The organism is Paenibacillus sp. cl123, from assembly GCF_900101595.1.
Classification (GTDB): domain Bacteria; phylum Bacillota; class Bacilli; order Paenibacillales; family NBRC-103111; genus Paenibacillus_G.
In genome coordinates, this window is the sequence record NZ_FMYY01000021.1 from 1 (window position 1) to 57,671 (window position 57,671).

Here is a 57,671-nt window from a genome sequence, read left to right on the forward strand (position 1 = left end):
CCGTGACTCAGCTTAGCCCGACGATCAAATTTTCTGTCAATGTCAGCGGAGCAAAGGGGAAAACCTTTAAAGCAAAATTCAATCTGTCGCCGACTCTGTACGAGGCGGAAGATTTGCCGACCACCGCATCGGGCGCCGTCCAGGCCGATTTTACGGATTCTCAAAGCTCCAACGGGGCAGGAAACAAGCTGGATGCCAACGGGGTCAACGACTATGTGGAGTACAGTTTGGATGTCCCGTCAAGCGGCACGTATAAGATCAAGCTGGGCGTAAAAAAATTGGATTCAAGAGGCAAATTCAAGCTGTACCTGCCACAAGCCAATTTATATATAGGCCCCGAGCAGGACCAATATTCTTCAAGCATTGAGCATGCTGAATTGGATTTTGGAAATTACACGTTTAACTCTGCCGGAACTAAGGTCTTTAGGTTCATTGTGACCGGCAAGCATGCTAACAGTACAGGCTATACGCTGGCGAATGATTATATCAGGCTGACGGCTCAATAAAGAGTCAAGTGGTGCGAGGGGGAATGGGTACGGGTTCCAGGACGCCTCAATCGGTCGCTCAGCAGCGTTTATCGTAAAATAAGGTTGGCCAGTTTTAACCGGCCAACCTTATTTTACGAACCTCTATACGAATCGTCGCCTGAAACGCCTTACTCGGCTTGTCCCTCCTTCGCCCCCCGCCTACAGCCGCTGGGCCGTTTCTTCTCCGCCAGGCTCCCCGGCTTGTTTACCGTCGTCAACCCCTGCTGCCGGCTTGTCGCCCTCTACCTTCCCGCCGGCGGCGCTGCTTGTACCTTTCTCGCTCTCTTTACCCTTGTCCTCGCCTCTTTCTTTCTCTCCGCTCTTCTTTTCGGCGTCCTTCTTCTCGGCGTCCTTCTTCGCTCCATCCTTTTTCTCGGCTTCCTTCTCCTTGCTCTCCCCCTTCTCCTGCTCTTTGCTGCCGCCGCTTCCCGCGCTGTTCACGCTGCCCGCTCCCGGCTTGCCCGGAGCCGTGCCTTTATCCGCTCCAGCTTGACGGTCCTTGTCCTCCGCGGCCTGTTTATTGTCCTCGGCGCCTTCTGCTCCGGACGGCTGCCCAGCCTTCTCCTGGCTGGCGGCGTTCTGCTGCTGAGCCGCCGCCAGCAGCGCAGCGGCCTCTGCCTGCCGTGCGGCGGCTGCCGCCTCTTCCTTGGCGCGGGCCGCCTGCCTCTTGGCTTCCGCCAGCGCGTATAAAGCCTCCTCCGTGCCGTTGATCAGCTTGCTGCCGCCTGCGAAGGCTTTATACGATTCCGGCTTGACGAAAGCCTGGGCCGGCGTACCTTCCAGCGCACGGCTTACAACTTCCCTGAACAGAGCCGCCGGGTATTTGCCGCCGGTCGTGTTCAGATATTTCTCCTTGTTCGTCCGCTCGTAGCCGAGCCAGACGGCAGCCACCAGCTCATGCGTATAGCCGACAAACCAAGCGTCCTTGGAGCCGTCGATCTGATTGCCGCGGGCATCCTTGAATTCCGGAATATCGGGAAGCTGCGTCGTTCCCGTTTTGCCCGCTACGGGCCTGTCCATTCGCGCTGCCTGGCCTGTGCCCGAGGTCACAACCTTCTCCAGCATCTTGGTCATCGTGTAAGCTACGCTAGGGTCCAGCACACGCTGAAGCTGAGGTTTAGCCTCCTCGCCCACCAGGCTGCCGTTTTTATCCGTAATTTTGGTGATCGCATAAGCTTTGGCCATCATCCCATTATTGGCGAAAGCCGTATAAGCCTGGGCCATCTGCAGCGGGGAAGTCCCTTTCGTCATTCCTCCGAGGGCGATACTGAATACCCGGTCCGATGGCTGAACGGACAGACCGACCTTGCGGGCGAAATCAAGCCCCTTGTCGATCCCGATCTCCTTCAGCATGGCGACGGCAGGAATATTGTAAGATTGGATCAATGCCTCCTCCATCGTCACCCAGCCATGAAACTTCATTCCGTAGTTCATCGGCTTGTACCCGCCGCCAAAATCCGTTTCTTCATCATAAATTCGGTCAGCCGGCCCAAAGCCCTGGCTGAGCGCAGGAGCGTAGACAACCAACGGTTTGATCGTGGAGCCCGGCTGCCGTTCGGCTTGCGTCGCATAATTGAACGCCCGGAACGTCTGCTGCTCTTGATTGCGGGAGCCTACGATGCCGCGAATTGCCCCGGTCTGCGGCTCCATCAAGACGATCGCGCTCTGCAGACCTCCCCGATCCTCGGGGAAGAAGGAAGGCTCCCGGTAAACCGTTTCCGCCGCCTGCTGAACCTTCGGGTCCAGATTCGTGAAAATATGGAATCCGGAGGAGAGGATTTGCTGCTCGGACAAGCCGTATTTCTCGATAGCTTCATTGATGACATGATCGATATACGAGGGATAGATCTTCGCCGTTTTCGTCTCCGACTTGTCCACCAGCTTGAGCTCTTCCTTCATCGCCTCATCCCGCTGCTGTGGGGTAATTTTCCCCTGTTGGGCCATGAGGGTAAGGATCAGATTTCTTCGCTCGACAGCCGGACCCGGCTTCTTGACCGGCGAATAATAGGTCGGGGATTTCGGAATTCCGGCCATCAACGCGGATTCCGCCAGCGTCAGCTCGGAGGCGTTTTTGCCGAAATACGTCCGGGAAGCGCGCTGCAGCCCCCAAGCTCCTTCGCCGAAATAAATATAATTGAGATACATCTCCAAAATCTGGTCCTTCGAGTAAGTATTTTCGATTTTGAAGGCGGCGATCGCTTCTTTTATTTTGCGGGTGTAGGTTTGCTCGGTGGACAGCAGCATCGTCTTCGCCAGCTGCTGGGTGATGGTGCTTCCGCCTTCTACGGTGTGGCCGGATTTCCAGTTTTTATAGAAGGCGCGGGCGATCCCGTATATGTCAATTCCTCGATGCTCATAGAAACGGGCGTCCTCGACGGCAATCACCGCATCAAGCATCTGCTTGGGATATTGATCCAGCGGCGTGTACTCCATCCTGGCATTCGTCACTTCCGTTATGATCTGGCCGTTGCGGTCATAAAAATAGGTCGAGCGGGCTGGCTCCTGATCGAGCCGCGTAATGTCCGAAGCCGCATACATCGACTTGTAGGTTTTCCACGTCCAGTTCAAGCCCCATAATCCGCTGACGACGAAGGCCAGCACAAACAAGCCCAGGAAGAGCTTTAGTGTGACTACTGCTTTTTTGCGCCAATTCGGCGTTTGTCCCGATACCGACTCCATATTCCGATCCCCCTAAGCTGCCTGTTTTACTCCTTGTTTACCACCAAGGCGTATAGGTCAAACAGCCTGCCTGGATCTGACGAAAGCAGAGCATGACAGGCATGACAGCTCCTGACGAATTGCATAGGGAAAATAGGCGCTTCAACGGCACTTGCGCTCCCCGGGCGAGCATCGCCGACCGCGTCGGCAGGACCTCCCCTCCCTGTCCCGGCTGTTCCAGGCGCAGGAAGGCATGTCCGCTACCGCATACCGGAGTTATGTGCTGCAAGGCGTTGACCAGGATATTGTCCTGGAGGACGAATTTGTAAATCAGTTGCGGAGCATCCGCGGTGAGGAGAACAGATCATGAGGAAGGTCGAGGTCGTTCCATATGATGTAAGCTGCCCGCATTGTACGAAAAGGAGGCGCTCAACTACGGATGGCTGAAGCTTCAACCGGCCAAGCAGTTTCCGGCAAATATCAACGCCTACATCGGGTGGCAAGGATGCGCTGGTCAAGGAGCTGGTGGCCAAGGCGCTCAGCTGGTATAACCAGGCAGAAGCGCTTCGGCCGACTAGCCGTCAGAGACGGAAGAGAAAGCGGAGCGGGAAGGTACTCGGGAGCTTGCTAAGGCTGCACGCTCCTCCTTTCCCGCCCGCTACCGAAGCTGCAAAATAAACTTCTGCCTGGAGCCGCCTTCCGGACCGGCAGGCAGCTTGTCAGCCGACGGCCTAAATCCGAGCTTGCGGTAAAGCTCCCTTGCCGGCTGGCCGTCCGGAATATCCGGGCCGAACGTGACGACTGCCACTTCCGCCGGCCGGACAACGCCGGAAAACGCATGCCGGACGAGCGTTGTAGCGACTCCCCTGCCTCGCGCCCCGGCATTCACCGACAGCCAGCCAAGCTTGTAGACTGGCGCATGCGTGGAGGAGAACAGCAGACCTCCGAGCAGCTGAGCCCCAGGCGGGCCGTCCTGCTCTCTTATGCAGAAAGCGCTTCTGGCGTTGATATGCTTCTCCAGCGCCCGGATAAAGCCCGGCTCTTCCACCATCGGACCAAATAAATATTCAACCTCGGCCGCCAGCTCCAGCCACCCGGGCATATCTTTTTCTACGGCGTGCACAACTTTCATCTTGATTGTATCCCCCCTTCTCCCTGTAAGCTATCACATCAGATCGAACGCTTGGCCGCGCATCTTCCGGTAAACCTGGGGACTGATTCCCTTGCGCTTTTTAAACAGCTGACAAAAGTGGGAGGAACTGAAGCTCCCTACGTCCTCGGCAATTTCCCGGATGCTTCGGGTGGTCGTCAGAAGCTGATCGCACGCTTCGCGCAGACGTCTCTCCGCTATATAGGCGGAGAGGCTTATTCCTGTATATTTGCGAAACAGGTGAGAGATATAATAAGACGACAGATGAAGCTCGGCCGCCATTCGCTCCAACTGGAGAGGCTGCTTGTAGTTCGCCTCCACCCAGTCCATCATCTTCTCCACATGCACCGTCGTCTTGGCCGACAGCTCGGACATCCGCCCTCCCGGAACCACATGAATCTGCAAATACCGCAGCAGCACGGTAAGCAGCAGCGCCTGCTCCTCCTTGGTATCCGCTCCGGGGGACTGCATCGCCAGATGATAATCGTCGAGGATATCAGACAGCCTCATGTCGCTGCCCAGATCGAATACCTGCTCCGGCAGCGTGCCTTTCCAGAAATGAAGAAACCAGGCATGCAGTCTCGGAAACGGACTGAGCAGCGGCTCTGCGACCCGCGGATCGAATGTGAGGATCGATCGGACATATTGTCCGCCGGACGTTCCCGGAACATCAATCTTGTGCAGCTGGTAGGGCTGAAAGCAAAGCAGCATGCCGGGCCGCATCGGGAAGCTTCGACCTTCGACGGTGACCTCGCCTTCTCCTTCATACACATACAGCAGCTCGATGCCCTGATGGGCATGCAGCATTTTCCACGGCCATTGGGTGTTCCTGGCCCGGTGGGTGACGCGGAAGGCGGTCGGTCCAAGGTCCATCGGATCTATATAACTCATCTTCGCAGCTCCTATAATAGCAAGATAGCTATATTTTAGCACAACCCGCCCCCATCCGTACCGATCTATAATATAGAAGAGCAAGGAGCGATCACAAACCGTGCCAGGAGGAATCATAATGTGGAAACAAGCGATTGAAGAAGCTTTGCGGATTACGGAAGCCAATATCGGAAGGTTCGAGGGCAAGTTCCCCCATGTTAGCGACGGCGGAACAAATTACGTGCTCAACGACAATAGGGAATGGACCGACGGCTTCTGGTCGGGCATCCTGTGGCTGGCTTATGAATATAGCAATAAAGAAGTATTTCGCGAAGCCGCTGTCAAAACAGTCGACAGCTTTAGCCGCCGGCTCGAGCAGCGCGTTGCATTGGAGCATCATGATATCGGCTTCCTGTACTCGCTCTCGACCAAAGCGCAGTGGATCATCGAAGGCGACGAGCAGGCCAAAGCACTGACGGTGAAGGCTGCCGATGTGCTGCTCGACCGCTGGAGAGAGAAAACCCAGCTGCTGCAGGCTTGGGGTCCGAAGGATGACCCGACCAATGGCGGCCGGATCATTATCGACTGCCTGCTGAATCTGCCTCTGCTGTACTGGGCGGCCGAAGCGACCGGAGACAGCCGCTACCGCGAGCTGGCCGAGATTCATGCGCATAAAAGCCGCCGTTTCCTCGTTCGCGGAGACGATTCGTCTTACCACACGTTCTACTTCGACCAGGAGACGGGTGATTCGCTGCGGGGCGGCACACATCAAGGATTCCGCGACGGTTCGACCTGGACGCGCGGACAAGCGTGGGGCATCTACGGCTTCGCGTTATCCTACCGCTATCTGAAGCAGCCCGAGCTGCTCGAAACGTCCAAGCGCATGGCTCGCTACTTCCTGGACCACCTGCCCGAGGACGGCGTCGCGTATTGGGACTTCGACGTGCCGCAAACGCCGGAATCCCAGCGCGACAGCTCGGCGTCGGCGATTGCCGCAGCCGGCATGCTGGAAATTGCCGACCTGCTCCCGGACAGCGACCCGGACAAGGCGTTCTTCCGCAAGGCGGCAGAAGATGCGGTTACCGCTCTGTACGAGCATTACTCGACGCGCGGGGAAGCGGATGCGGAAGGCTTCCTGAAGCATGGCTCTTACTTCGTCCGCGGCGGCATCTCGCCGGATGATTACACGATCTGGGGCGACTATTATTATCTGGAAGCCCTGGTTCGCCTCGAGCGGCAGCTTACCGGCTACTGGTATGAGCGCGGCCGTTAATACCGTTTGACCAGAGACACGCCGGACAACTAAATCGGCCCCCAGCCATGGCGAGACAACGTCTGATCATGGCTGGGGGCCGACTTTTCTATGTTCGGGCTGGTCCGGCGGGAGGCTGCCAAGCGTCAGCGGGCTGTGCGTGGGGCTGGCTCGGCGGCCGGCCGGGATCGCTGCTATGTCCGGGTTAGCCCGGCAGGCTGCCGGACCGCGACGGACTTTGCCCGCGGCCACGCTTCGCCTGCCCTGCCTAGCCGACGCCCAGCCTCAGCCTGAAGTCTGCTGCAGCTCGGCTTCGGACCGTGGAAGCGGATCAGGGAAGCGGCTCCAGTCGCGCTCCATCTCTTCATCCGTCAGCAGACAGGCATCCAGCTCCGCGGCGATCTTCTCCTTGTCCATGCCGATGCCGATCAGCACGAGGCGATTGATCCTGTCCCCGTAGCGGGGATGCCAGGATTCCGCCAGTTCCGGCTCCTCCTGCAGCAGGCGTGACCGCTCCTCCTCCGGCAGCGCGGCGACCCAGTAAGCGGCCGCGCCGAACCGGATAGACGGCCCCGCCTGGCTCAGGCTGTGCCCGATGTCATTGCGGCTCGCCAGCCATACCATTCCCTTGGCCCGCACGACCTCAGCCGGCCAAGCCTCCATCCAGCTCATCAACCGTACGGGATGGAACGGGCGCATCCGTTCATAGACAAAGGAAGCGATGCCGTATTCTTCCGTCTCTGGCGTATGCGCGCCTCCCTCCAGCTCCCTGATCCACCCCGCCGATGCGCTCGCCTCATCGAAGTCAAACAACCCCGTATTCATGATATCGGACGGCTGTACGGCTCCGTTCTCCGCCCGAATCAGCCTGGCGCGCGGCTGCAGCTTGCGCAGCACGGCCTCCAGCTCATTAAGCTCCTCAGCAACCACCATATCGCATTTGTTCAGGACCAGCACATCGCAGAACTCGATCTGGTCGATCAGCAGATCCACCACATCGCGCGTGTCTTCCTCTCCTGTCGCCTGACCGCGCTCCAGCAGCGTCTCTCCCGAGGAGAAATCATGCCAGAACCGATAGGCGTCCACGACGGTTACCATCGTATCGAGACGGCAAAACCGGGACAGATCGATCCCGTTTTCTTCATGGATGTAAGTGAACGTCTGGGCTACCGGAACCGGTTCGCCGACCCCGGTAGATTCGATCAGAATATAATCGAAGCGCCCATCCTTGGCCAGCCGCTCCACTTCCCGCAGCAAGTCCTCCCGCAGCGTACAGCAAATACAGCCGTTAGACATCTCGACCAGCGTCTCATTGGTGCGGGACAACCCTCCCCCGTCGCGGATAAGCGCGGCGTCGATGTTCACCTCGCTCAAGTCATTGACAATCACCGCCACCCTCAAGCCTTGGCGATTGTTCAGCACATGGTTCAAAATCGTCGTTTTACCCGACCCGAGATAACCGCTCAAAACGGTGACGGGGATTTTCTTTGTCATTCCGGCTCCACCCCTAAGTGTAATTTTTACTATAATGACAGCAAGTAAAAACGCCTTTTATTTTTAAAAAGGCGTCCCATTCCTATAAACGTAATAAATACAATTAAACACATTGTAGACACAAGAGGCCCGCTTGTCAAGCATTGATGCATCCATGATCAACCGCAAGCGGGGCCGGCTCATGCGCAACGGGGGCCCCTCCCTTCAGTCCCCGTTAAAATGCCTCAGGCCGCCAAATCCTTGGCAGCCTGGGGGAACTTAAGCTTTATTGATTGATATATTTTTCGAATACAAACCCAAAATCTTTGATTTTATGCTCGGCATGCTTCGTTTTCAGCCAGTTATACGCCGCTTCATTGATGGCGCTGAACTGCTCGGCGGCCGAGGCGCTCTGCGTGGAAATGCGTCCCGTACTCTCCTTGGCTATCTGAACGCTGGCTACGGCATATTCATACAGCTGGTCGTTCGTTGCCACAATTTCCGAAATCTTTAATAACGTTTTATACAGATCCTTAATCGGTTCAATTTGCCGCTTATCAACATCTATGGAGAAGTTTGCGGAGCCAATTTGGAATTTAATCTCAACGTCCAGATCGACGGTCCCGGCAGTCTCCATGTAGACCTGCGAGATTTCATTGGCAGAATAGCTGTAGCGCTTCAGGATGCGCTTGCTGCTGATGGCGCTGTCTCCATCCAGATGGATCAAGGCCAGATTGGTAAAGCAATACTCGTCTTTCTTCGATTTGATGATAAAGTAAATCTTTTCCCCGTCCTCATGCATGACATAATCGTCCGCATCTACCTTGTCGAAGTCCTTCCGGTCGATAACTTTACCGATATCGCTTAATCCTAGCGCATCTGCCGCCAGCTTTTTAAACACAGCCCTCATCCTCTCACATGACAGTGATTTCTAAATAGTTCCATTGCCATATCTATTGTAACGAAGCCGGAAGCATGCTGGCAATACGTTATCCCTTAAATGTTCATTGTAAGTCAACGATTATCAGGTTCCCGGCGAGCCGTCTGCCAAAAGTAGTACACCATTAGGCCAATCCAGCCGTAAGAATAAACAAAACAGCCGCCGGAGGATATCCGGCGGTGAAAGCTCGGGCTGTATACAAGAAAAGCTTGGTTCGCTTGGTTGGCAAGCTTACGTCTGCTCCTGCAGAAGCCGCGCAGCCTCATCCTTGAAACGAAAGCTTCTGGCGATATACAGAAACGGCGTCGAGGCCATCGACACGATGAATTTGATAATATAGGTCGTAATCAGGATCTGCACCCATACATCCAGGGTATATTCTCCGATAAATGCAATGGAGCAGAAAATCAGCGTATCGACCAGTTGGCTGACCGCCGTGCTGCCGTTATTGCGCAGCCACAGCTGGCCCGGCTTCGGGAATACCCGTTTCAGATAAGAATAGATCTTCACATCGAGAAACTGGCTGACGAAAAACGCGGTCAGACTGCCCAGCGCAAGCCGCGGCAGCAAGCCGAAGATCGTCTCCAGCGAGCTCTGCGCGAAGTCCGTCTCCTGCGGCGTGAACATCAGCGTCATCTTCATCGTCACCATCGTAACCAGCATGACGAAGAAACCGAACCAGACCGCCTTGCGCGCTTCCTTCTCGCCATACTTTTCATTGAGCAGGTCGCTGGTCAAATAAATCGAGGCATACATCGTATTGCCGAGCGTCATGACGATCCCGACCATCTCGATCGTTTTGGTCACCTGAATATTGGCAAGGATCGTCGCAATCCCGACCCATGCATACAGCCCGCTTCGGCCGAAAAAACGGTAGCACAGCAAAAAGCAGCCAAAATGAACAAGGACGAACAACACGCCCCACAGCACATGAAACATAATGAAATAAGCCTCCTAGTTTTGGTTACGCGGGAGTTTCCGAACCGCGGCCCGGTGTCCGGACACAAGGATAAGCGTCTTACGGCGTTTTTAGAAGCCGTGCGCAACCCAAGAAATCGCAGATCACCGAAGCTTTTACTTACTCAGATTTTGCTGAAAACCTGCCGGCATCGGCAGGCCCATTTCATTATACAAGGATCTTCCGCAATAGCAAGAGAAATTCTTGCCACTGCGGCTGCTTCGGTCTGCCGCTCGCATCCGCGCTATCCTCACCCCTTAAATACGAAGCATAGTTATTTCCCCTTTTAGTAATAATAGTAAAATCGAATCTTGCCTTACCGAATCCTGTATAGCTTTCGCCAATATTATTCAAGGGGATCAGCCATATGCACTTGTTTTTAGCGCTCTCCACCGTCTTTGCCGCCTGGAAATGGGGCGATTGGCGCAATTGGAAGCAATATCATCCCACTATGCTGTATATTACGTCGGGGGGCATGCTGTATGAATATTTAACACATGACCGAAATCTGTGGGTGTTTAATCCTGATTTCCTCTACAATCAGAAAGTAACCGTCCTCATATATGCCATCTTGACGATGCCTCTCAATGTGCTGCTCTACTTATCGACGATGCCCCGCAACAGCAAGCTGAAAATGATTCGTCACATCTTGCTGTGGATCGGCATCTACGCCGTTACGGAATGGCTGCTGCAATATTTCAACAGAATTGATTATGCGTACGGATGGACATTCTGGTATTCCGTCCTGTTTGACTGTATAATGTTTCCCATGCTGCTGCTGCATCACAGAAAACCTGCAGCCGCTTATTTGCTGTCCATCTTTATCATATGGTTCCTGATGTTTATGTTCCAAATCAAGTTGTAAGCCCGCAGTTTGCAGAGTCTCCCCTTCCGCGGACCCTGCTCCCCGGCGTTACTCCGCACGTTCCGTCTTCCCCTGCAAAAAAGCCAGCTGTTCCGGGCTCAAGCTGATCTCCGCCGCGCGCAGACTATCCTCCAGCTGCTCGTCAGTCCGGCAGCCGACGATGGGGAAGGTTTGGATCGGCTGGGCAAGCATATAGGCAAGAACTACCCGGCTGATCGGAACAGACAGTTCTTCGCTCAACTGTTTGGCCCGCTCATAACGGCGCTTGTTCTCCTCCAGCCTATACATCTTCGCTATACGCTCATCGGCCATCCCTGCCGGAGATTCCTCCAGCTTGGAGAATAATCCCTGCGCCTGCGAGGAATAAGCGAATACCGCCATCTGGCGCTCCTGATGGTAGCGATACATTGTTTCGTCCATATGCATCAGCGTCGTATCCTCAATCCGGCTCAAATCAACTTCAGCGAGACTCCACGAGACCTGGCTCGCTACAAATCCTTGAATGCCGTGCTCGCTTGCATAGGCGCGCGCTTCCTCCATCCGGTGCGTTCGCCAGTTCGAGCAGCCGAAGTAACGAATTTTCCCCTTCTGCACCCATTCGTTCATGGCATGCAATATTTCCCCTACCGGGCGGCTCGGGTCGTCGCGATGCAGCCAATACAGATCAAGCTCGTCCACCTGCAGGCGCCTCATACTGCCTTCCAGATCTTCGGCGATCAGCTCCGGCGTCAGCCTTCGGATCTGGGGAGCGCTTGGTTCCGGATGGGCCCCTTTCGTCGTCACGATGAGCCGCGCCCGATTGCCGCGGGCCTTCATCCACCGGCCAACGGTCGTTTCGCTAAGGCTGCGCTCGCCTGGCAGCCAGTTGGCATACACCTGTGCCGTATCCACCATGTTACCGCCCGCATCGACAAATGTGTCCATCAGCCGGAACGACTGCTCCTCGGTCAGCTTCGAGCCAAACAAAACGCTTCCGAGCACAATCGGCGAACAGTCCAGCTCCGTGTTCACTATCCTCTTCTTGTCCATAAACGCGCGCCTCCTCTCGGCCCGGGATTTCCCCGTGCCTGTTCGGTTTTTCCCCAGTCTTTACCCTGTGCAGAATCGCGGTAATCGGAATGATGCCAAATGAAATAAATCGCGAAAAAAATGTTGACTTATGCCGAATCCTGTGATAAATTAATTGAGGTCGAGCGAGACAAGCTCAACATGCAGGTCCGTAGCTCAATGGCAGAGCAACCGGCTCTTAACCGGTAGGTTGTGGGTTCGACCCCCACCGGGCCTATTCTAAACCAGCGAAAAGCATCCGTGATGATCACGGATGCTTTTCGCTGTATTCAGGGGAATGGCCGCGCCTGTTCAGGACACGGCCTCTTGCCCGTTCAGGATTCGGATTCCTGTCCGTTGCCCAGCGCAGATGCGGTCCATTCCCAATCGAACAGCCTACGGATTATCCGTCAGGGAGAAACAAATTCTTGGCAAGCTGCTTCAAGGATTCTCGACGAAGGAACTGGCCGAAGCGTTGTTTATCTCCGCCTACACCGTGCAGGATCATCTGAAGTCGATCTTCGCCAAGACCGGCACGTCCAGCCGCAGAGAGCTTGTCTGGCAGCTGCTGTCCCGGTACAGCTTGTCCTACTAGAGAATAGGTCTCGATGGACTTGGAACAAATCACGCAGCCAACGAAAAACAAGCCTCAGCTTCTTACTAAGGCTCGTTTCCATATGCAAAGAACTGCTTCTCCTCCTTGCAGGCTTTCATCTATCGGCGGCGGGGGTGTCTGCGATAGCATGCTCCAGCCGGCGGATCCGGTCAAAGGCCGTACGCAATATGCCGATGCCAATGCCGGGATACAGCCGGATCAGCCGGTGCAGCTCGCTCCCCCGGATGGCGAGAATATGCAAAGGGTCCGTTGCGGCAACACCGCTGGCTGTTGCCAGAGTTCCGTATAGCGAAGAGGACTCTCCGTAAACATACTTTCGCTTGAGCACCGTAATCTGCCGCTCGCGGCCTGATGCGTCGGACGCGCAGATGTTCAAAGCTCCTTCTATAATGACGCCAAGCGTATCGTTTGCAGCGCCCTGCCGGAACAAATAGTCCCCTATTCTATGAAACCGCTCTTCGGCAATCCCGGCTACGCGGCCAAGCTCCTCCAGCGACAAAGCGGAAAAGAACGGAACCTGCTTCAGAAACACCATTTTATCCAATAAACCGAGCAAGGGTCTTGATTCATTCACCTGATCCACCTCCCTGCGGGGCTGCAAGGCCGCCGCCGCGATTGCCCTCAACCACGGATCCCGCTCAAATTCAGCCGCACGGCGCAGCACATCCGAAGCCTGTTCCGGTGTCACGGGGGCCGAATCCTCCCAGCCGGAGACAGCTTCAAGCAATGCAGCTGACAGCCGCTTATCGCCAAGCCCTTCGGCCAGCACCTCCAGACCGCTCTCCCGCAACTCTTCATCATCGTCTTCTGACGCAACTCTTACGGCCTGCGCCGTCGCTTCGTCCGCCACACGCTCCATAACGGCCCAAGCGCCCTCCAGGGCGAAGCGCCTGAGCTCCCGAAGTCGCATAAGCGCCAGTGTTGTCAACCCGCCGCCAGCCGACTGAACCGCCCCGGTCAGCTCCCTCCCGCTCCACAGCTCTCTGAGCGCCCGGATCGCCTCCGGTACAAGCGCGTCCCGGCAGCTCTGCTCATCCCCGAGCTTTGTCAGCGCGCGGATAACTGCGCTCCACGCCATCGGCTGCAGCCGGGGCAGCGCAGCGTGCAACGACGCCCAGGCTGCCGGCCCCATACGCTGCAGAGCTCGCACAGTGGTTTCATGCAGCCCCGGCTCGGCCTGCTCGAGCAGCTCCAGAAGCCTCGGAATGGAAGCCGTATGGCGAAGCGTCCCAAGCGAAGCGATCGCAGCCTCGCGAACAGCCGGGCTCTCGTCCCGCAGCAGTCGTTCCAGCTCGCTTTCATACCCGCCAAGACCGGATTCCGCGAGCATCTCGCACACCGCAATAACGGGTTCGCCCCCCTCGCGAAGCAGCCGCATCACCGTCTCGGCCGCATCCGCCCGGCTTGGCTCATCCTCCAGCTTGTACAGCGCCTTGACCGCCGCAGCGATAATCTCTGGCTGCCCGTCTTTCAGCAGGGGCCGCACATAATCGGCTGCCAGGCGGTATTCCCGCCCCGTCCGCTCAAGCGCACGCACCGCCTCCCGGCGCACCTCGTAATCGGGGTCAGACAGCGCTCGCGCCGCTTCGCGCACCGTGCCTGCGCCCGCCTCGGACAGATCGAGCGCGCGCAGGGCGGCTGCGCGGATTCTGGCTCCCGGGTCATCCAGCAGCGCCAGCAGCTCGGGCGTATAGGACGAATCCCTGCTCCGCCCCATCCACTCCAGCACTACCTCACGGGTATAATCATTGGGCTGTCGCAGCAAGCCCGAGAGAACGGACCGGAATTGCGGCTGCCCGGCGAATTCGGCGAGCAGCGCCGCCATATCCGGCTCCGCATTCGTCATCGTCTGCACGGAGCGGATCAATTCCCGGATGTACAGCCTCCGTCCGGCAATGGTCAGCAGCACGAGCGAGACAGCTCCGCCCAGACCTATCCACGCGAGCTGCCGCTGCTCCATGCCCCAGCCCCCATGCAGCCATTGCAGCGCTGCGCCGAGCATAATCCCCGCAGAGGCGGATACGCCGGAGACAGCGAACCGGTAGCCGTCGCGGCTTAAGATCGGCAGCAGCTTGAAATACATCTGATTCGCTGGCTCCGCCACGTAATACAGCAGCAGATAACCAAGCATATAGACGAACGATGCGGCAAACAGCGCCCCGGCGGCCCCGAGCGCGCTCACCAGCAGCACAAAACCTCCCGCAAACACAACCGCAATGGCCAACAGGATGTTGGACGGACCAAGCCAAGCCGTAATCCGCCCCATCCCCAGCTGTAGAGCCAGCGCCAGCGCGAACAGCCATGTCGTGACAAGCCCAAGAAACGAAGCAAATTCCGCTTCCGTGGTGTAGACAGCTCCCGCTGTCAGCAAAAATTCGTACTCCATCAAGAAATAGAGAGCCGGCATCAGCGTCATGACCAGAGTGGCGGTCAGCAAATAGGGCCAGGTCACCATTTTTTTGAAATAGGTCAAAGAGGAAGCCCCGTCTCCCGTCTCCCCAAGAGCCGAAGCAGGCGTCGCCAAGGTAAGCGGCACCAGATAGCGGGAGATAGCCCGCCAATAGTTGACTGAGCCGGCCAACAGGAATACCGGCGCGAGCATGTAGACCGCGTCCGCCCCCCAGACTCCGCTCACCAGCTGCGCGATGACGCCCGCCGCAATTCCCCCAAGAGCAGCAGAGGATACGAAGGAAGGCATAAGACGCTTGGCCTGCTGGGTCGGACATAAGTCGATGGCCAGACTCCACAGCAGAATCGTCTGCTGGCGGACAACGAAGCTCGAGCCCAGGAATAAAACCGCGTAAAAGGCCGGCGCCTCCGTCCCCGTCAGCCTGAGAATCAGCAGCACCAGCGCGTTCAAAGCGACAATCGCCCCCATGCCTGCGAACAGCACGCGCATCAGCCGAGGCTTCCGCAGCCGGCCGGAGAGCCACGAGAGCAGCCATGCCTCGAACGGCAGGATGACCGCCTCCGCCGCATACATGTATGGCAAGTAGGAGGTGCCGAGCCTCTGATTGAATAAAGCGTAATAACCGTTATAATTCAGAATTTCGGAGACGGCGCACAGAAAAAAAACAGGAACCAGCATGGCCAGTTTGCGCCGGTCCTCAGGCTTTATTCCCATCCACCGCCACAAGGCTGCATTCATCGTTCCCGTCCTAACCGGTTAATCAATTCGCATTCGCTCCCCGCAGATCCAAGTAGTACACAAGCCGGTCCTCCCCTTCATAATAATAATCCGGGCAGCGGCCGGTCAATACAAAGCCGCAGCGGTCAAACAGCTTGCGTACGGGCCCGTATTGCTCAAGACTGCATGTGTAAGTGAGCAAATACCTGGCGCCCGCCTCTCTGAGCCGCTCCAGCATCGCCTCGTACAATACGAGCGCAAGACCCAGCTTGCGGTAATCGCGATGGACAGCCAGATAGTCCCACTCATAGCCGCCGGTCTGCTGCTCGTTTTCTTTGTAGCTGCTGCAGCCGGCAATCTCTCCGCGTTCATTGCGCACATACAGGCACACGCATCGGCCCGCTAGCGCATCATAAGGCATAGCATGGAAATAAGCTACTTCCCCCGGCGTTGTGCGCGGATCGTCAAAAGCGGCATCGGACAATAAAAACTGCTGAATAAGCCGGGCATCGGCTTCATGCTGCAGCACTTCAACCTCATATAAAGGCGTTGTCATCAGGTTCTCTCTTTCCCCTCATAGCCTGATTTAAATGGATGTAACAAACTATCTCTTAGGTATCATAACTTTTGCAGGCAAGAACATCCCCAGTTGGCCCATAGGTATAAACAACAAAAAGGGAAGCATCAATTTACTCATACTTCCCTTGTTAAACCACGATATTATGTTCTCACACTTTGTAGCATTGTTTCAATCCACGGACTTCACACCTGAGATGATAGCTGATCGATCAATCCTCAATAAAGTACTTGTTATCCTTTTGTACAATACTATGCTGCTTAAATACTTCTTGTACAGGCTCTTTCATAATATCAGAAAGTTTATACGCTGTCCTTATATCAACAGTTTCAGAAGCAAAAATTTGACTTACTCTCTGTTTGGTCAATCCCAAATATCTTCCTATATCAATATATAATGGAAATCATAAAAATCAACTTTTACTTTACTTTCGTAAAAGTCCAAAAAATTATTACTCCGTTGTTGCACACGAAAAATAAAGCTGCACACCATTTCATTCCAATATGAAAATGAAAGAAAAGTCAGACAAAAAGAAAAACCCTTATATATCAAGGGTTTCTCAATCATTATTTGAGGATAACTTCACAGTTCCCCCTAGCAAACACGCTCTGCTCAGCCGCCGCGCCAGCCACCCCTATCAAGGTTAGCCGGTCGCGCGGCTGACGATGCTGAGCACATCGGCTCTGCTCAGCTTATTGCCGCCGGCGCCGATCAGCTTGACGGTCGCATGCGCCAGCGCAAGCGGGAGCTTGCAAAATTGCAGCGCCGGTCCTTGCTTCAGCTCGGCCACATACTCGTCGGCGAGCTGCAGATTGCGGCGGGTGTACCGCAGCATCTCTTCTTTGCCCCAGCCGTTCGGATAGAAATCGACGCCGCGCTCCAGATCTTCCTTCCGGTTGCGCAGGATATTAACCGCTTGCAGACCTCTGCCGAAGGCGACTGCTTTATCCCGGTCCGTCTGGATCTCCTGATCGTCCCACGCCCATAGCTCGGACAGCATCTCGCCGACCATCCCGGCCACGCTGTAGGTGTAGCCGTCCAAATCCTGTTCCGTCTCGATGCGCCACTGCTTGTCCACCCATTCCGCCATTTCCCCGGCCATCCGCGAGGTATACCTGCATACGATCTCGACCGTCCCCGCCGGACACAGCTCTATCCATTCATGCAACCGCAACGTAACCTCCGGCAGGTTTCCTTTATAGGGAGCAAGCAGTTCCTGCAGCGCTGCAGTAGGATTAGCCGTATGAAGAATATCACGAATCGAGTATAATAGCTTGGTTTTAGTCGGGTCGTCAAGCTCCGGCCGGTCCTCAATCTCATCGATCGACCGCATACAAAGATAAGCACCCGTCACCGCTTCCTTCAGCCCCGGATCAAGCCGGGAGATAGGAATATAAAAGGTACGGCTTGTCTGCTTCAACATGTTCAGCGCTTCACTCATAGCTTTAATAATCATTCACTCCATTTGCGTAAGATGTCATCGTTCTGAGCCATGGCCGTACGGCAGTCATGATTAGGATTAGAACTCTTCCTTCCATTTTCCTACGAATGGCTGGACAATGCAAATTATATTGCTGGTATGGGCTTTCAGCAGCCTCCTTACCTCTTTTTAATCATCTGATCTTCCTTTGAAAACCGGTACGCCCGTATTTTTCCTGTTCTCCCGGCTCAGTTGATCATTAAGATACATTGCCCGTATTACATTGTTTTACATTTTTAATAAATTTACTCATTTTCTGCCGACAAAAAATTCCAGAAAATTTGAAAGAAGCACGGCGATACGTCTAAAAAGTAAAGAGACCTGCTCGCATACGCAGATCTCTTCCACCCTTATTGAACCGCTATATCATCAAACCTGGCAGCCGCTTTGTACGTAGCAAGGCCGATTTTACCTGAACTGAAGCTAGAATCCGTTGCAGTCAGTTCTTTGACACCATTCACATAAAAATCAAGCGTATTGCCTGCAAGTACCGCTTTTAGCACATAAGTCGTCCCTGGGGAAAGCGTATAAGCTTTCGATACCAGAATTGTTTTGGTCCCAGCAACATGCTTACTGATCTCTAAAGCCCCATTCGAATAATAAAAATTATATTTATTACTCGTATCTGTGAGTCTGCCCATCAATCCAACAACGGCCGTTGATAATCCATAGTTGATAGGCTTCACTTTGGCCTCTATGGAATAGTCGGTCCACGTGCTGTCCCCTGCCCAGCTATACGCTGCAACCGCAGTATTGGACTGATCATACATCTTCGTACCATCTGTTACAACGGACCATGTACCTCCTGAGGTAGACCACCTATCGGCGGCGTTATCCTCAAAACTATCGTTGAACGAGATCGGCGGCGTCGTTACTAAAGAGTTCACCGTTACATTGTCAAAACGTGCTGCTGCTTTATACATAGCAATTCCGATCTGGCCCGAGCTGAAACTCGTATCTGTGGCTGTTAGTTCCTTCACGCCGTCGACATAGAAGTCGAGCGTACTGCCAACTAATACGGCTTTGAACGTATGATTTACGCCTGTCGATAACGTATAAGCCTTAGAGGTTAGCACCGATTTGGTATCAGCCACATGCTTGCTGATTTCCAATGTGCCATTGGAATAATAAAAGTTATATTTATTGCCAGTATCCGTAAGCCTTGCCATGATGCCGACTACACCTGTGGAAATGCCATAGTTAATTGGCTTCACAGTTGCTTCAACCGCATAATCCGTCCACGTGCTGTTACCTGCGACAGAATAGGCTGCAGCCGAATTACCCGACTGATCGTACATTTTCGTACCATCCGTTAAGACGGACCATGTGCCGCCTGATGTTGTCCAACCATCTGCAACCCCATCTTCAAAATTATCACTGAAAAGCAGTACCGGCGGCGGTGTTGTTACCTCTTCATAGCTGAATTTCGCCTTAAATGTTTTTCCTTTGGCGCCACTGACATTCACGGTAAACTTAATGGTTGGGCTTAACTGTGTGACTACGATGCCAGGATCTGTTGAGATGGCACCCATAGCGGCCTTGTTAATTTCTACGGAAATATTTCCCGTATTGACTTGTGTCGGGTCGGAAATCGCAACCTCTATATCGCTGCTTGTTTCTTTGGTCATAACGGAAGCCTTTTTGTCACTGGACAGGAAGTTGCTACCACTTACTTGAACCCATTTCAGTGCATCGTTCCAGAAGTTCGCCCCCACAATATTAAGCGTGTTTTCCTTCACCGCCTGGGCGGATGTGGAATTTTCCAGCACCGTAATGTTCGGGTTGCTCGCATAATTACTTACTTGCGCGCTAGATTTCCCCGGCAATGTGACATATGAATAACTCCCATTGGTTGGATTACCGCCATGGTCAAACCATAAACCCATATAATTACGTGTTATTGCCGTTGTCGGTTCATTGGGATTGATCGCATTCCATGAGCCTGTTCTAGCATCACGAAGTCCTTTGACAACCCCGCTGCCTGGGAAATAATAGCCAATATCCGCTCCGGCAACATTCCCCGCCAGATGCGCCCAATTCGTACCCATCATCGTTTCTGACCAGCCCAATGCACTGGATTTGGAGGTGCCGTTCACGATCAACGCATTATCGCCGCTGCTGTTCAGTTTGCGATTCTCTATAATCGTTTCTATTGGGCGATTATCCGTGCTCGTGATGCCGGCACCTAGGGATACAATCTCATCATCCAGCATAAACCACGATTTCTTAGCGGTTAACGAATTACCAAGGGCTTTCAGATCCATACCTGAAATACCATATAAACCTAGAATCGAAGTGCCTCCAACCCAGTTGTTCGTCGATAGCGAGCCTGCCGAAGAAGCATTAGCCCTTGTCTGTGTATCCACTGTCGTACCCGGCAGTCGATACGGATTCACCGTTGCCCAGAAATCATCACTGTATTGGGCCAGATCCGCGTTATACACATACGTCATGCCTTCACCGGTATACCAGCCTTTTAAATTTTCACTATTCGTCACTTCATAATTGTAAATACGGTTAGAAAACATACTGAGGCCAAAGCCAAAGCCTGGACGAAGATGAACCGCCCGATCCATGACAGGAAACTGCTGATGTTTAATCAATTCGCCTCTGGATGTGATGGTGCCGTCGTTAACAATCGCTTTGCCTAGCACGATCATTTGAATGGGCGCATAAGTAAAAAAGTTCCTATACGTATCCGCCTCAATCCAATACTTCACCATACGCTTAAAAGCCGCAGCATCCGCTGCCGGTGCGAACTGGGAGATTCGAATAATCGACTGAATCACATTGTGACCAACTTGATGGTCTTGAAAATTGGACCGAGAAATCTCCCGTCCTCTGGACAAATCCATCATAGCCCCTTTATAAACCAAAGGTTCAAAGGAATCATAGACCCATCTATATACATTTTGTATATCGGGATCGATGACTTCCCACGTGGAATCTTCCAAAATATAGATGACTTTGGAAATTTCCGAAAGCAAGGCTTTCCCATAACCACCCGTATAAGGATGTTTGTTATGTTGAATAAAGGAACCGTCTGTATAAAATCCATCCCCGGAGGTCACATAATTAAACACACTGCTGAGACCATCCCTTGCGCTCGTCAACTTTGAACTGCTTTTGACAATAATCCCTCTAATTGCAATGACAGTGCATTCCCATACGCGATTCGCCCCCGTCGATGTAATCGTAGGTTGGAAACGTTCAACGGCATTCATATAGTTCGTTATTTGCGTTGCCGTCAATTGTTCATAAAGCAATACAACGATGTCGTTGAGAGCAAGAGGAGCGCCAATTTCCCAATCCCACCAATTGCTATAGGTGGTCGTGCTCTCATTGTAACGGTTTGTATACATCCAGTCCAAAGCACTTTTAATATCCGCCAGCAGGGCAGCATTATTTTCAAGCGAAGAGCCTTTCGTTGCATAGGCAAGGGCCATAGCTTTCAAACGATTATAGCCTGAAGTGACATGTTTGGAGCTGGTGGTACCGGTTAAATCGCTCCACAGATAGGTGCGTCCGGCCGCCTTATTCATCGTGTCCCAATGGTTTTGTGCGGTTGCTGTAATCGCCGTAATCTGACTGGCAATATCCGCATCCAAGGGGTTGTACGCTGTTCCCCCGGTCAGCATCTCCTTCCATTTGTCTCTAAGGGAATCATACTCATCGGCCGCATGGGCTTTAGGAACGAAGAATGTCCCTAATAAGACAAAGACGAGGGCGAACGATAATAAAACGCTTACAAATTTACGGATAAATGGTACGTTCATAACTTACACCTCTCCTTAGGGGATTATGCTGTCTCTTGCTCGCATAAATTCTTCACGTACATCCCTCGTTACTTCACCTCCCTTCATGGAGTCAAGCGAAGGTTCTGTCGTTGCTGACAGAACCTTCTTCTCTTTTCCAACTCAGCCTTATTTCTTTCTAAATGCATCAGCTTGTTTCTGCAATTCTGTTTGAATTTTCTTCACGACCGGCTCTGCTTTCGATTGCATTTCAGCAAATACCTTATCATCTGCAACACCGGCGGAAAGCGGCTTATGATACTGCTCAATAAACGTGTTCAGTTGCGCAAGCTCATTCGCAATTGGTGTAATGTCAAACGTTAAACCAGTCAGAACGTCTTTCTCGAAGTTAGCCGCATTGCGTGACCATTTCGTCAGAGATACGGAAAGATCGCTTTGATCAGAGCTGATACGATCCATAGCCGGGTTGCCGATCCATGCCCAAGGGAACCATCCGTATCCAGCTGCGCCTGATCCGTTTTTATACTTGTCGTCGCCCATTGGCTCCCAATGCTTGCCTTGTATACCGTATGCGAGAAGATCGAAGTTTTCTTTTTGGTTCGCCCAATCCAGGAACTGAATCGCACGTTCTTTGTTTTTGCTCGCTTTCGGTACAGCAATGAAATTCCCGGCTGTGAAGCTGGATACTTTTTTACTCGTCATATCGAAGAACGATACATACTCTAGTTTGGCGCCAGGCACGTTTTTCTGAAGCGTCGCTTGGTTAGCTGAGTTCACTGTCCAGTCATCCGAATGCGTGATCCCGACTTTGCCTTGCGTGACAAGCTCACGAGGACTTTTCACGCCCATGATATCAGGGTGCATAATGCCTTCTGTATACAGTTTACGCGACAGCTTAAAGGAATCCATAATCGCCGCTTCGTTCGTTTCGAACAAGTTATAGATCTTACCGTCATTGCCTTTAAAATAAAGCAGTACTTGATTCATCCCTGCAACAGGAACTGGACGAATATTCCCCGGTTCGAAGAACAACTTGTGAATGGCCGCTGTCGACCCGCCATTGATCGCCATTGGAATCAGGTCTTTTTCTTTCTCCTTCAATGTTTTACTAAAAGCAATCAATTCATCATACGTTTTGATTGGAGCAACGCCGTATTTCTCTCTAAGATCACCCCGAATCAAGTATCCTCTTGATTTATAAAAGTCGGTTTCCAGCGGAATCAGGCTAATTTTTCCGTTAACTTTATTCGCATCCCATTGCTCTTGCGGCCGATTCTTCTTAATATTCGGACCATATTGATCAAGAAGCGCTTCTAACGGTTCATAGAAACCGCTTTGCACTTTCGTCAGCAGCCCGTTGTCCATGTTATCCCAAATGAGATCGTAATCCTCGCCGCTCGCCAGCGTCAATTGAAGCTTCTGCTTTAGATCAGCCCAAGGAACAAATGTCACATTCAATTTAACGTTCAACGTACCTGCCATACGTTTCTCTGCTTCGGCCAAGACCTCGTCAAAATCAGTTGGTTTGGTACCTGGAAGCATGATTTTGAGCGTTGCCGGCGCTAATCCTTTGCCGGCAGCTGCCGTTTCTTTGGATGTAGGGGCTGCAGTCCCCGACGTATTCTCTTCTTTTCCCCCACAAGCCGCCAATACACTTAAACTGAGAATGGTAGATAAGGCAATGACCCCTGCTTTTCCAGCTTTCATCTCATTTCCTCCTCAAGAATGATATGACTATATTCTACCGCATCTCCTCTATGTATATCGGAGGCGGATAAAACCACATTTACCCCTTCACAGAACCAATCGTTAAACCTTTAACAAAATATTTTTGCAAAAACGGATATAGAAGAATAATAGGTCCAATGGTGACGCAAACCGTAGCGAATTGGATACTTTTACTTGGCGGGGCTTCTGAGACAGATGCGCCGCCGATATACGATTCAATATTTATCGTCGAAATGAGTTCACGAATCATCATTTGCAGCGGATGCAGGTCCTTGTTATCAATAAACAAGAGCGCTAACCACCAGTCATTCCAATAATGCAGGGCGTAAAATAACCCAACTGTCGCCAAAGCCGGCATGGATAGCGGCCAAATAATCCGAAAGAAAATATACAGCTCATTCGCACCGTCAACGGTGGCGGCTTCATTAATTTCATAAGGAACTGTACGAAAGAACGATACAAGGATAAAGGTATAGAACGGATTCAACAAATAGGGCAGAATTAACGCCAGCATGGAATCCTTTAAATGCAGCCAGTTCGTAATTAAGATATAGAAACCGACCAAGCCAGCTCCGAACAAGAAGGTAAAATAGGTCAGAAAAGCGAGAATATTACGGTATTTAACGCGTCGATGGGAAAGTACATACGCAAACATGGCAGACATCACAAGGGCGCTGATTGTCCCTACTACGGTTACCGTAACGGAAACATAATAGCTTTGGAACACCTGCTTACCGGTAAACAAGTACTGGTAGGCATCCAAGCTCCACTCTTTGGGCCATAATCGGAACCCATACTTCGTCAAGCTTTTCTCTGATGTCAGAGAACCAGCTACAACCATCCAAAAGGGAATGATCGAAAATAAAGTAAACAAGGTGATAAACGTATACGTGAACAGCTTGAACCATCCGTCTCCGTTTGGCCGGAAGCTCGTTCGTTTGGGCATAACTACGGCTTTATCCGCCAATAGCTGCGCTTCATTCATTAGGGTCACACCTCCTAGAATAGCTTGGAATCCGGATCGATTCGTTTCACTAAGTAATTAAATCCTATAATTGTGATTAATCCGAGCAGTGACTGATACAGAACGACAGCGGACGCCATCCCGAAATTCCCCAACTGTCTTAGGGAACGGAAGGAATACGTATCGATGATATCCGTCGTCGGAAACAGCATCCCGTTATCACCGATAATGCCGTAGATCATCCCAAAATCACCGTAAAAAATTCGCCCGACTGCCAGCAGCGTAAGAACAATGATAACTGGCCTGATCATTGGCAGGGTAATCCGAATAACTTGCTGCAAGCGTGAGGCTCCATCAATCCGGGCACTCTCGTAGTATTCCTCGGAAATACCTGTAATGGCGGCTAAGAAGATAACGGCTTTATAGCCAGTAAACTTCCAGACATAAATAATGGTTAATAGCCACGGCCATGCATCGGGCGAGTTATAAAAATTAATTCGTTCGTTGCCGAAGCTTTCAAGCGTTCGATTAATAAATCCGTCCGTTGTGTTGATTAAGGCAAATACCATTAAGCTGACGACCATCCAGGAAATAAAATACGGCATGAAAATCAATGACTGGCACAACTTCTGATAGATAACCATGCGGATTTCATTTAACAAGATCGCAATCGTCACCGCGAAGACCATACTTGAAACAATGAACAATCCATTCAACATCAATGTGTTCAAAGTCACCTTGTACCAGGCATCGCTGCCGAAAAAAAACTTGAAATTATCGAACCCGATCCACGGGCTTCCCCAAATCCCATCACTTATTTGAAAGCGCTTGAACGCGAGCACATGACCAACCATCGGTAAGTAAGCGAAAATGGCTAGAAACATAATGCCCGGCAGCGCCATCGCATAGAGGATTTTATTGGTTCTGATTTCTTTTAGGAATGACAACTTGTTCTCCCTCCTCTGCTTTTGTCTCGTTGTGATGCTAGTCACATGCTATCCCATCTTCCCCGCAGCTGCATAGTTCTCATTCTGCTTTTGAGTTTTCAGAACTCACTAATCCCCAGGGTTCTCGTTCTGTCGAACGGTTCTTCAGGGGTACTCCTTGCTGCACAAGGCTTTGCGGGCATGGCGAAAGGCCGTCCCTTAAGGTTCAATACCTTTGGGGACGGCCTCTTCGCCATGACATTATTCTAAGGCTTGCGAACGATACTGAACCGGCGTCAACCCTGTCGCTTTCTTAAAAGCCGTGAAAAAATGACTCTTCGATTGAAAGCCTGTTTGTTCAGCGATTTCTGCTACTGTGGACTCCGTTGTTGCCAAGAGAACCTTCACCCGTTCCATCCGCTGGTTCAGAATGAAATCAGATAACGTGCAGTTCATCCACTCTTTAAACACTTGTCTTACATAACTAACGGAAACGGAAGTATGATTGGCAATCATATCCGTCGAAAGCATCGGATTATGCAGATTGCTCATCACATACTGAACAGCCTCGGTTGCGATCTCCTCTTTCCGGTTATAGGTCGATCTTTGCTTCAAATCTTCCATAACTCCGTGCAGGAAATCTTCAATCCATCGGATGGCTCCGTTCAAGTGTTGGAATTTATCTAATGTATGCTGAATCCCCTCCATACCTTGGAGCGTATCTAGCTGTTTAAAGGATTTCATCAATTCGTAAATCAAATGAGTGAGCTGCAGCTTGCATTCCGCATTCGTCATCCCGCGCATATAATCGGTTAATTGTTTCAAATAGTTCTGTACCATCGTCTGATTCCCCAGTCGTACGGATTGAATGAGTTCCTTCACGATCTCTTCATCCATCACCGGTCGAATCGTATCTTCATATAAGGTCAAATCCTGTTCCGAGTATACGCGATCAACGCCATCCAGAAATTTAAGCATAGAAGCTTCTACTATCACTTCATACGCTGTCAGAAGACTTTCCTCAGGCGTCTTCAAATCACTTACAGCGGCAACAACAGTGAATTGAAGATACTTGTCAATGCTAGTCCTAAGCTTCTCTAACATATCTACAATCACCAATTGCTCTGAACGCGCATCCATGACTAGCACCACATGATCGGCACCGAAGTCTATCACTTCCCCAATGACCCCGGTGTGTTCCATAATCTCGCTGGCGATGTTGGCCATGGCATATTTCATCAGTTTACGAGAAGGGAAATCGTACTTCTCACAGAATGCAGCATAAGTTTCAATTCTCACAACGGCCAGATACACCGCTTCTGCGTGCAAGACAGGCACCGTTTCAGACAATTGGCGCTTAATCGTGTCTGTTAAAGAGCCGCTGAGAATCCATTGCCGCAAATTCTCTTCCTTTACCAAATAACGGCTATCTTTGATGGAACGATCCAGCTGCTCAATGCGCTGCACCATGGATTCAATCCCGGTCGTAATGATTTGAGCCGCTTCCGCTGGACTTGCGGTTGTCGCTTCCTGTCCCAATTTTTCTTGCATCGTCCGAACCAAACTGCCGATGGGCTTGAAATTAACTCTGGAGTACCAGAACAGAATGACCCAAATAATTAATAAAAGCAATAAAAAGGACAACACCATGGACCATTGTGTCTGCGTTACATTGCGATGAAGAGCCTCGAGCGGCGTCATATGATAAATTCGCCAGCTTTGAGCCCCTAGATCCATTCGACGAATGGACCATTCATCGCCTTCCAGCCGAATGATCGATGGGCCTTCGTCTTGACTCATCTTCGCGATCACAGCCTTCGTCGTATCATCCGACTTCCGGCCGAGCATGACTTCAGCATCTTGATTTACAATAAGCACATTGCTCATCTGTTCCGGATCCGTTTGAATAAGGAACTGCTCCAGCTTCAATTTATCCAGGAGGACAATCACCCTGCTTTTCGCCACAGGCATGCTGAGTAATAGATACTCATGTCCGGATCTGCTTATATTCAGAAACGTTAAATTCCGAGCTTGTTCGGAACTGCTCAATTGGAGCAGTTCTTGATCCGAGAACTTATCTATATAATTGACACCTTCCAAGGAAGAATAAACACGATTAATGGAAGGATTCACCATAAACACGGCATGAAAAAAAGGCTCAATACCAATAAAGTCATTAACGTTCTGTTCCATTCGTTTATACGTCCAGTAATCCTCCGAGGATGCTGTCAGCCACGCGTTGGAATCCTGATCCTGCGCCAAGCGTCCGGCGTACATCTTCATTTTCTGCAACGTGTAGTCCGCATTATCCTTAATTTGACTCACTCGCTGCAACGTAATCCGATCGATTTCATTAATGGCATTGTGGGTCTGCTGCCGAGTCAGAAAAAAAGAAAATACCGCAATAATCAAGGTTACCGCCAAAGCAAGATATAGAAATAATCGAACATACAGCTCTCTAGGGATGAGATTTCTAATCATAGCCAAATCCTCTCTGTTCATCTGTGTACATCATTTTACATGATCATCCTAAGAGCTGCCCGGTTTTTCCTACACCTGCTGTCGAAATGCCAGCGGTCCTGTTCCATGATGCTTGCGGAATACACGATAAAAATAAGTCGAATTACCGTATCCGAGCTCTAAAGAGATAGCTTCAACGCTTCGATCCGTCGTAAGCAGCAGTTCTTCGGCTTTGACCAGCCTTAGCTTATGCATGAATTGCAGCGGCGGACCGCCAAATGCTTGCGTAAAGCAAGAAATAAGATACGAAGGTGTCCGGCCTACATGATCAGCGAGTTCCTTAGCTGTGAGGGGAGAACGATAATGCTCATAAATATAATCCCGCACTTGGTAGACAAAGCGGGGGTGACGTCCGTCTGAACCCCTGTTCAGCTCGAGGCTCACTTGTGACAGTATTTCCAGCATAATGCCTTTGCACATCGGAATATGATACATATCCTTGGATTTCCAATGCTCCAGAAGTGTGGAACATCGCTCTTCCAGGTAAGGCAGCTTTTTTGAAGAGAGCTTCATCGGTTTGGCTGTCTGTAGGATGCTGAATTCGTCATCTCCAGATTCTCTCTGGAAGCGGATACCATATTTCCTATGGGATTGCGACTTGTCGGACAGGCCGGTTCTCACCGTTCCATGGGGCAGATATAGAACATCCCCCTTTTCCAAACTGAACACAGTCCCGTTAATCACATATTTCAACTTGCCGTCCGTGATGAGCAGAAGCAGATCATACTCTTGTACAAATGGTTCATGATGCCATTCCGGACCGGCTTCGTAGTGCATCACTTGCGTTATTTTCATCCCGGCTACATCCCCTGAAAAGATTTCATTAGTATCTCTCCATTATAGTTAAAAATCGTAATTTTGTTAAGGTTCTCTTAGTAATATCGATGGTTTAGCTATCCTAAGTCATATACGATTAATAAAAAAAGTAAGAAGAGGATGAAGCCAAGCATGTCTGCGGTATCTCCACGTTCCCTCAGCCCATCAAGCAGGCAACCACTGACGACACCTTGGACTGCTCTCTGTGATTTTGTGCTTTCTGGTCTGACAACAAAAAAGAGCTTCCATAAAGGCAAGCTCCTCTTCTCCAATTATTCAACTGCAGCGGCGGATTTCTCGGTAAAAACCGAAACAGCCTTACAGCCTGAAAGTCATATCGGTCAAGTAATAATAAGACCCCGGCTCCTTCACAGCCGCTAACGATACCGGGAGCACATAGACCTCCAGCTTCCCGCCAGCCGTCTTCACGGCCTCGATCTCAAGCTCGCTGCCGCCCGCAGGCAGCGTCAGCTCCACGAGCTGCTCCTCCGGCGCACGATGATAGGCCGGCATGAATTCCGGCGTATGCGCGCAGTCAATCACCGTCTTCCCGTCCAGCTTCAGCTTCACGGGGCCATGGGCGACCGCGATCAGCCTCACCTGGCGTTCGACCGGATTATGCAGCCGCGTCCGCGCCCTGTAGACGCCGTCAGCGGTCGTGTCCAGTACCTGCTCCCACGCCAGCCGGTTTCCCGGAAATGCCGCCTGCACGCCGGCTTCCGGGCTGTCCGGTCCCCAGACCGTCCAGCCCGCCGCTCTGATGAGCGTGAACGGAACTGTCTGCGTCGCCCATACGGCTCCGTCATGCTGCCGCTCCCATCGCAGCGACAGCTCCTCATAGGCAGCCATAGCCGCAGAGGCCGTGACCGCCGCGCCCCAATGCAGCGCCTGGCCGGGCGCAAGCTGCACCCGGACCGCATTCGGTCCGCTCCAGCCCTTCGGGACAGCCAGCGACAGCGCTCCGGTCAAAGCCGTGCGGGAGCGGTTGATGAGCGACACCGCCAGCCGCTTGGACTGCCCCGGCGCGATAGCCGGGCTACCGCCGTCTTCGCCATAGTCGATCACCAGCTCCAGGTCGGGCTCACGCCGCGTCCCCGCCGGCAGCAGATAGCGGACAGCGGTCGTTCCATGCGTCCACAGCCTGCGAAAATCGTCCGACGGACCCGACTCGCGCCGCTCCGCGCTCCACGAGGTTGGCAGCTCCGGATGCACCACTATGCCCGCGTCGGCATACGCCAGCACCTGCTTGCCCGCGCGGATCGTCCGCCGCGTCAGCTCGTCCAGGCTGGCGGGGGCCGGGAAGCCCTTGATCGGCGGACTGACGACGACGCGGTCTCCGACCGGCTTCACCCAGCGCTCCGGCAGCCCTTCCGGTCCGAGCAGCATGCCAAGTATGGCGCCCAGCGTGGCGGCGGTGCAGTCGGTGTCGTAACCGCAGTTGACAGCCTTCAGGATCGCATCCTCGAAGTTCTCGCCATAGAGCCAGCCGAGTATCGTAAAGGCTATATTTTGCGGCGCATCTGTAAAGTTATCCCGTCCGTGCTGCTCCAGAATAAGCGTGCGCGCTTCCGTCCAGCTGCGCCCCTCGCTATGCCAGCGAAGCAAATCCGCGAGGGCCAAGGCGGTGCGGCTCTCCGCCGGGATGTACTGCAGCCCGATGGCGATCAGCCGGTCGCGGTCCCGCTCATAAAATATCGCGCTCTGGATAGCTGCGAAAAACATCTCGCCGTATACGCCCTCCCCCCCTGCATGATCGACGATGGCATCCTGGTACGCATAATAGGCCGCCTGCTCCGGCATCCCCGGGGCCGCCATCGCCCAGATCTCCGAGCGGATGGGCGAGCCCATGCAGTCCGTGAACGGATTGTTAAAGGCCCCCGCCACCGGCGGCAGCAGCCCCCGGCGCAAATTCGTCAGCGCATAGCCATATTCGTCGTACGGGAAAAACACATGCTCCAGCCATTCCTGCCCGAGCTCTCTGGCCGTCAGACCGGGGCCGTATTGCTCAAGCGCATGCAGCCAGACGAGCTGCAGGTCGAGATCGTCATTTTCCAGAGGACCGTCCGGCAGCTCCGGATAGTAAGTCAGGCTCAGCAGCTCCTTTTTCCCCTCCGCCGCATAACCGAGCGTCCCGCCGATATTTTTGCCAAGCCAGCCTCCGTATACGATTCTGTAGTAATCCTGCTCATTCAATACGCTTACGTTCATTTCGCAGCCTCCAGCCTTCGAGTCATGGTATAATGGTTACGGTTTCACTATGCCTCGATTATAGAGATCCGGGATGGGCGGATACCATGAACAGAAATGAGATTTCCCGGAAAAAAATATCGATTTCCTACTCCGTCAGGGGGCGTCCGTCCATATGCATTACGCCATGTCGCGCTTGTCTGTCCTGGATGTGCGCTGGGCCGGTCTGTTCGACGTCGCGTCCAGTCCCACCTTCCATAAGCGGCATTATAATCCGTATTATGAGCTGATCGTCGTCGCCGAAGGCACGGTCCATCTGCTCGTCGAAGACAGCCGGCTGACGCTGTCCGTCGGCGACTCCATCCTGCTCAAGCCATGGGAGCAGCATGGAGGCTGGGGCGATGCCGGCGCAAGCGGCGCGTTTTTCTGGGTTCAATTTTCCTGCGAGCCGGGCCTGGAGGAATTCGCGCTGCATCGCGCGCCCGAGCTCACAATCGTCCAGGCGGAGCGCACCGAGCTGCGCACAGTAGATGTCCGGCACGAGGAGCCTGTCATCGTGCCGCGGCGCGACCGGGTCCGGAACCGGTATGAGCTGCTCGCGCACTTCCAGGAGCTCGTGGAGACGATGCGGGAGCCGGCCGGCTACTTCCGCTTCAAGGCTTCGCTGCTGCTGGCCCGGATGCTGCATCTGATCGCGGACGACTTTCTCCGGAGAAGCCGGCTCGATCTAAGCTTGCCCGCCTCCTACCTCACCTTCCGGCGGCTCGTCGATCTGTTGAACAACGGCTATGAGACGAAGCTGACCCGGGAAAGGCTTGAACAGGCGCTGGACCGGAAATACGACTACTTATGCCAGGTATTCAAGAAATATGCCGGCGTCTCGATCCACCAGTATACGCAGCAGCTCCGAATCCAGCGCGCCAAGCACTTGCTGCGGCACACGTCCTGGAGCGTGAAGGAAATCGCCCAGGATACGGGCTATGACGACCCGTTTTACTTCAGCCGGATATTCAAGCGGCTTGAAGGCGTTTCGCCTCAGCAATACAGGGATAAATGATCCATGTCCGGCTGCCGTGCTGATATAATCGTATATTTTGGAGGGTGAATCGCCCAAACCAATAGCCTCCTTCCTTCATACCATAAAGAAGCTGAATAGGAGGGAGGCGATCGTATGGGTTATGTCGGCGGAGCTGGTGTTGGCTGTGGCGTAGGTGGCGTAGGTGGCGTAGGAACGACGACTGGCGTCATTCTTGTCCTGTTCATTCTTCTGGTCATCATCCTTAGAACTTTTGTCTAATCGAAGAGATCCTCTCTCAAGCTAATGCTGACAGCCGCACAGGACTCCCGTGCGGCTATCAGCTTTATATGCAGAGCTGCTCGGAAGCCAGTCCGGGCTATGTAGTCCCCGTTTCCCTTCACAGCTCTCCTTGAAGCAGCTCGTCCAAAATCCGATGCTGGCCAAGCGGCGACCAGCTTTGCCCGACCCAGTTGGAGGCCAGACGTATCCGCGGGCTGCATACCGGCCCGCGACCGCTGCCGCTCCCACTTCCGCCTGCAGCCAGCCGGTCAAGCACCTCCTCCTCGTCCTCCGCCTGCTCCAGATAATCGTAAACGTACAAATGATCCGTATCGATCAAAGGAACCTGGTCGAAGGTGAACTCCTTATAGGCCGTATTCAGCGGCACCCGGAAGCAGGGCTTCAGACCGAGCTCCGTATACAGCAGGGCATTCATCGGATGCTCCGCCGTGCCATGCACCCGGACCTTGCCGTCGTACAGCCGCATGAAACAAAAGGTCTCGCTGTCGCAGGCCGAGCGCAGCAGACCGCGGGCCTCACGGATCCGGCGCTCGACCTGCTCAATCGTGCGCTCTGCTTCATCTTCCCGGCCCACCAGCTCCGCCAGTTTTCGATGCGTAATTCGCCAGTCCTCCGTATAGGCCAGCAGGACCGTAGGCGCAATTTCCTTAAGCTGCTCATACACCGGCCGATGACGGTAATCGGCGACGATGAAATCGGGACGCGCCTGGCGGATACGCTGCAGCTCCCGGTGAATGAAAGCCGTGCTCTCTTCTTCGATCCGGCAGCCGCGTTCCTGGCCGTTCATAACGGCTACCGGCTCGACCCCGACCGAGCGCAGGCAATCCTCGTACCGGAAGCTGCAGGCCACCGCTACGCGCAGCTGCCTCCTCTGCATGTACATATACGGAGAGAGTCCCACCTCCCGCTTGAACATCCGGCTGAAATAAAATTCGTTGCCGAAGCCGACCGACTGGGAGGCGGACTTGACGGAGACATGCTCCCCATCCAGCAGCCGCTTGGAATGATTGATCCGGATGACATTCAAATATTCCATCGGCGACACGCCCCGGATTTTTTTAAAGCTGCGAGAATACGAGGTCGGCGTCAAACCGGCCAAGGCGGACAGCGTTTCCAGCTTGATGCGCTCGCTGTAATTCGCATGCATATACGCCATACTGCGCTCCATGCCGTCCGGCTCCTCCGCCTCCTTCCGGACGGATAGCCGGTCCTCCAGCTGCTGCAGCAGTCCCTGAAGCCGAAGCTGCAGCGCCGGCTCCCGTACGGAAGAGGCGCGTACCGCCTGATAAAGCCGCTCCAGCTGCCTCAGGATCGTCCCGGCGCCGACGGTCTTCAGCAGACCCGGCGGCAGCCGGCAGAACGCATCCCGTTCGCCCGCAGGCGAGCACGACCAGGAGCCGCGCCGACGGTCCACCAGCAACGGCCTCAAGGTCAGCATATAATATGCGATCCCGCCTGGCTCAGGGACCAATTCAACCTGCATACCGGGCCGCAAATACAAAATCTGCTCCGGCTGTACGGCAATCACCTGACCGTCCAATCGAAGCAGACCTTTCCCCCGTTCAACGAAAATCAGCAGGTTTCCCCGGATCGTACGCCGGAGCGAAGCCGGGCTGGGACGGCTGATCCGTTTGCGGAGCGAGGATAGAAGCACAAGCGCATATTCGGAAGCTTGGTATGACGGCATCATCGCTCACCTTCCTGTTGGGCGCTGCCATAGGCCGGCATTATCCGCTATCGGCGGGATAGCCCATCCCATAGCAGTGCCTCTCAATTGATACTGATAATTATTATCATTATTATCAGTATACACGGTCGAGCGAGTTATTTGAAGACGGTCAGCAGGTTTTCAGCCGGGATGCGCTCGCTGGCCTTAGGCACGATCTTCGGATATCCGATATGCAGGGCCCCGACAATCTTCTCGCCCGGCTGCACCCCCATAGCCCGGCGAAACTCGGGGCTATAGCTGTAATGATTCGTTTTCCAGACGACGCCAAGCCCCTGCTCCCAGGCTGCCAGCTGGAAATTTTGAATCAGGCAGCAGACGGCTGCGTAGTCCTCGTCCCATATTTTCTGGCGGGGGTCCTCCTTCTGCAGCACAAGAAGATGGGCCGGAACCGACTCCAGGTACTCCTTTTTCCTGTCGCCGTACTTGGCCCGCTCGTCCGGAGCGTACGTCTGCACCATGGCTTCGGCGAACGCCCGTCTGGCATCCCCTTGAAATAAAATAAATCTCCAAGGCTGCCGCTCTTCATGATTTGGAGCCCAAACCGCGATGTTCAGCAGCTGCAGCAGCAGCTCCTCCGCTACCGGCTCATCCTTGAACACCCGGACCGTTCTGCGCGAACGGATCACATCGGCTACCGGCGTCGCCCCCGTTACAGTCGGCATTTCCATAGCTTGCTCATCCTCTCTGGATCATGTTTGGATACGCAGCTCAGCCGTACTAGACGGGCCGGCTGGCGCTTGTTCTTTAAGAATGGCGGCTTGCATACAGCAAATAAATGAAAAATGGAGCGCCGATAGCCGACGTGAATACGCCCACCGGCACGTCCAGCGGCAGAAATAATGTCCGGCCCGCCAGATCGGCCAGCAGTACAATCGCAGCGCCCAGCAGCGCCGAAACCGGCAGCAGACGGGCGAAGGACGAACCGACCAGCTTGCGCGCCATATGCGGAGCGAGCAGGCCGACGAAGCCGATGCCGCCGCCAACCGAGACGGCTGAGGCGGCTAAGCCCACGCCGAGCAGCAGCAGCAGCAGGCGGCTGCGCTCAACGGCGCTGCCCGCGCTGGTCGCCAGTTCATCGCCCAGCTGCCCGATGTTCACGTGCCTCGAGAGCAGGAAAGCCAGCGGAAGCAAAACCAGCGCCCAGGGGAGCAAGGTAAGCACATTTTCCCAGTTAGCCGCATAGATGGAGCCCGTCAGCCATACATAGGCCGTACCGGCGTCGTTTTTCGGGCTGAAGATGATCATCATCGTGGTAGCCGCCGAGGTCAAGGAAGACAACCCGATCCCGATCAGCACGAACCTTACGGGAGCCGTCCCCTTCTTCCAGGCCAGCGCATACAGCGCAGCCGCGACGACTGCCGCCCCCAGCAGCGCGAAGGCGGGCAGCCAGCGGATGCTCAGCGCCCCGGTTCCGTAGGTCAGGAACAGGACCGCCGCCACGGAAGCTCCGCCGCTCACTCCGATGATATCGGGAGACGCCAGCGGATTGCGCAGCATCCCCTGCAGCAGCGCTCCAGAGCCGGCCAGGGCCGCTCCTACGAGCAGGGCGATGACAATTCTCGGCAGCCTCAGCTTCTGAACGACCATCACATCCGCCGCTTCTCCCGAGCCGAACACCGCGCGAAGCACCCGGGCGGGCGAGATGAACATCTCACCCGCGCCTGCGCTGATCATCGAGACGATGAGGATGAGCGCCAGCAGCGCGGCAGCCGTGACCGCCGCCTTTCTGGCGGGCGGACTCCAGCCCGTGCTGACGCTTCTCCCGTTACCCGTAGAGTTGATCATGATCTCACCGTCCCTCTCCGTGCGATATAGATGAAGAAAGGCACGCCGATCAGGGCTGTCATCACTCCGACGGGGACCTCCTCCGGCATCATCAGAAAGCGGGCCGCCAGGTCGGCCGCCACAAGCAGGACCGCTCCCAGCACAGCGCAGTACGGCAGCACCCAGCGATGCTCCAATCCGGCCAGGAAGCGCGCCATATGAGGGACCACCACCCCGATAAAGCCAATCGGGCCGGCTATCGACACGGCCCCTCCCGCCAGCGCCAGCACGATCAGGCCGATCCCCGCCTTAAGCCAGGCCGTGCGCTGGCCGAGTCCCCGGGCCGTCTCCTCGCCCATGGCCAGCACATCTAGCTGTCTGGAAAGCAGCCAGGCGGCCGCTCCGCCAAGCGCCATGTACGGACCCGCCACGATCAGCATATCCGGCTCACGGCCGGCAATCGTGCCCGTCAGCCAGAACAGGACGGAGCCGAGGCCCTGCTTGTCCAGCGCCAATATGCCTTGGGTGAAGGACGAAAACAGCGCCGTCAATGCCGCTCCGGCCAGCACCAGCTTCATCGGGGACAAGCCTCCCCGTCCCAGCGAGCCAAGCAAATATACCGCAATCGCTCCCAGAGCCGCTCCGCAGAAGGATAACCACATCAGCGCCTGCATCGACGTCACGGAGAATACCACGGAGGCCAGCACGACGACAAAGCTGGCCCCCGCATTGACTCCGAGCGTCCCCGGGGACGCGAGCGGATTGCGGGTTAAGGCCTGCATCAGCGCGCCGGCTACCGCCAGCCCCGCTCCGACCGCAGCGGCAAGAAAGGCCCGCGGCATTCGCGTTGTCCGGATAATCATCTGCTCCATAACCGTCTCATCGTAATGAAAAGCGGCAGCCCATCCGATGGAAGGGCGATAGCTCTCCACACCCAGCAGAATGCTGGCGGCCATAGCGAGCAGCAGGGCCGCGCATCCGGCCGCCAGGCCAGCCAGCCTCCACGCATGTTTACTTCTTGCAGTCATTGACCCGCTTCTCCCCGTTTTCTCGTCATGAACATAGCCGCTTCCCGGCTTCTACTTAATTTGAAAATGCTTGTACAAATCGTCCAGCAGCGCTTGAGCAGCCAGCGCTCCGGCACTCAGGTTCCAGGTGATGACGTCGACCGGAATATATTTACCGGCCTTCACTCCCTTAAGATTGCTCCAGAGCGGATGAGAAGTCCAGGCATCGTGGGCCTGCTTCCGGGACGCGTCCCCTTCGGTATAACGGGTAATATCGAAGATATAGTCGCCGTCAAGCTGGCCCATCTGCTCCTTGGAGGTCAGATTAACCACCGTCTTGCCCTCCACCTGCTGGGATTTCGGCCGGGAAAGTCCCAGCTCCTGCAGGATCGAGCCTGCGAAGCCCGTTACATAGAGCCGGGCGCTGCCGTCTCCCTCGAAACGGATGATCGAAATTTCCGTCTGGCTCAGACTGGCTCCCGCCTTCTGCTTAAATTCCGCGACCCGCTTGTCCCAGCCGGCCAGCAGCTGCCCGGCTTCCTTCTCCTTATACAGCGCGTCTGCGCCCAGCTTCAGATTCCCCTTCCAATCGAATACATTTTCCGTCATCACGGTAGGCGCGATACCGGATAGCTGCGGATATATTTTCTCATGCCGCGACTTCGCGCCGATGATCAGGTCCGGCTTCAAGGCAATGATGGCTTCAAGATTAGGCTGGGTTTCTTCGCCCAGATTCTTCACACCGTCCATCTTGTCCCGCAGAAATTTATACCACGGCTTTTCTTCCCACGATTCCACGGCTCCCACCGGCTTGACGCCAAGCGCGACCGCATTGTCCACCATGCCGTTGAACAGCACGACGACCCGCTCAGGCTGCTTCGACAGCTTCGCAGTTCCCATCGCATGCTGAATCGTCCTTTCCTTGCCTGTACCCGTATCAGAAGGAGCCGGAGCTCCCGTATTCGACTTCTCCCCGCCGGCCTGACCGCCCGAGCCTCCCGTGCTGCCCGCAGCTCCCGAGCCGCAGGCTGCAAGCACCCCTATAAGCAGCAGCGCCATCCCTAACCGTAAAGCTTTCATGTCCTAGTCCTCCCCTGACTTCCCATCTCTTAATTGATAATGATTATCAATAAACAATAATAGAGACCGGGTAGCTTTTTGTACATGCCGGATTTTGCCCGTTTCATATACCGATTTTATCCGGGGTGCGCCGGGATATCCGGACTGCGCATGTGTTGCATGACAAAAACGCCCGGGAGTGAAGCTCCCCAGCCCATCAGGGCGCGGCTCACTGCCAGGCGGTTCTGATTTATATATAGCGGCTTGGACCAATAATGGCATATAGGGCCCGCATGCGGATCAGCGGCTATACCCGCACATATACTTGCCCGTCCTCCACTTCCACCTCATACCCCCGCAGCTTCACCGTCTCATCCGCCAGATGGACGCCGGTCAGCAGGTCGAACTCCCAGCCATGCCACGGACAGCGCAAAATCTCCTGGTCCCGTCCGTACTTGTATTCGTACACCATGGACGGGAGCCGCGTCCCGCATACCCGGCCCACGCAGACGGGAGCCGCGCCGTGCGGGCATATATTCCGCCAGGCCTTGTACACGCCATTTACATAAAACACGCCAAGCTCGATCCCGTTCACTTCCACGATCTTGCGTCCCTGCTCCTCCAGCTCGGATGCCGCCGCGACCGTATACCGCTCCTTGACCTTAGCCATGGCTGGGCACCTCCCCGAGAGCCGGCTTGGCCTTCAACCCATACAGCTCGATCGCATTATCGGCTAATATTTTCTGACGCAGCTCCCGGCGGACCGGCCGCAGCGCCATCTGCGGGTTGTCGAAATCCCAGTGCGGATAATCCGATGAGAACATGATCATATGGTCCGCGCCGATCATATCCAGAATCTGATTAAGATGCTGCGGATCGGACGGCTCCTCGATCGGCTGCGTCGTCAGGCGCACATGCTCCCGGATGTAGTCGGACGGCATTTTCTTCAGCCATGGCGCCTGATCGCGCAGCGCCTTGAAGTTTTTATCCATCCGCCACATCAGATGCGGAACCCAGGCGATGCCGCCTTCGATCGCGACGAATTTCAGCCCGGGGAACTTCTCGAACACGCCTTCGCACACGAGGCTGTTGACATGGGCCATATAATTGATCGGCAAAATATTATGCCACTCCAGATAAGACGTCGGGTAGCCCGACGGGGTAGGCGCTCCGGCTATGCCGCGGCCCTCGGTCCCCGGATGAACGGCTACCGGCAGCCCATTACGCTCCGCCGCTTCGTAGATGGGATGATAGAAGCGCTGCCCGTACAGCATCCGGGAGCCGCTGCACATAATGACCTGCACCATATCCGGATGCCCCGCCATCCGGTCGATCTCCCGGGCGGCAGCCTGCGGGTCCGCATGATTGACCAGGATCGAGCCTTTGAACACGGGACTGACCTTCAGCCAAGTCTCCGCCAGCCAGTCGTTGTAAGCGCTCGCCACCACATTGCCGTAATCCGGGTTCGGGTTCAGCGAGATGCCAAGAATCCCCGAGCCGGTCAAGATACCGTAATCAATCCCGTATTTCTCGAAATGATGCTTTAGCATAAACGCCGGATCGCTCCCGGGCATGCCCCCGCTTTTCGGGTTCGCATCCTTGCGCATCACGCCGATCGGCGAATACCAGCCTCCTCCGTAGGCCGGTCCGGCTCCCAGCCAATACTCATGCCACGCTTTGGGCAAATAAGGCAGCAAATCTTTCGGGCTGGCGATAGCATTGTGAACGTCGGCGTCAATAATCGCAGGTCGGTCGCTCATAAGTTAAGTCCCCCTACAGCTGGAATGTGAATGCTTCTACTTCCACTATAGAGGGGATGCAACGCGGGGTACATGAACAGATGTTTCGAATAATCTGGATTTTTGTCATCTGAATATCAAGAGTTTCGGTAGTCTCTTGGCGTCATCCCGGTTTCTCGGAAGAATAGCCTGGAGAAATAAAACGAGTCCTCGAACCCGCTTTCCTCAGCGACCCGCTTAATCGGAATCCGGCTGCTTCTCAACAAATATTTGGCATGGTCCAGCCTCAATTTCGTTAAATATTGGATGGGACTGAGCCCTGTATTTTTCTTGAAAGAAACCGAGAAATAACCGGGAGACAAGGAGACATGGCTGGCAATCATTTCCCTGGAAATAGGGCTTTGAAAGTGAGTTTTCATATAATCGATGGATTTTTGTATGGTATCATGATGCGGAATTTTTTCCATGGAAAACTGCACGGACCGGTTGATCAGCTGTATCGCCTGCAGCAGCTCCAGCTTGACCAGCCACTCATAATCGCCGCTTTTCTCTGTCCAATGTCGGAATGCTCTTGCAAACAGCTCCGCGATACCGGACGATTCCTGCAGCACGAGCTGTTCGGGCAGCGGCAGAGGATGGACCGTCTCCCGGCTTTCCATGCGGTCCCCTTCCCAGCGTACCAGCCCGTATCTGAATTGTATCGAGATGAAGCGAACCGGACGCTCGGCCGTTGTCGTTATGCGCATATATTGATTCGGCCAAATCTGGAACAAGCGTCCCGCCTCCAGCAAGCTAAGCTGACCGGCCAGCTCCAGCATGCCCTCCCCTTCCACCACATAAGTCAGGGTATGCAGACCCGTCCGCTCCCTTAGCAGCACATAGTCTATAGGCTCCCAAAATTGACGGTCCCGCTGCACAACATCGATTATTCGAGGGGTAAAGCCGACGAAGAATTCGTAATCCATCCCGAAATTCAATCCTTTCGTTGCCTGAAGCAGATTCGGATCGTGCCCTCATCATAATATTGATCCGGTATGGCTGGCAAGCTGGCCGGGGATGGCGGGAGTTGACGGCGGATGATCCGCTTTTGGCGCGTGGGGAGGAATGGATATGGGATTCCAACCTTTCTTGAAGTCATGTCCGGTTTGAATTTATTTTTAGAGGTAGAGACATGACTTCAAAGACGGCCGCTATCGCTTTTCCATCCCACATCCATTCCCTTTGTTCAACCTCGTGCTTTCTTCGACCTCTCTTTCTGGTTAATCCGGTCTTCCATTCGGTATTTGCTACCATGAAGCCTCGGGTCAAACGCAGGATACATGTCTCGCCCGCATGCTTCGCACGAAAACTGCAGCGGCAGCTCCGGATCTCCAGCGCCCTTCCGCTTACTCTACACAAGGCTGCATATCCCCTGCTTCTGCCGGCCCCTCTCCTTTCCGATTCCCTGAATCCATCGTGCAGACATCCGTGGAGGCTCCCCCTGGACCTTGTTTTATGATAGTATACGTTCTGCTACGCGCACAAAAACCGTCCGGCCCAACGCCAGACGGCCGATGAAATGCCGTGCCTATTTCTGCGGAATTGACAGAAAAGTGGATGACGTTTACCCTGATAACAGACAGCGCAACGCGCAAGCATCCATGCTAGCAAGCCAAAGGTGGTTAACCGATGAACGAGGAGTCATCCGTCCTTTCAATCCAGCCCTCCATCCGGGCAGCGCATTACCATGCCTACGCCGGCAGGCGCCGGGAGAAAAATCGGTTCGGCTACTGCTATGCCTTTCACCTGATCGACAAAGGAGCCGGCTCCTTGCTGATCGGGGGACGAAGCTATCCGTTAAAAAAAGGCACACTGGCGTTTATTCCGCCCGGAATCGAGCATTCCTTTCATATGTCCGAGGAGCAGCCGATCTCTTCTTATGATATGTATTGCGATTTTTTCGTAAAGCTGGAGACGGTCCAGCATCTTTACTTCGATCCGCCTCACGATTATGAAGCCGAGCTTATGACGCTGAGCCGCCCGGGCAGGGAGCTCGATCAGTTGACGGGGGTTACCCGGCTCTCCCGCTACCCGGAGCTGATCCAGACCTTCATCCAGGTCGTGCGGCTGAACCGGCTCGGCATTCAATACAAAAGCGAGATCGTCGGCAGCCTGCTGTACAGCTGGATTTTGCAGCTCGTTAATCTGAGCATCTCCGACAACATCCCGGACTACCGGATTCAGAAAATTATCGATCTGATGGAGCAATATCCCGGCATGAACCCGCCTTACGAGCAGTGGCTGGAGCTGTGCCAGCTCAAGAAATCGCAATTTTACAGCATGTTCAAGAAAATGACCGGCCTCACGCCCAAGGAATGCTTTTTCCGCATCAAAATGCAGCGCGCCTATGCGACCATCCAGGAAAGCGACCGCTCGATCACGTCGATCGCCGAGGAGCTCGGCTACTCGTCCATTCATTATTTCTCGAAGCAATTCTCTACCTATTTCGGTCTCCCTCCCTCGGAGCTGAGGAGGCAAGCTCAGGAGGCGGGTCCGCCTTCAATCACGGCAAAACGCTCCTCCTCGCAGTGACAGCTAGTAATAACTCAACTGTCTGCCGCAAGGGGAGCGTCCGTTTATTAGGGTTATGAGCCGGTCTCTTCCTCCGGGCTACGCAGTGACCGAACGGAGCAGCCAGCCGTCCAGACTTTGCAGCCGGACATTCGCGTTTCTGGCAAATATTTTAACGCCCAGGGACTCCAGCTGCGGATAGATCCGGTTGGTCATCGTTTTCAGGCCGTCATTAGCGAACAGCTCGACGGATGAACGATCTACAAACAGATGCAGCTTGAGCCGCCCGTCCTCCAGCAGCTCCAATTCCGCCTCGCTGACTCCGCCGTCCCCTTGTCCCGAGCGGCTGCGGTCTACCCGAAGCTTCCGCTCCGCCGTGTGGTAGACGATCTCTGTGAATTCCCGGCCGTCCGCGGAGCAGCGGACTTGAATGCCGAACTCCGCAGCTGCGCTCAAGTCCCCCGCGTCGAATACGGCGATCAGCTCCAGCGCATCTCCCGCCAGCTCGGGAATGTCCACCAGGCTCCCGGCGGCCACGTACCGTTCCTGCAGCCCGGCATGCGAGCCGCGCAGTGCCTTCAGCTCGGCAACCGGCACCATCCGCAAGCGGCCGTCGTCATTCAGCTTCAGCTCGCGAGGAAGCGTGAAAGCTCCCATCCAGCCCTCTGCCTGCTCCGGCATCGAGGCTCCCCATATATTCATCCAGCCGATCAGAATGCGTCTGCCCTGATCGTCCAGGAATGTTTGCGGCGCATAGAAATCGAAGCCGTAATCCAATCGTTCGGCATATTCATACCTGAACTTGCCCGCTTTATAGTCCATGTTTCCGGTCAAATACATCGTCTTCGTCGCTCCCATATTCATGGGAGACATAATCAAGACATGCCCGTCCCCGGCTTTCCCGACGCTCTCCGTTCCCAGCGGAAACAAATCCGGGCACTCCCACATATTGCCCATCGTGCCGTCGCTGTCCGCCGCGATTCCCTTATATGTCCATTGCCGCAGGTCTGCGGAAGCGTACAGCAGCGCTTGTCCCTGACCGTCCATCCCGTGTCCGACGATCATATACCAGACGCCGTCATGCTTCCACACCTTCGGGTCGCGGAATCCGAACCCTCCGGCTGCCGGCGGACCGGAGATCGCCGGGTTATGCTCCCATTTTTCGAAATGGACGCCATCCGTACTGGTGGCGATGCACTGCGCTTCTTCGGGCGAACGGCCGTCGACATGTCCCGTGTAGATCAGCGTCAGCACGCCTTCGTCATCGACCGCGCTGCCCGACCAGCAGCCGTAGCCTCCCTCCTGGCCGAGATCATAAGCCTCGGACGGAGCGAGAGCGATGGGAAGATGCTCCCAATGAACGAGATCCCGGCTTTTCGCATGCCCCCAATACATAGGCCCGTGCTTCGGCATGTAAGGATAATGCTGGTAGAACACATGATATTCGCCTTGGAAATGAACCAGTCCGTTGGGATCATTCATCCAGCCCGCAGGGGGCATGAGATGATAATGCAGCCGATAACCGTCCCCCGGTATAGCCCCGGCCAGCTCGGCCAGCGCCCGGTTGGCTTCCTCTACCCTGTTCCTGTGCGTGGAGGAAGGCTCCCGGTGGTCTTGGACCCGATCGTTTACATTCATCGTCAATTCTCCTTTACTCTGCTATTCCCGGTACTCTGCTTTTTCCCGGCGACCTCCGACAGCAGCCTGTCGATGTCCTCCAATCCCGCCAACGCCGGGATGGCGCCCTTGCGTGTGGTGGCCCAGGCGCCTGCCGCATTCGCAAAAACAACCGCCTCGTTCAGCTCTGTCTCGCTCCACTGCTTCAAGGGCTTCCCGCTCTCCAGCACCCGGTACAGCAGCGCGCCCAAAAAGCCGTCCCCCGCTCCCGTCGTATCGACTGCCGCTACCGGAAAGCTGTCCGTCTTGCCCCAATACTGCTCCGTCCGATAGTAAGCGCCCGCCGCACCTGCCGTTACGAGCAGCAGAGACACGGGATATTGCTGCAGCAGCCGGGCGGAGGCGGCTTCCAGGTTCTCGTCCTCCATCAGAAAAACAAGCTCCTCCTCGGATACCTTCACAATATCGGCCCAGGCAAGCCCTGTCAAAATCGTTTCCTTCGCCTGCCGGCGATCTCTCCATAAGGAAGGACGCCAATTGGGGTCGTACGAGATCAACGCTCCCGCCTCCTTCGCTTTCCGGACCGCATGGAGCACAGCTCCGCAGGCCGGCTCCGCCGTCATGGAAATCGATCCGAAATGAAACAGCGCTGCGCCCTCCAGCACCGACTCCTTCACCTCATCGGCTCGCAGCAGCTGATCCGCCCCCGGCTGCCGGCTGAAATGAAACGACCGGTCGCCATGCTCGTCCAAATGGACGAAAGCCATCGTCGTATGCGCTTCTTCCGTGAGCAGCAGCCCTTCTGGCGAAACGCCATGAGCTTGCAGCATCTCCTTCAGATAAAGCCCGAACGGGTCGCTGCCGACCTTGCCCACAAACGCCGACCTTCTGCCCAGCTTGGCGACCGCGGCGGCAACATTCACGGGCGCGCCGCCCGGATTCCGCTCATAAAGCGGCTGACCGGCTTCCGAAACCCCGTAAGGCGTAAAATCAATCAGGCATTCGCCAAGCGCAACTAATTCATAGGCCACAATAATTCTCCTCTGCATATGTGATGGATCGGTATAGCATGCCGGATCGGTTACCCCTTAATGCCCGACATCGTAATCCCCTGGATATAATACCGCTGCAGAAACAGGAACAGCAGCAGGATCGGCACGGTCGAGATCGTATTCGCGGCCAAAATCTTGGACCAGTCCGTTCCTTCCGTGGAAGAGAACGACGAGATGGCGACTTGGATCATTTGCATTTTTTGATCATTGATGACGATCAGCGGCCACAGATAAGCGTCCCAATTGCCGAGGAAGGTCATGATGCCCAAGGTAATAAGCGCCGGAACGGCGGCCGGCAGCACAATATTCAGGAAAGTCCGCGGCAGCGAAGCTCCGTCGATCCGGGCGGCTTCGATGATTTCATACGGAATTTCGGCAAAAAACTGCCTCAGCATAAAAATGCCGAAGACGGACAGCATCGAAGGAACGATCAGCGCCTTGTAGGAGTTAAGCCAGCCCAGCTTGTGCATCAGCAAATAGTTGGGCACCAGCGTAACCTCGCCAGGAATGATCATCGCCGACATGAACAGGGCAAACAGCACCGGCTTCCAGGGGAAGCGAAGCTTGGCGAACGCAAAAGCCGCCATCGAATTAATGACGAGCACGCCCGCTGTGACAACAGACGCCACCAACAGCGTATTGCCGATATACCGCAGAAACGGATTGCGGGCGCTGAAGATGACATTCACATAATTGTTCAGCGTAAATTCGACCGGGATCAGCATATGGATATTCAGCGTAGCCGAGTACTTGAACAGCTCCTGATACGGGCGCAGCGAGCCGAAGACCATCCAGACAATCGGGATGATGGAAATAATCGCAATTGCCGCCATCAGCACATATTTAACAGCTGTCAGTGTATGTTTCATAAGGGGCCTGCTCCTTTCTACCTGTCGGCGTCTTCCTTGAAAATTCTCATTTGGATCAGGGAAATGATCAGCACGATGGCAAACAAAACGAAGGCTGCGGCTGTCGCATATCCCATCTGCATCTGTTGAAAGGCGGTTTTGTAAATATAAAACACGACGGTTTCCGTCGAGCCGTTAGGTCCGCCATTGGTCAGCACAAATACCAGACCGGAGAGCTTGATCGCATCGATCGTGGTGATGATGACGACGAAGGCCGTCGTCCGCTTCAACAGAGGCAGCGTGATCCGGGCAAATTGCTGCAGGCGCGACGCTCCGTCTACCCTGGCCGCTTCATACAGATCGCCGGGGATGTTATTGAGACCGGCCAGAAAGATGATCATGAAAAATCCCGCCGCCTTCCAGATCCCGAGCAGGATGACCCCATTCATCGCCGTCTCCGGGTTGGACAAAAAACTGGTCACAGGCAGCCCGAATATTTTCAGCACCGCATTCAGCAGCCCGAACTCCTTGTTATAGATCAGTTTGAATACGGTAGCGGCTACCCCGGTAGAAATGATCACCGGAATAAAATACGCGGTCCGGAACAAGCCCGTCATCCGCGCCGGCTTCTGGATCAGCATGGCAAGCCCTAGGGAAATCGCGGTCTGAATCGGAATAACGACAATGGCAAAATAAAAGGAATGTTTCAAGCTGTTATGAAAGGCGGTATCGTCCCATAAGGCGATATAATTATCAAGCCCGGCGAAAGACTGCCTGGAGCCGACGAGCGAATAATTCTGAAAGGAAATGACGAACGCCTGCAGCATCGGGTAGAACACGAAGACGAGCAGCAGCAGCAGCGCCGGCAAAATAAACCACAGCGCCGTTGTCTGCTCGTGTCTGTGATAGCTTCTCACAGCCCGCTTCTCCTTGGCCGCGGGCATTGCAGTTTGTATGGCCATCGGGTCATGCCCCCTGTTCTTATTTTGCTTCGAAAACAAATACGTTCAGAACGGCTGCCACCTTGCCGTCTCCGGTGACGGCCCTGATCTCCGCTTCCCCGGCCTTCAGCCCGGTGACTTCTGCCTTGGCATCAGCTTTGGCATGGATCGAAGTCCCGCCTTCCGCAGTCACCATGGCGACCGCCGGGTCGCTGGATTCCCACTTCACTTCCTGAGACGCGGTCAGCGGCAGGACGGCGGCAGCCAGCTTGCGGGTTTGGCCGACCGGCACATCGATAGCGCTCTGATCGAACACAATCCGCAACGGCTCGAGCCCGCCGGCTTTTTCGTCCCGCCACACCGTCTGCAGCGGGTAAAAGCGGGCCTCCTCCAGCGTTACGCCGCCCTGCGCGGCCGTCAGCTCCAGTCCGTGGCTGAGCCTGCCGGGGAAGATCAGCGATGAAATCACCGCTTCCCCGTCATTGGCAAACACCTCCAGCGTCGACTCATCCACAAATAAGCGAAGCTTGACCTTCTCCTCCCTCAGCTTCAGCGGAGCTTCCATCACTTCGGCAAAACCTGCCTCAAACGCAGCGGCCCCTGACCTTCTCCGGTCCACCGCAAGCTTCTCCGCCGCTGCATCATACCTGATAACCGTCTCCTCATCGGCGCCCTTCCGGACCTTCAGCTCCAGCCGGGAGCCAGGGCTGACGGTGAACTCCGTCTCCAGCTCGTAGGAGGTTCCCTTCAAGCCCTGCAGCGGATTAACACCAGGGGCCAGCTGCTGACGGGACAGCTTTACGGCTTCGCCGCGCAGCTTCTCCAGCTCCTTGACCGGATGCTGCACAAGGCGCAGCCCTGTTCCCGGAATATCCCGCAGCCTCAGCTCCCGCGGTATGGAAAGATTGCCTTTCCACGGCTCCGTCGGCATCGCGAACGGGTAACGCCAGTTGGACATCCAGCCCGTCCAAATTCTGCGCCCGTCCTTCGCGGGAATGTCCGAATACGATACGGCTGCATAAAAATCCTTGCCGTAATCGGCCCATAAAACTTCCGTCGGGGCATTCTCATTTTGGAACGTCTTCCCATCGAACGAGCCGACAAAATATTGAGCGGTCGAGCCTTTCGTAGCCGGGTTGCTCCCGATGGAAACGGCCAGCACCCATTTCTTGAGATTGGTTCCCTCTACAGGAAGCTCGAAGAGATCCGGACATTCCCAGACGGCCGCATGAGAGCCGTGCCCTGCGCCGAATTCACTCTCCAGCTTCCAGGACTTGAGATCTTGAGATGTATAGAACTGAATGCTCCGGTCTACGGAGACGACCATCACCCACGAACGGGTCGGCTCATGCCAAATCACCTTCGGGTCCCGGAAGTCCTTCAGTCCGGGGTTCGGGATGACGGGATTGCCCTCGTATTTGGTCCAGGTCCGTCCCTTATCCTTGCTGTAAGCGATGCTCTGGGATTGCTGTCCGCTCTTGAAATGCGTGAATATGGCTACCAGTCCAGCCTTGCCGCCGAAGAAACCGCTCGTATCCTTCCAATCCACCACGGCGCTGCCCGACCAGATCTCCCCAAGCGGGTCCCGGGCCAGCGCGACCGGCAGATGCTCCCAGTGGAGCAGATCCGTGCTCACCGCATGCCCCCATTGTCCGCTGTTCTGATAGAATTGGTGGTATTCGCCTTCGAAATACACCATTCCGTTCGGATCGCTCAAATTCCCGGTCGGCGGGGACAGATGATACTGGGGCCTGTACAGCTCCGTGTAATACAACGGATCGGTGTTGTACGCAAACGCCGGACTTTCCGGATTTTCCGGACCTTGCCGATCCGCCGCCTTGCCTCCATCCTCTCCCGTACAGGCTGAAGTCAGCATGCCAAGCATGAGAAGAGCTCCCGCCCATGCCCCTTTTCCTCCGTTTCTTTTCATCTGCTGCTCCTCTTTTCATTTTGTTGCCCTAATTGTATCGAATCCGCCCTTGAATTCATTTCAATATCATCTGTTCTTTTGTTTAGATTTGCTGGGTTAAGAAAAGCGCCTGACGGCAACTGCACCTCTCCTTCCCGGCTCTGGGCTTTAAAAACCAAAAACCGCCCGGAGCCAGCAGCGGCAGTCGGACGGTTTTGGGCCTGTTATCTTAAGCCCAGCGCCTCAACCCGGTATTCCTTGGGGCTGGCGCCATAATATTTCTTGAACACGGTGCTGAAGTAGCTGGAGCTGGAATATCCGACAAGCGTCGCGATGTCCGTCAGCTTGAGCTGATTTTCCTTGATCAGCGCCAGCGCCTTGTCCATCCGCAGCTTGGTTACGTAATCGCTGAACGTCATTCCGGCCGCCTGCTTGAACAAACCGGATAAATAAGTTTCGTTCAGATGAAACATATCGGCGAGAGAAGCCAAGGACAGCTCGTACGAAAAATTGTCATCGACATATTTCCGGATCGCTTCAACCAGCTGCTGCCCGTTGGAGAAGCGGGTTTTCCGGACCTCCTCCATCACCAGCTCGGCCAACTCCTCCAGCTGCCTCAGCACCTGTTCCTTGGAATGGGAATCTCTGAGCGACATCTGACAGCTCCACAAATGCCTCTGCAGGGCGGAATCTCCCAGCTCGAACTTCCGGGCAACGGAACTGAACAGCAGAATAACCCGGAAGGTCAGGAAGGTAAAGGCAAACATTGTCGTGTCCGGCCCCGCCGGCAAAATGTCCTGAAGCAGCTTGTACACGGCCTTCTTGTCCAGGCTTTCGATCGAAAGGATCAGCTTCCGCTCTGTTTCGGTCGTCAGCGTAAATTCCTGCCCCGCACCCGGCTTGCGCTCACCGGGACCCGCGCCTGCGCTCCCTTGGCTCCAGGAGAGCATACAGGAGGCATAGGCATCCTTCAGCCGCTCGATTCCGTACACCGGCTCGCCGATCCCGACGACCGTCTCCACCCGCAGATAGTGATGAATGCTGTGCTGAAGCTGACGGACCAAAGCCGCGGCGATCTCTTCCTCCGCCCCGTCCTTCTCTCGCAGAATAAGAAAATACATCATCGACGGATAATGAAAATCGTAGAGCGGGATCACCTCCGTCCACTGCTCGGCGATTTCCCGGCATACCATGCCGAAGGCCAGCACCAGCAAGTCCTTGCGTTCGCTCCAATCGTCGAGCCGTCCGCGCGGTATTCTCATCTCGATGGCGGCAAATCGGGCGTGCACCTCGTCTGCCGCCAGCGCGGACAGCTGCAAGCCGCGCAATCTCTCCTTGACCGCCGACAGGCTCAGCCACTCATCCTTCACCAGCTGCCAGATCAGCTGCTCCTGCAGCGTAACGAGCTGCTTGCTGCTTTGCAGCTGGTCCAGCCGATCCTGACGGGTTTTGGCCCGGTCTTCCTCCAGCTCCTTGGAGAGCCGGGCCAGCAAGGCTGTCAGCTCGCCCCGGACGACCGGCTTCAGCAAGTAGTCCTTTACGCCGTACCGGATGGCGGTCTTCATATATTCGAAGTCGGAGTAGCCGGACAGCACGATGATTTTCAGCTCCGGGCAGCTCTCCTTGCAGGCTTCAATGAGGGCCAGTCCGTCCATCTGCGGCATCCGGATATCGGATATGAGGAGATCGGGGAGCGGCTGCTCCTGCAGCAGCCTCAGCGCCTCCAGCCCATTCTCCGCCTCCGAGATGATCCGGTAACCGGCCGCCTCCCAATCGATCTTGGCTTTGATGCTGTTGCGGACTCCGATCTCATCGTCAACTAACATAATCGTATACATGCTGGAATCAGCCCCTTATGAGCGGAAGCAGTAAGACAATCTCCGTACCCAATCCCGGCGTGGACTGGATGCGAAGCCCGAATTCGCTCCCGTATTTCAACCTGCAGCGGGAGAGCACATTGCGCAGTCCGATGCTGTCCCCTCCGCTGTTCAGAATCTGAATGAACTCGTCCGTCTCGCCTTCGGCCAGCAGCTCCCGCGTCAGATTCGGCGGCATGCCGGTCCCGTTGTCCTTCACCGCCAGCAGCAGCCGGTCGTGCCGGACCGACGCCCGGATGGACACCTTGGCTATGCCGTCCTTCTCCAGGCTGTACTTCACCGCATTCTCGACGAGCGGCTGAAGAATGAACTTCGTCATCATATATTCCCTCGCCTGATCGTCCTCATGCACGGTCAAGCTCAATCGCTCCCCATGCCGCAGCTGCAGGATGAACAAATAGTCGCGGATATAATCCAACTCTTCCTTCACCCGCACAAGATCGCTGTTCAAGTTCAAGGAATAACGCATCATCTTGCCGAGCGCCTCGGTCGTGTCCATCACGAGCTCCTCCCGCTTGGTCGCCGCCAGACCGCTGATGATCTCCAGGGTATTGTTATAGAAATGCGGATTGATCTGCAGCAGCAGCGCTTTGTATTCGGCATTTTTCCGGCGCAGATTGGTTTCGTATTCCGTCTCGATCAAATATTTCAGCCGGTCCGTCATCTGCTCGAACACGCCTGCCACATATGCTACCTCGCTGCTCCCGGCCTGCTGTCCCTTCATCAGTGCGAGAGCCGGGCCGAATTCCCCTCGCTTGATATGCTTCATGGCGCCGGCCATCCGGCTAAGCGGCCGGGTTACGCTGTAGGACAGCCGGTAGGCGACCAGCAGAGCTACGGCAAGCAGCAGCAGGCTGATAAGGATGAAGGTTTGCCGGGTATGCTTGATCTTCGCATACAGCTCGGCCTGCGGCACCGCTCCGATCACGATCCAATCCGGGCCGGCCAGCTTGCGAAAAAAAACCGTATACGTCTGTCCCCGGTGCTCGACGGGGAAGACGCCGCCGGTTTGACCCGCATAATCGTTCACGGCCATGGTCAGTCCGTCAGACAAAAGCCCGCTGTCGATCGCGGCTTCCTGACGAAGCACGCTTTCGCCCTCGCGCGTCATCAGATAAACCCTTCCCGTCTCGCCGAAGCGAATTTTATCGATTGCGCCGCGGAGCAGAGAAGCGGGATAATTGATTTTGACGATCCCCACATTGCGGAACGATTGGAGATGCACCAGGGGCACGATCAGGCTGTTTACGTAACGGGACCTAAGCAGATCGTCCGCTTGATCGCCATCCTTATGCGCCGTCGTCCAGCGTCTGCCGCCGCGGCTGTATTCCTTGTACCAGTCGCTGCTCAAATAAGTGCGGTCTTGCGTCCATATCCCCCCGCCCTCGCCGGTAAACGCGCTTAGCGAAATGCCGTTCGAATTGTTCACGGCATACGAGGAGAACGACTCCCGCACCCTTTGCTTGGCTAAAAGGCGCTCCTGAGTGGAGGATTCGCCCCCCAGCAAAATTGCCGCCCATTCCTGCGTCGCCCGGCTTCCCATCATCTGATTGCCGATATCCTCGACTTGGGTAAGCAGCGTGTTCACGTGGGAGGCGAACTGGTCAATCGTCTGCGACGCCGAGGATTCAATGGACGCTTGGATGATCTGGGCGGATTTCTCGCTTAACATATAGACCATGGCTGCGAACGGGATGATCATCAAGATGGAGAAAGCCGCCATCAGACGGCTGCGTAACGAGAAAAACATCGGCGATCCTCCCCTGCTGCGTTCCCTCTCCGATTGCGGAGCCTATGCCCCCAGTATAGCAGAAAGAGGCGTTCATTCAGAATGAACCGCCTCTTCGTCCGTCTTGGCTTCCTACTTCTGCTTATCCATATCGGCGTATGCCTTGTCGATCTTCTTGACCGCTTCGGCTACCGAGGCATCCACATTCCGTTTGCCGATCACGATCTCTTCGAACAGCTTGTTGACCGCCTCCGACATCTGCGGGAAGATCGGCGTGATGGGCCGCGGCCGGCCGTATTTCTGATTTTGCACGACAAATACGTTTTTCGGGTATTCGTTCAGCTCCGGGAATTCCTTGGCGGCCGAATAACGCGAAGGAATGTCCTTGGTCATGGAGCTGTAAGCGATCTGACCTTCCTTGCTGGTCACGAAGTTGACGAATTTCCAGGCGGCATCCGCGTGCTGGCTTTTCGCCGAAATGCCGAGCGCCCAGCTGCCGTTTGCGACAGCTTGCTTGCTGCCTTTGGGCAGAGGGGCAATATCATAATCGACCCCCAGCTTGAAGTTCGGGAATTTCTCCGCCAGATAAGCGAGCGACCAGGAGCCGTCCACTGTCATGCCCAGCTTGCCGTTCGGGAACGGATCGGGCGGGTACTCCAAGGCGGACACACTGTGCTTGTTGTACAGATCGGCGAAAAACTCCAGCGCTTTTTTCGTCTCCGGCGAGTCCAGATATCCCTTGGAGGTTTTGCCCTCCGCATCCATCAGCTCGCCGCCGAACTGCCAGATAATCGGATACTTGAAATAAGCCGTAGCCCCCGCATTATTGAAGCCCTGCGCCGGATCGATACCGAACACGCCGCCGGCGGGATCATTGATTTTTTTCGCAGCGTCCAGCACTTGCTCCCATGTCCAGGGCTCGTCCGGGTTTTTCGACGGCAGCGGGATGCCTTTTGCTTCGAACAGCTTCTTGTTGTAGAACAAAGCAATGGACGACTCGGTCAAGGGAGCCATATAAATTTCATTTTGGTACGTATACGTAGCCAGCGTAGACTTCGGAATATCGTCCATGTTGCCATCGGCTTTAAAGTACGAGGTAAGCGGCTTAAGCGCGCCCGCATGCGCGTACGAACCGAGCGTCGGAGCATCCAGCGCCATAATGTCCGGCGGGCTGCCCGAGGAGATCGACACCCTCAGCTTCGTGTCATAATCCGAATAGGGAATCGGCGTCATCTCCACCTTGATGCCCGGATTTTTCTCCATAAACGAAGCGACAAGCTTGTCATAAGCGGCGTTTTCGGTATCGTTCCCGGAATTTCTCCAGAACGTGAGCGTTACCTGGCCGTCCCCTCCTGAGCTGCCGTTCGTTTTCCCGTCCGTCGCCTGATGATCTCCGCCCTGACCGGAGCAGCCCGCGAGCAGGCTTACCGCAAGCACGGCGCTAACCAGCTTCGTATTTCTTGTCATACGATTGATTCCCCCTCAAATCCTTGTGTTGTCGGAACTTCTATCCCTATCATACTTGAAGGTGGCGACTAATAAATTCACAATGCTCTGTTTCTTACTTTCAATTTGCTCATTCTTCGACATTGACAAACACTTGGCTCCTTAGTCTTTATTAAGCCGCCCTTTCGTTCTTTCAGAAGCGTAATGGCAATAAGAGTACCAGAAATAGTAATAGATTTCCAGTATTGCCCATATGGGCCTTGTGTTACTGTGAATAGAGGATCAAGCATCAGCAAGCTCTGATTCCGAATTATGGCGTTGCCGCGCAGAGGAGGTGCCTTGGGCGAAGGGAAAAGAACTGCTTCACAGGCTAAAGGGCAGACAGAGGGCTGCGCCGAACAACGAGAATTCACAAGCTATAGGACATCCCTCCGCGGCCGAGCGGCTTAGGTCTGCCTGCCGCATCCGGTTTGGCCAGTTTCGATGAAGAAAGGAGTCGTTGATGAAAAACATGTTGCTGTCCAGATGGAACACGCTGCTGATCGTCATCATGCTGTTTACTTTATTTCCCCAAGCTCTGGCAGGAGCTTCGATGCCGGGCGGAGGAGAGGGGGACGGTGCCGCACAGCTCTCAGCAGCCGCGGCGGCCGGGGTGACGGAGGCCGTCTATGTGCAGTCATCTGACGGACAATTCCAGCTTCCGGTGAACCTGATCAACTTCAATGTCGATGCCGCTCCGCAAAAAAATAACTATGTCGCCTTGTTCACCAGCGGTGCGCAGGTGACTAACAGCTCCAACTCGCACGAGGTGTATGTCAAGAAGACGAACGTCGCCATCGCGGTCGACAAGCACGATCGGGTCATCCGTGTCATCGGTCCGACGACGGTCCCCGTGACGGGAACGGGCTGGGAAGAGAGCCAGCAGCTGCCGATTCCGGACGGCGGCTATGTCCTGCTGGCCAACGACTCGTCCTGGGGAACTTCCGTGTACCGGAAGCCGTTATTCGAGCATTTCAAGACAGGCGATCTTCCCTCCCTGCATAGGGGGAATGATACTGTGCACGCGGAAGATTTTCTAAGCCCGGATCCCGGTCTGCAGGTGCTGACCCCATCGGGAACAACGGTGACCTCTCCATCGTTCTCCGTAGCCGGGCAGGTGACCGGGTATACGGCCGGGCAAGGCATCCGGGTGACGGTGAATGGAACCGAGGCGCCGGTAAAGGCGGATGGAAGCTTCCAAAGCATTGTCCAATTACTGGCCGGAACGAACGCTATCGCGATCCAGCTCTTCAAGGGTGCGGCGGCCGTTACAGCCTCTACGGTTACCGTAACTTATAACCCTTCGCAGCCGCCAGCCGGCCTGATCGAGGTGGAGGCTGCTCCGATCGACATTACGATCAACATCGAGGGGCCCCGCCACGAGATCGGGTACATCGACCGCGATATCAGCGGCATCGACAATACCCTTGCGTTATTTACAACCGATTGGGGCACGTCCATCACGATCCCGGCCTTGAATGTGGCGGTCCAGGTCGACGCTGCGAATAAGGTGCTGCAGGTTGTGAACCCATCGATAGGCGGCCTGCCTCCGGTCTGGTCGGGACCGACGGAGCTCGCGATTCCTCCGGGAGGTTACATCCTGGTTGCTCAGGATACGAGCTATGGGACCCAGAACTTCAAGAAATACCTGGCTGTGAATTTCAAGATCGGCGATACGATCAAGCTGCGCAAGAACGGTCTGATTGTGCCGGTCCGAGAGCTGATGAATGCAGACGGTCCTACGGCTAGACTGACGGTTGACCAGTATGCGATGTACACGGAGACGAAGGCCTCTACCCTGCTGTCCGGCTCGGTCAGCAATTATACACCGGCCTCGTCGATCGTGCTGACGGTTAATGGCATCCCGGTTCCGATCGGGGCGGACGGACGCTTCAGCACGGAGCACCCGCTGGCGGAAGGCGTGAATTACGTGGATCTCGCCGTGACCCGCGGCGGCAAGGCGCAGGATGTGAAGAGCATTGTCGTGTTCAGCCGTCCGGGCTTTACTTCGGACAAGAAGGTCATCCTGTGGGTCGACCAGGCGGCCAATGCCCGCAAGTTCAAGACAAGCGAGCATGTGCGGCAGTTTCTGCAGACAGCCAAGGGGCATGGCGTCACCTCGGTCGTGCTCGATGTGAAAGGTGTCGAGGGCTTCGTATCTTACAAGAAGAGCACTCTGACGCAGCGCCCGTATGTCAGTATGATCCAGGCGCCGGAAAAAGCGGGCTCCAATCCTGATCTGGACTTGCTCGATGAATTTGTCAAGTACAGCCGGGAGCTAGGGCTCGATATTCATACGGCGTTCAATATATTCGCCGAGGGCTCGATCACAAGCAAGGAATATGCGGTGCTCAATGATCATCTGGACTGGGAGGAGCGGGTGTATGCGGCCGTCGATAACGGCCAGATTAAGCGGCTGCGCGAATCCGGCAAGCAGGGGGCTGTGGCCTTCGTCAACCCTTCCCATGACGGGGTTCGCGATTTTCAACTGAAAACGATCGAGGAGGTGCTGCAGCACTATGACGTGGACGGGGTCGTACTAGACCGGGCGCGCTATGACAATGAGACGGCGGATTTCAGCGATCTGACGCGAGCCAAGTTCGAAGCGTTCCTCGAAGCGCGTGGCAAGCAGCTCGTGAACTGGCCGGCGGATGTGTTCCGTTATGTGAACGATGTCAGGGTCGACGGCCCGCTGGTTAACGACTGGTGGGAATTCCGGTCGAAGACTATCAAGAGCTTCACCTCCGAGGTGAGGGAGCTGGCGGACCGGTATACGGCTAAGAAGGGCAAGAAGGTACAAGTGTCCGCTTATGACGGCTCCTGGTTCGAAACGTATTACCTCAATGGGGTTCATTGGGGCAGTCCGAATTTCCGGTATGACGAGCACTTGAAATGGAAGGACTCGGCTATGTACTCCGCCGGTTATTACGAGAGCGGGTATGTCAATAATCTGGACTTCATCATGATCGGCGCTTATCAGAAGACGGCGCCGGAGATTCAGCACTACATGACGCTGGGGAATATTGTGACGCATGGCGAGGTGCCCCTGTACGCGGGCATCGCGATGACGAATGTGCAGGAGCCTGCGCTTCAGCGCGAGGTATTCCAGGCCGGACTGGCCCATACTCACGGCCTGATGCTGTTCGACGCATCTCAGGTCAACTGGCCGGTAGCCGGAGCGGCACTGAAGGACCAGGAGTATGTGAAGGATTACCAGCTCGGCATTTCCTTGCCGGGGCAGCCGGATTCGTTCATGGAGGGCAGCTATTACAATGCCAGCGTCATCGCAGGGAACATCGGCGTACTGACCGAAGAGTTCGGGTATTCGACCGGCAACAGCCGGTTCGGTGTCGAAGCGGTCGTGGACAGCACGGGCCGCGTGACCCGTATCCCCAACCGGAGTCAGGCGATCAACTGGAACTGGGGCCAGCCGGAGGAAACGAACAGCGTTATCCCTCAGGGAGGCTTTGTCGTCTCGGCGATGGACCCTTCGGGTACACGCACGAAGCGTCAGTGGGTAGCGGGCGCCTACCAGGTCGGGGATCAGGTCCGGGCGGCGGCGCTCAGCGGTTTCCTGCCGTTCGAGCAGATGAGAACCGGGGCGGATCGCCTGATCCTGGACGGCAGCGTGAAGGTGCTCGGTCCCGGCAATGCGGAGGTGACCGTGAATGGCGCAGCGGCCGGCATAGCGCAGGACGGCAGCTTTCAAGCGAATTTGTCTCTGCAGCCGGGACAGAATACGGTGACCTTGATCGTCAAAGTGGACGGCTACAAGACGAATGAGAAGACGCTTACCATTGTTCGCGATGAACAGGCCATCAGATCGCTTCAGCTTGTACCCGGCCGTCTCGATCTGCGCAAGGGAGAGCAGGGGCAACTATCCGCCAAGGCCGAATATGGGAGTGCCGTACTGGATGTGACCGGCCAAGCCGGTTACACCTCCTCAGAGCCGGCTGTGGTCCAGGTGGACCGGACCGGGAAGCTGACAGCGCTCAAGGAAGGAACCAGCGTCATTCAGGCGGTCTATGAAGGCCATCGCGCCTCAGCCGAGGTTCGAGTCTTTGCCGCGGATTCGGGATCCGGCTCGGATGGGGATTCGGGATCCGGCAACGATTCCGGCGGCGGCTCGGGCAGCTCCGGACCACAGGCTTCACCCCCTATGGAGCGCAGCGTAGTTTCGCAGCAGTCAGGACCTGACGGGCGCGGCATGACGGTGGTCACAGTCCGTGCCGATGCGCTGAAGAAGGAACTGGCGTCCTTGGCCGGGCAGGCCAGGCCGGATCTGCGTTATGCAGTGCCGGGCAGCGAGACATCCGCTGCCGTCGTCTGGCCGGGCTCGGTCATCCGCGAGGCTGCTGATGCAGAAGCCTCCTCCGGCGCCTTGCTGGTTATGGAATCCCATCTGGGAAGCTACGAGCTGCCTATCGGCTTGCTGAAGGGAATGCTGCCCCAGCAGGACGACTTTGAGCTGGTGCTTCGCATCGAGCAGGCTTCACAGGCACAGGCCGCTGAGTTGGGCGGTCAGGCTGCCCGCCAAGGCATGAAGATGTTGGGCACCCCGGTGTCATTTCAGATTGAAGTGAAGTCGGGAGAAAGGTCGCAGCTGCTGCC

General features: G+C 55.0%; 39 protein-coding genes, 1 tRNA gene and 2 pseudogenes (1 of these 42 running past the window's edge). 9 read left to right on the top strand and 33 right to left on the bottom strand.

From position 1 onward, the window contains the following. Positions 1-506: pseudogene (locus BLR08_RS31280) on the top strand (hypothetical protein); the annotation flags it as partial. A gap of 180 nt (positions 507-686) precedes the next feature. Here BLR08_RS31280 and BLR08_RS24080 read toward each other — a convergent pair. From BLR08_RS24080 to BLR08_RS24095, 3 genes are all read right to left on the bottom strand, one after another. Further along, positions 687-3,206 carry a transglycosylase domain-containing protein gene (locus BLR08_RS24080; RefSeq protein ID WP_072336462.1) on the bottom strand — a complete coding sequence of 840 codons (2,520 nt, stop codon included), beginning with the start codon at positions 3,204-3,206 and terminating at the stop codon, positions 687-689. A gap of 637 nt (positions 3,207-3,843) precedes the next feature. Continuing rightward, positions 3,844-4,317: a GNAT family N-acetyltransferase gene (locus tag BLR08_RS24090; RefSeq protein ID WP_072336456.1), complete on the bottom strand. Its 474-nt coding sequence runs from the start codon at positions 4,315-4,317 to the stop codon at positions 3,844-3,846. Positions 4,318-4,350: 33 nt separating this feature from the next. After that, a complete protein-coding gene (locus BLR08_RS24095; protein WP_072336453.1) occupies positions 4,351-5,226 on the bottom strand; it encodes an AraC family transcriptional regulator in 876 nt (291 codons plus the stop codon). Positions 5,227-5,344: 118 nt separating this feature from the next. Between BLR08_RS24095 and BLR08_RS24100 the strand changes: the two genes are divergently transcribed. After that, positions 5,345-6,478 (top strand): glycoside hydrolase family 88 protein, encoded by a 1,134-nt coding sequence (locus BLR08_RS24100; protein WP_176835595.1) that lies wholly within the window; start codon positions 5,345-5,347, stop codon positions 6,476-6,478. 264 nt (positions 6,479-6,742) lie between these two features. Here the strand turns inward: BLR08_RS24100 and BLR08_RS24105 are convergent, their stop codons facing one another. From BLR08_RS24105 to BLR08_RS24115, 3 genes are all read right to left on the bottom strand, one after another. After that, a complete protein-coding gene (locus BLR08_RS24105) occupies positions 6,743-7,951 on the bottom strand; it encodes a GTP-binding protein (RefSeq protein WP_072336450.1) in 1,209 nt (402 codons plus the stop codon). Positions 7,952-8,216: 265 nt separating this feature from the next. After that, entirely contained in the window at positions 8,217-8,831 is a 615-nt protein-coding gene (locus BLR08_RS24110; RefSeq protein WP_072336447.1) for a PH domain-containing protein, read from the bottom strand. Positions 8,832-9,101: 270 nt separating this feature from the next. After that, positions 9,102-9,809, bottom strand: coding sequence for a queuosine precursor transporter (locus tag BLR08_RS24115; protein ID WP_072336444.1), 708 nt, complete (start codon positions 9,807-9,809; stop codon positions 9,102-9,104). A 386-nt stretch (positions 9,810-10,195) separates the two neighbouring features. On the opposite strand from BLR08_RS24115, the gene BLR08_RS24125 reads away from it, so the two are divergent. Then, positions 10,196-10,693 (top strand): CBO0543 family protein, encoded by a 498-nt coding sequence (locus BLR08_RS24125; protein WP_072336438.1) that lies wholly within the window; start codon positions 10,196-10,198, stop codon positions 10,691-10,693. 48 nt (positions 10,694-10,741) lie between these two features. Here the strand turns inward: BLR08_RS24125 and BLR08_RS24130 are convergent, their stop codons facing one another. Further along, on the bottom strand, positions 10,742-11,722 hold the full coding sequence (locus BLR08_RS24130; protein WP_072336435.1) for an aldo/keto reductase: 981 nt from the start codon (positions 11,720-11,722) through the stop codon (positions 10,742-10,744). A 184-nt stretch (positions 11,723-11,906) separates the two neighbouring features. On the opposite strand from BLR08_RS24130, the gene BLR08_RS24135 reads away from it, so the two are divergent. Together BLR08_RS24135 and BLR08_RS31875 are read left to right on the top strand one after the other, a co-directional pair. Continuing rightward, positions 11,907-11,978: transfer RNA gene (locus BLR08_RS24135), tRNA-Lys, on the top strand. Between the two features lie 156 nt (positions 11,979-12,134). Continuing rightward, positions 12,135-12,335 (top strand): annotated as a pseudogene (locus BLR08_RS31875) (LuxR C-terminal-related transcriptional regulator); the annotation flags it as partial. A 115-nt stretch (positions 12,336-12,450) separates the two neighbouring features. On the opposite strand, the gene BLR08_RS24145 reads toward BLR08_RS31875, so the two are convergent. From BLR08_RS24145 to BLR08_RS24190, 10 genes are all read right to left on the bottom strand, one after another. Beyond that, entirely contained in the window at positions 12,451-15,504 is a 3,054-nt protein-coding gene (locus BLR08_RS24145; RefSeq protein ID WP_072336432.1) for a HEAT repeat domain-containing protein, read from the bottom strand. A 22-nt stretch (positions 15,505-15,526) separates the two neighbouring features. After that, positions 15,527-16,039, bottom strand: a complete 513-nt coding sequence (locus BLR08_RS24150) for a GNAT family N-acetyltransferase (RefSeq protein WP_072336429.1) — start codon at positions 16,037-16,039, stop codon at positions 15,527-15,529. A 664-nt stretch (positions 16,040-16,703) separates the two neighbouring features. After that, entirely contained in the window at positions 16,704-17,516 is an 813-nt protein-coding gene (locus BLR08_RS24155) for a squalene/phytoene synthase family protein (RefSeq protein ID WP_256257767.1), read from the bottom strand. Between the two features lie 374 nt (positions 17,517-17,890). Then, positions 17,891-21,316: a polysaccharide lyase family 8 super-sandwich domain-containing protein gene (locus tag BLR08_RS24160; protein WP_072336427.1), complete on the bottom strand. Its 3,426-nt coding sequence runs from the start codon at positions 21,314-21,316 to the stop codon at positions 17,891-17,893. Positions 21,317-21,463: 147 nt separating this feature from the next. After that, positions 21,464-23,002 (bottom strand): extracellular solute-binding protein, encoded by a 1,539-nt coding sequence (locus BLR08_RS24165; RefSeq protein WP_072336424.1) that lies wholly within the window; start codon positions 23,000-23,002, stop codon positions 21,464-21,466. 79 nt (positions 23,003-23,081) lie between these two features. Continuing rightward, complete coding sequence (locus BLR08_RS24170) at positions 23,082-24,008, bottom strand: carbohydrate ABC transporter permease (protein WP_256257766.1); 927 nt, start codon at positions 24,006-24,008, stop codon at positions 23,082-23,084. A gap of 14 nt (positions 24,009-24,022) precedes the next feature. After that, positions 24,023-24,934: an ABC transporter permease gene (locus tag BLR08_RS24175; RefSeq protein ID WP_072336422.1), complete on the bottom strand. Its 912-nt coding sequence runs from the start codon at positions 24,932-24,934 to the stop codon at positions 24,023-24,025. A 240-nt stretch (positions 24,935-25,174) separates the two neighbouring features. Beyond that, positions 25,175-27,394, bottom strand: coding sequence for a helix-turn-helix domain-containing protein (locus BLR08_RS24180; RefSeq protein WP_072336419.1), 2,220 nt, complete (start codon positions 27,392-27,394; stop codon positions 25,175-25,177). A 69-nt stretch (positions 27,395-27,463) separates the two neighbouring features. Further along, positions 27,464-28,210, bottom strand: a complete 747-nt coding sequence (locus BLR08_RS24185) for an AraC family transcriptional regulator (RefSeq protein ID WP_176835596.1) — start codon at positions 28,208-28,210, stop codon at positions 27,464-27,466. Positions 28,211-28,567: 357 nt separating this feature from the next. Beyond that, positions 28,568-30,457 (bottom strand): ADP-ribosylglycohydrolase family protein, encoded by a 1,890-nt coding sequence (locus BLR08_RS24190; protein ID WP_072336413.1) that lies wholly within the window; start codon positions 30,455-30,457, stop codon positions 28,568-28,570. A gap of 154 nt (positions 30,458-30,611) precedes the next feature. Here BLR08_RS24190 and BLR08_RS24195 point away from each other — a divergent pair, with 154 nt between their 5' ends. Both BLR08_RS24195 and BLR08_RS31495 read left to right on the top strand, forming a co-directional pair. After that, entirely contained in the window at positions 30,612-31,493 is an 882-nt protein-coding gene (locus BLR08_RS24195) for an AraC family transcriptional regulator (RefSeq protein WP_072336410.1), read from the top strand. Between the two features lie 114 nt (positions 31,494-31,607). Beyond that, a complete protein-coding gene (locus BLR08_RS31495) occupies positions 31,608-31,733 on the top strand; it encodes a YjcZ family sporulation protein (protein WP_218131599.1) in 126 nt (41 codons plus the stop codon). A gap of 118 nt (positions 31,734-31,851) precedes the next feature. On the opposite strand, the gene BLR08_RS24200 is transcribed toward BLR08_RS31495, so the two are convergent. From BLR08_RS24200 to BLR08_RS24235, 8 genes are all read right to left on the bottom strand, one after another. Next, complete coding sequence (locus tag BLR08_RS24200; protein ID WP_072336407.1) at positions 31,852-33,444, bottom strand: AraC family transcriptional regulator; 1,593 nt, start codon at positions 33,442-33,444, stop codon at positions 31,852-31,854. A gap of 134 nt (positions 33,445-33,578) precedes the next feature. Then, positions 33,579-34,151, bottom strand: a complete 573-nt coding sequence (locus BLR08_RS24205) for a nitroreductase family protein (RefSeq protein ID WP_083537479.1) — start codon at positions 34,149-34,151, stop codon at positions 33,579-33,581. A 76-nt stretch (positions 34,152-34,227) separates the two neighbouring features. After that, positions 34,228-35,268 carry a FecCD family ABC transporter permease gene (locus tag BLR08_RS24210; protein WP_072336404.1) on the bottom strand — a complete coding sequence of 347 codons (1,041 nt, stop codon included), beginning with the start codon at positions 35,266-35,268 and terminating at the stop codon, positions 34,228-34,230. Continuing rightward, positions 35,265-36,275, bottom strand: coding sequence for a FecCD family ABC transporter permease (locus tag BLR08_RS24215; protein ID WP_072336401.1), 1,011 nt, complete (start codon positions 36,273-36,275; stop codon positions 35,265-35,267). The genes BLR08_RS24210 and BLR08_RS24215 overlap by 4 nt, the downstream gene beginning before the upstream one ends. A gap of 51 nt (positions 36,276-36,326) precedes the next feature. Beyond that, on the bottom strand, positions 36,327-37,334 hold the full coding sequence (locus BLR08_RS24220; RefSeq protein WP_072336398.1) for an ABC transporter substrate-binding protein: 1,008 nt from the start codon (positions 37,332-37,334) through the stop codon (positions 36,327-36,329). Positions 37,335-37,620: 286 nt separating this feature from the next. Further along, positions 37,621-37,983: a Rieske (2Fe-2S) protein gene (locus BLR08_RS24225; protein ID WP_072336395.1), complete on the bottom strand. Its 363-nt coding sequence runs from the start codon at positions 37,981-37,983 to the stop codon at positions 37,621-37,623. After that, entirely contained in the window at positions 37,976-39,073 is a 1,098-nt protein-coding gene (locus BLR08_RS24230; protein ID WP_072336391.1) for an amidohydrolase family protein, read from the bottom strand. Before BLR08_RS24230 ends, BLR08_RS24225 begins: the two co-directional genes overlap by 8 nt. A gap of 116 nt (positions 39,074-39,189) precedes the next feature. Further along, complete coding sequence (locus BLR08_RS24235; protein ID WP_072336388.1) at positions 39,190-40,017, bottom strand: helix-turn-helix domain-containing protein; 828 nt, start codon at positions 40,015-40,017, stop codon at positions 39,190-39,192. Between the two features lie 703 nt (positions 40,018-40,720). Between BLR08_RS24235 and BLR08_RS24240 the strand changes: the two genes are divergently transcribed. Continuing rightward, the gene (locus tag BLR08_RS24240) at positions 40,721-41,623 is read left to right on the top strand and encodes an AraC family transcriptional regulator (protein WP_072336386.1); all 903 of its coding nucleotides are present in this window, start codon (positions 40,721-40,723) and stop codon (positions 41,621-41,623) included. A 78-nt stretch (positions 41,624-41,701) separates the two neighbouring features. Here BLR08_RS24240 and BLR08_RS24245 read toward each other — a convergent pair whose 3' ends face one another. From BLR08_RS24245 to BLR08_RS24280, 8 genes are all read right to left on the bottom strand, one after another. Continuing rightward, complete coding sequence (locus BLR08_RS24245) at positions 41,702-43,240, bottom strand: glycoside hydrolase family 32 protein (RefSeq protein WP_072336383.1); 1,539 nt, start codon at positions 43,238-43,240, stop codon at positions 41,702-41,704. A gap of 2 nt (positions 43,241-43,242) precedes the next feature. After that, positions 43,243-44,250, bottom strand: a complete 1,008-nt coding sequence (locus BLR08_RS24250) for a carbohydrate kinase family protein (protein ID WP_256257765.1) — start codon at positions 44,248-44,250, stop codon at positions 43,243-43,245. A 50-nt stretch (positions 44,251-44,300) separates the two neighbouring features. Then, positions 44,301-45,140, bottom strand: a complete 840-nt coding sequence (locus BLR08_RS24255; RefSeq protein WP_072336379.1) for a carbohydrate ABC transporter permease — start codon at positions 45,138-45,140, stop codon at positions 44,301-44,303. 17 nt (positions 45,141-45,157) lie between these two features. Continuing rightward, positions 45,158-46,081 (bottom strand): carbohydrate ABC transporter permease, encoded by a 924-nt coding sequence (locus BLR08_RS24260; protein ID WP_072336376.1) that lies wholly within the window; start codon positions 46,079-46,081, stop codon positions 45,158-45,160. 19 nt (positions 46,082-46,100) lie between these two features. After that, positions 46,101-47,990, bottom strand: a complete 1,890-nt coding sequence (locus BLR08_RS24265; protein ID WP_072336373.1) for a GH32 C-terminal domain-containing protein — start codon at positions 47,988-47,990, stop codon at positions 46,101-46,103. A gap of 203 nt (positions 47,991-48,193) precedes the next feature. Continuing rightward, a complete protein-coding gene (locus BLR08_RS24270; protein WP_072336370.1) occupies positions 48,194-49,807 on the bottom strand; it encodes a response regulator in 1,614 nt (537 codons plus the stop codon). 7 nt (positions 49,808-49,814) lie between these two features. Further along, entirely contained in the window at positions 49,815-51,596 is a 1,782-nt protein-coding gene (locus tag BLR08_RS24275) for a cache domain-containing sensor histidine kinase (protein WP_072336367.1), read from the bottom strand. Between the two features lie 111 nt (positions 51,597-51,707). Beyond that, positions 51,708-53,042: an ABC transporter substrate-binding protein gene (locus BLR08_RS24280; protein WP_072336364.1), complete on the bottom strand. Its 1,335-nt coding sequence runs from the start codon at positions 53,040-53,042 to the stop codon at positions 51,708-51,710. A gap of 481 nt (positions 53,043-53,523) precedes the next feature. On the opposite strand from BLR08_RS24280, the gene BLR08_RS24285 reads away from it, so the two are divergent. Next, positions 53,524-57,671, top strand: partial view of an S-layer homology domain-containing protein gene (locus BLR08_RS24285; RefSeq protein ID WP_072336361.1) — the 5' portion only. It continues 769 nt past the right edge of the window; the window shows 4,148 of its 4,917 coding nt (coding positions 1-4,148); the start codon lies at positions 53,524-53,526; its stop codon lies beyond the right edge, outside the window.

Excerpts from the sequence above, each read along its gene's own strand:
- BLR08_RS24080 (WP_072336462.1), bottom strand. The coding sequence starts at position 3,206 with ATGGAGTCGGTATCGGGACAAACGCCGAATTGGCGCAAAAAAGCAGTA.
- BLR08_RS24090 (WP_072336456.1), bottom strand. The coding sequence starts at position 4,317 with ATGAAAGTTGTGCACGCCGTAGAAAAAGATATGCCCGGGTGGCTGGAG.
- BLR08_RS24095 (WP_072336453.1), bottom strand. The coding sequence starts at position 5,226 with ATGAGTTATATAGATCCGATGGACCTTGGACCGACCGCCTTCCGCGTC.
- BLR08_RS24100 (WP_176835595.1), top strand. The coding sequence starts at position 5,345 with ATGTGGAAACAAGCGATTGAAGAAGCTTTGCGGATTACGGAAGCCAAT.
- BLR08_RS24105 (WP_072336450.1), bottom strand. The coding sequence starts at position 7,951 with ATGACAAAGAAAATCCCCGTCACCGTTTTGAGCGGTTATCTCGGGTCG.
- BLR08_RS24115 (WP_072336444.1), bottom strand. The coding sequence starts at position 9,809 with ATGTTTCATGTGCTGTGGGGCGTGTTGTTCGTCCTTGTTCATTTTGGC.
- BLR08_RS24125 (WP_072336438.1), top strand. The coding sequence starts at position 10,196 with ATGCACTTGTTTTTAGCGCTCTCCACCGTCTTTGCCGCCTGGAAATGG.
- BLR08_RS24130 (WP_072336435.1), bottom strand. The coding sequence starts at position 11,722 with ATGGACAAGAAGAGGATAGTGAACACGGAGCTGGACTGTTCGCCGATT.
- BLR08_RS24145 (WP_072336432.1), bottom strand. The coding sequence starts at position 15,504 with ATGAATGCAGCCTTGTGGCGGTGGATGGGAATAAAGCCTGAGGACCGG.
- BLR08_RS24150 (WP_072336429.1), bottom strand. The coding sequence starts at position 16,039 with ATGACAACGCCTTTATATGAGGTTGAAGTGCTGCAGCATGAAGCCGAT.
- BLR08_RS24155 (WP_256257767.1), bottom strand. The coding sequence starts at position 17,516 with ATGATTATTAAAGCTATGAGTGAAGCGCTGAACATGTTGAAGCAGACA.
- BLR08_RS24160 (WP_072336427.1), bottom strand. The coding sequence starts at position 21,316 with ATGAACGTACCATTTATCCGTAAATTTGTAAGCGTTTTATTATCGTTC.
- BLR08_RS24165 (WP_072336424.1), bottom strand. The coding sequence starts at position 23,002 with ATGAAAGCTGGAAAAGCAGGGGTCATTGCCTTATCTACCATTCTCAGT.
- BLR08_RS24170 (WP_256257766.1), bottom strand. The coding sequence starts at position 24,008 with ATGAATGAAGCGCAGCTATTGGCGGATAAAGCCGTAGTTATGCCCAAA.
- BLR08_RS24180 (WP_072336419.1), bottom strand. The coding sequence starts at position 27,394 with ATGATTAGAAATCTCATCCCTAGAGAGCTGTATGTTCGATTATTTCTA.
- BLR08_RS24185 (WP_176835596.1), bottom strand. The coding sequence starts at position 28,210 with ATGCACTACGAAGCCGGTCCGGAATGGCATCATGAACCATTTGTACAA.
- BLR08_RS24190 (WP_072336413.1), bottom strand. The coding sequence starts at position 30,457 with ATGAACGTAAGCGTATTGAATGAGCAGGATTACTACAGAATCGTATAC.
- BLR08_RS24195 (WP_072336410.1), top strand. The coding sequence starts at position 30,612 with ATGCATTACGCCATGTCGCGCTTGTCTGTCCTGGATGTGCGCTGGGCC.
- BLR08_RS31495 (WP_218131599.1), top strand. The coding sequence starts at position 31,608 with ATGGGTTATGTCGGCGGAGCTGGTGTTGGCTGTGGCGTAGGTGGCGTA.
- BLR08_RS24200 (WP_072336407.1), bottom strand. The coding sequence starts at position 33,444 with ATGATGCCGTCATACCAAGCTTCCGAATATGCGCTTGTGCTTCTATCC.
- BLR08_RS24205 (WP_083537479.1), bottom strand. The coding sequence starts at position 34,151 with ATGGAAATGCCGACTGTAACGGGGGCGACGCCGGTAGCCGATGTGATC.
- BLR08_RS24210 (WP_072336404.1), bottom strand. The coding sequence starts at position 35,268 with ATGATCAACTCTACGGGTAACGGGAGAAGCGTCAGCACGGGCTGGAGT.
- BLR08_RS24215 (WP_072336401.1), bottom strand. The coding sequence starts at position 36,275 with ATGACTGCAAGAAGTAAACATGCGTGGAGGCTGGCTGGCCTGGCGGCC.
- BLR08_RS24220 (WP_072336398.1), bottom strand. The coding sequence starts at position 37,334 with ATGAAAGCTTTACGGTTAGGGATGGCGCTGCTGCTTATAGGGGTGCTT.
- BLR08_RS24225 (WP_072336395.1), bottom strand. The coding sequence starts at position 37,983 with ATGGCTAAGGTCAAGGAGCGGTATACGGTCGCGGCGGCATCCGAGCTG.
- BLR08_RS24230 (WP_072336391.1), bottom strand. The coding sequence starts at position 39,073 with ATGAGCGACCGACCTGCGATTATTGACGCCGACGTTCACAATGCTATC.
- BLR08_RS24235 (WP_072336388.1), bottom strand. The coding sequence starts at position 40,017 with ATGGATTACGAATTCTTCGTCGGCTTTACCCCTCGAATAATCGATGTT.
- BLR08_RS24240 (WP_072336386.1), top strand. The coding sequence starts at position 40,721 with ATGAACGAGGAGTCATCCGTCCTTTCAATCCAGCCCTCCATCCGGGCA.
- BLR08_RS24245 (WP_072336383.1), bottom strand. The coding sequence starts at position 43,240 with ATGAATGTAAACGATCGGGTCCAAGACCACCGGGAGCCTTCCTCCACG.
- BLR08_RS24255 (WP_072336379.1), bottom strand. The coding sequence starts at position 45,140 with ATGAAACATACACTGACAGCTGTTAAATATGTGCTGATGGCGGCAATT.
- BLR08_RS24260 (WP_072336376.1), bottom strand. The coding sequence starts at position 46,081 with ATGGCCATACAAACTGCAATGCCCGCGGCCAAGGAGAAGCGGGCTGTG.
- BLR08_RS24265 (WP_072336373.1), bottom strand. The coding sequence starts at position 47,990 with ATGAAAAGAAACGGAGGAAAAGGGGCATGGGCGGGAGCTCTTCTCATG.
- BLR08_RS24270 (WP_072336370.1), bottom strand. The coding sequence starts at position 49,807 with ATGTATACGATTATGTTAGTTGACGATGAGATCGGAGTCCGCAACAGC.
- BLR08_RS24275 (WP_072336367.1), bottom strand. The coding sequence starts at position 51,596 with ATGTTTTTCTCGTTACGCAGCCGTCTGATGGCGGCTTTCTCCATCTTG.
- BLR08_RS24280 (WP_072336364.1), bottom strand. The coding sequence starts at position 53,042 with ATGACAAGAAATACGAAGCTGGTTAGCGCCGTGCTTGCGGTAAGCCTG.